The sequence below is a fragment of the Sphingomonas sp. S2M10 genome, assembly GCF_012650175.1.
Classification (GTDB): domain Bacteria; phylum Pseudomonadota; class Alphaproteobacteria; order Sphingomonadales; family Sphingomonadaceae; genus Sphingomonas.
The window spans coordinates 1-57,671 of sequence record NZ_JAAILI010000050.1 but is presented as its reverse complement, the minus strand read 5'-3'; the positions used below and the strand labels follow the sequence as shown (position 1 = coordinate 57,671).

At 68.8% G+C, this 57,671-nt stretch carries 40 protein-coding genes, 1 pseudogene and 1 riboswitch (1 of these 42 running past the window's edge); of the genes and pseudogenes, 18 read left to right on the top strand and 23 right to left on the bottom strand.

The genetic code is table 11. The annotated features are described in order from the left end of the window. From S2M10_RS12075 to S2M10_RS12055, 5 genes are all read left to right on the top strand, one after another. A protein-coding gene (locus tag S2M10_RS12075) for a LysR family transcriptional regulator (RefSeq protein WP_168846292.1) crosses the window boundary here: on the top strand, nucleotides 1–6 show its 3' end. Its footprint begins 900 nt before the window's first position; the window shows 6 of its 906 coding nt (coding positions 901–906); its start codon lies beyond the left edge, outside the window; it ends in the stop codon at nucleotides 4–6. Nucleotides 7–58: 52 nt separating this feature from the next. Then, nucleotides 59–490, top strand: a complete 432-nt coding sequence (locus S2M10_RS12070; protein ID WP_168846291.1) for a MarR family transcriptional regulator — start codon at nucleotides 59–61, stop codon at nucleotides 488–490. A gap of 74 nt (nucleotides 491–564) precedes the next feature. Next, nucleotides 565–1,074 (top strand): 2Fe-2S iron-sulfur cluster-binding protein, encoded by a 510-nt coding sequence (locus S2M10_RS12065; RefSeq protein WP_211091017.1) that lies wholly within the window; start codon nucleotides 565–567, stop codon nucleotides 1,072–1,074. Beyond that, nucleotides 1,071–2,057: a xanthine dehydrogenase family protein subunit M gene (locus S2M10_RS12060; protein ID WP_168846289.1), complete on the top strand. Its 987-nt coding sequence runs from the start codon at nucleotides 1,071–1,073 to the stop codon at nucleotides 2,055–2,057. The genes S2M10_RS12065 and S2M10_RS12060 overlap by 4 nt, the downstream gene beginning before the upstream one ends. Beyond that, the gene (locus S2M10_RS12055) at nucleotides 2,054–4,366 is read left to right on the top strand and encodes a xanthine dehydrogenase family protein molybdopterin-binding subunit (protein ID WP_168846288.1); all 2,313 of its coding nucleotides are present in this window, start codon (nucleotides 2,054–2,056) and stop codon (nucleotides 4,364–4,366) included. Before S2M10_RS12060 ends, S2M10_RS12055 begins: the two co-directional genes overlap by 4 nt. Before the next feature lie 53 nt (nucleotides 4,367–4,419). On the opposite strand, the gene S2M10_RS12050 is transcribed toward S2M10_RS12055, so the two are convergent. Next, the gene (locus tag S2M10_RS12050; protein WP_211091016.1) at nucleotides 4,420–4,827 is read right to left on the bottom strand and encodes a DoxX family protein; all 408 of its coding nucleotides are present in this window, start codon (nucleotides 4,825–4,827) and stop codon (nucleotides 4,420–4,422) included. A 226-nt stretch (nucleotides 4,828–5,053) separates the two neighbouring features. On the opposite strand from S2M10_RS12050, the gene S2M10_RS12045 reads away from it, so the two are divergent. Continuing rightward, nucleotides 5,054–5,959: a LysR family transcriptional regulator gene (locus S2M10_RS12045; RefSeq protein ID WP_168846286.1), complete on the top strand. Its 906-nt coding sequence runs from the start codon at nucleotides 5,054–5,056 to the stop codon at nucleotides 5,957–5,959. A gap of 46 nt (nucleotides 5,960–6,005) precedes the next feature. On the opposite strand, the gene S2M10_RS12040 is transcribed toward S2M10_RS12045, so the two are convergent. Beyond that, nucleotides 6,006–6,920 carry an SDR family oxidoreductase gene (locus S2M10_RS12040; protein ID WP_168846285.1) on the bottom strand — a complete coding sequence of 305 codons (915 nt, stop codon included), beginning with the start codon at nucleotides 6,918–6,920 and terminating at the stop codon, nucleotides 6,006–6,008. Nucleotides 6,921–7,034: 114 nt separating this feature from the next. Next, nucleotides 7,035–8,048, bottom strand: a complete 1,014-nt coding sequence (locus tag S2M10_RS12035) for an AraC family transcriptional regulator (protein ID WP_247650776.1) — start codon at nucleotides 8,046–8,048, stop codon at nucleotides 7,035–7,037. 52 nt (nucleotides 8,049–8,100) lie between these two features. Here S2M10_RS12035 and S2M10_RS12030 point away from each other — a divergent pair, with 52 nt between their 5' ends. The 3 genes from S2M10_RS12030 (at nucleotide 8,101) to S2M10_RS12020 (ending at nucleotide 10,574) form a co-directional block, all read left to right on the top strand. Then, nucleotides 8,101–9,420, top strand: coding sequence for an MFS transporter (locus tag S2M10_RS12030; RefSeq protein ID WP_168846284.1), 1,320 nt, complete (start codon nucleotides 8,101–8,103; stop codon nucleotides 9,418–9,420). Nucleotides 9,421–9,564: 144 nt separating this feature from the next. Beyond that, on the top strand, nucleotides 9,565–10,362 hold the full coding sequence (locus tag S2M10_RS12025; RefSeq protein WP_168846283.1) for a MipA/OmpV family protein: 798 nt from the start codon (nucleotides 9,565–9,567) through the stop codon (nucleotides 10,360–10,362). A 62-nt stretch (nucleotides 10,363–10,424) separates the two neighbouring features. After that, nucleotides 10,425–10,574 (top strand): hypothetical protein, encoded by a 150-nt coding sequence (locus tag S2M10_RS12020; RefSeq protein ID WP_168846282.1) that lies wholly within the window; start codon nucleotides 10,425–10,427, stop codon nucleotides 10,572–10,574. Between the two features lie 12 nt (nucleotides 10,575–10,586). Here the strand turns inward: S2M10_RS12020 and S2M10_RS12015 are convergent, their stop codons facing one another. After that, nucleotides 10,587–11,714, bottom strand: a complete 1,128-nt coding sequence (locus S2M10_RS12015) for a hypothetical protein (RefSeq protein WP_211091015.1) — start codon at nucleotides 11,712–11,714, stop codon at nucleotides 10,587–10,589. A 118-nt stretch (nucleotides 11,715–11,832) separates the two neighbouring features. Here S2M10_RS12015 and S2M10_RS23120 point away from each other — a divergent pair, with 118 nt between their 5' ends. Further along, nucleotides 11,833–12,423 (top strand): aspartyl/asparaginyl beta-hydroxylase domain-containing protein, encoded by a 591-nt coding sequence (locus S2M10_RS23120; RefSeq protein WP_348770587.1) that lies wholly within the window; start codon nucleotides 11,833–11,835, stop codon nucleotides 12,421–12,423. 55 nt (nucleotides 12,424–12,478) lie between these two features. Here the strand turns inward: S2M10_RS23120 and S2M10_RS23115 are convergent. Next, a pseudogene (locus S2M10_RS23115) lies at nucleotides 12,479–12,976 on the bottom strand (GNAT family N-acetyltransferase); the annotation flags it as partial. Nucleotides 12,977–13,029: 53 nt separating this feature from the next. On the opposite strand from S2M10_RS23115, the gene S2M10_RS12000 reads away from it, so the two are divergent. Further along, entirely contained in the window at nucleotides 13,030–13,362 is a 333-nt protein-coding gene (locus tag S2M10_RS12000) for a hypothetical protein (RefSeq protein ID WP_247650774.1), read from the top strand. Nucleotides 13,363–13,422: 60 nt separating this feature from the next. On the opposite strand, the gene S2M10_RS11995 is transcribed toward S2M10_RS12000, so the two are convergent. Then, complete coding sequence (locus S2M10_RS11995; protein ID WP_168846279.1) at nucleotides 13,423–14,058, bottom strand: tail fiber protein; 636 nt, start codon at nucleotides 14,056–14,058, stop codon at nucleotides 13,423–13,425. A 509-nt stretch (nucleotides 14,059–14,567) separates the two neighbouring features. Here S2M10_RS11995 and S2M10_RS11990 point away from each other — a divergent pair. The 4 genes from S2M10_RS11990 to S2M10_RS11975 all read left to right on the top strand — a co-directional run bounded on the left by S2M10_RS11990 (nucleotide 14,568) and on the right by S2M10_RS11975 (nucleotide 25,944). Then, nucleotides 14,568–21,821 (top strand): Ig-like domain-containing protein, encoded by a 7,254-nt coding sequence (locus S2M10_RS11990; RefSeq protein WP_168846278.1) that lies wholly within the window; start codon nucleotides 14,568–14,570, stop codon nucleotides 21,819–21,821. An 83-nt stretch (nucleotides 21,822–21,904) separates the two neighbouring features. After that, nucleotides 21,905–22,243 (top strand): hypothetical protein, encoded by a 339-nt coding sequence (locus S2M10_RS11985; protein WP_168846277.1) that lies wholly within the window; start codon nucleotides 21,905–21,907, stop codon nucleotides 22,241–22,243. Between the two features lie 42 nt (nucleotides 22,244–22,285). Next, a complete protein-coding gene (locus tag S2M10_RS11980; RefSeq protein ID WP_168846276.1) occupies nucleotides 22,286–23,848 on the top strand; it encodes an alpha-L-fucosidase in 1,563 nt (520 codons plus the stop codon). A gap of 26 nt (nucleotides 23,849–23,874) precedes the next feature. Further along, complete coding sequence (locus S2M10_RS11975) at nucleotides 23,875–25,944, top strand: beta-galactosidase (RefSeq protein ID WP_168846275.1); 2,070 nt, start codon at nucleotides 23,875–23,877, stop codon at nucleotides 25,942–25,944. 53 nt (nucleotides 25,945–25,997) lie between these two features. On the opposite strand, the gene S2M10_RS11970 is transcribed toward S2M10_RS11975, so the two are convergent. The 3 genes from S2M10_RS11970 to S2M10_RS11960 form a co-directional block, all read right to left on the bottom strand. Continuing rightward, nucleotides 25,998–26,780, bottom strand: coding sequence for an IclR family transcriptional regulator (locus S2M10_RS11970; protein ID WP_168846274.1), 783 nt, complete (start codon nucleotides 26,778–26,780; stop codon nucleotides 25,998–26,000). A gap of 175 nt (nucleotides 26,781–26,955) precedes the next feature. Then, nucleotides 26,956–28,023, bottom strand: coding sequence for an AraC family transcriptional regulator (locus S2M10_RS11965; RefSeq protein WP_168846273.1), 1,068 nt, complete (start codon nucleotides 28,021–28,023; stop codon nucleotides 26,956–26,958). Then, nucleotides 28,020–28,850, bottom strand: a complete 831-nt coding sequence (locus S2M10_RS11960) for an oxidoreductase (RefSeq protein WP_168846272.1) — start codon at nucleotides 28,848–28,850, stop codon at nucleotides 28,020–28,022. The genes S2M10_RS11965 and S2M10_RS11960 overlap by 4 nt, the downstream gene beginning before the upstream one ends. A 262-nt stretch (nucleotides 28,851–29,112) precedes the next feature. On the opposite strand from S2M10_RS11960, the gene S2M10_RS22680 reads away from it, so the two are divergent. The 3 genes from S2M10_RS22680 to S2M10_RS11935 all read left to right on the top strand — a co-directional run bounded on the left by S2M10_RS22680 (nucleotide 29,113) and on the right by S2M10_RS11935 (nucleotide 36,634). Continuing rightward, nucleotides 29,113–32,628: a GAF domain-containing protein gene (locus tag S2M10_RS22680; protein ID WP_247650773.1), complete on the top strand. Its 3,516-nt coding sequence runs from the start codon at nucleotides 29,113–29,115 to the stop codon at nucleotides 32,626–32,628. A gap of 110 nt (nucleotides 32,629–32,738) precedes the next feature. Next, nucleotides 32,739–32,957, top strand: a riboswitch (cobalamin riboswitch). 177 nt (nucleotides 32,958–33,134) lie between these two features. Continuing rightward, nucleotides 33,135–35,120 carry a TonB-dependent receptor plug domain-containing protein gene (locus tag S2M10_RS11940; RefSeq protein WP_168846271.1) on the top strand — a complete coding sequence of 662 codons (1,986 nt, stop codon included), beginning with the start codon at nucleotides 33,135–33,137 and terminating at the stop codon, nucleotides 35,118–35,120. 2 nt (nucleotides 35,121–35,122) lie between these two features. Then, nucleotides 35,123–36,634: a PepSY domain-containing protein gene (locus S2M10_RS11935; protein WP_168846270.1), complete on the top strand. Its 1,512-nt coding sequence runs from the start codon at nucleotides 35,123–35,125 to the stop codon at nucleotides 36,632–36,634. Here the strand turns inward: S2M10_RS11935 and S2M10_RS11930 are convergent. From S2M10_RS11930 to S2M10_RS11865, 14 genes are all read right to left on the bottom strand, one after another. After that, nucleotides 36,631–38,091 carry an HWE histidine kinase domain-containing protein gene (locus S2M10_RS11930; RefSeq protein ID WP_168846269.1) on the bottom strand — a complete coding sequence of 487 codons (1,461 nt, stop codon included), beginning with the start codon at nucleotides 38,089–38,091 and terminating at the stop codon, nucleotides 36,631–36,633. The genes S2M10_RS11935 and S2M10_RS11930 overlap by 4 nt on opposite strands. A 1-nt stretch (nucleotide 38,092) precedes the next feature. Continuing rightward, the gene (locus tag S2M10_RS11925) at nucleotides 38,093–38,377 is read right to left on the bottom strand and encodes a circadian clock KaiB family protein (protein ID WP_168846268.1); all 285 of its coding nucleotides are present in this window, start codon (nucleotides 38,375–38,377) and stop codon (nucleotides 38,093–38,095) included. An 8-nt stretch (nucleotides 38,378–38,385) separates the two neighbouring features. Next, nucleotides 38,386–40,074, bottom strand: coding sequence for a circadian clock protein KaiC (gene kaiC / locus S2M10_RS11920; protein WP_168846267.1), 1,689 nt, complete (start codon nucleotides 40,072–40,074; stop codon nucleotides 38,386–38,388). Between the two features lie 468 nt (nucleotides 40,075–40,542). After that, the gene (locus S2M10_RS11915) at nucleotides 40,543–43,362 is read right to left on the bottom strand and encodes a DUF6519 domain-containing protein (RefSeq protein WP_168846266.1); all 2,820 of its coding nucleotides are present in this window, start codon (nucleotides 43,360–43,362) and stop codon (nucleotides 40,543–40,545) included. A gap of 12 nt (nucleotides 43,363–43,374) precedes the next feature. Further along, complete coding sequence (locus S2M10_RS11910) at nucleotides 43,375–45,525, bottom strand: hypothetical protein (protein WP_168846265.1); 2,151 nt, start codon at nucleotides 45,523–45,525, stop codon at nucleotides 43,375–43,377. Next, the gene (locus tag S2M10_RS11905) at nucleotides 45,522–48,095 is read right to left on the bottom strand and encodes a putative baseplate assembly protein (RefSeq protein WP_168846264.1); all 2,574 of its coding nucleotides are present in this window, start codon (nucleotides 48,093–48,095) and stop codon (nucleotides 45,522–45,524) included. Before S2M10_RS11905 ends, S2M10_RS11910 begins: the two co-directional genes overlap by 4 nt. Beyond that, entirely contained in the window at nucleotides 48,092–50,578 is a 2,487-nt protein-coding gene (locus S2M10_RS11900) for a baseplate J/gp47 family protein (protein ID WP_168846263.1), read from the bottom strand. Before S2M10_RS11900 ends, S2M10_RS11905 begins: the two co-directional genes overlap by 4 nt. Beyond that, nucleotides 50,575–50,934 (bottom strand): GPW/gp25 family protein, encoded by a 360-nt coding sequence (locus S2M10_RS11895; RefSeq protein WP_168846262.1) that lies wholly within the window; start codon nucleotides 50,932–50,934, stop codon nucleotides 50,575–50,577. The genes S2M10_RS11900 and S2M10_RS11895 overlap by 4 nt, the downstream gene beginning before the upstream one ends. Next, on the bottom strand, nucleotides 50,931–51,239 hold the full coding sequence (locus S2M10_RS11890; RefSeq protein WP_168846261.1) for a hypothetical protein: 309 nt from the start codon (nucleotides 51,237–51,239) through the stop codon (nucleotides 50,931–50,933). Before S2M10_RS11890 ends, S2M10_RS11895 begins: the two co-directional genes overlap by 4 nt. Further along, nucleotides 51,239–51,733 (bottom strand): phage baseplate assembly protein V, encoded by a 495-nt coding sequence (locus S2M10_RS11885; RefSeq protein ID WP_168846260.1) that lies wholly within the window; start codon nucleotides 51,731–51,733, stop codon nucleotides 51,239–51,241. Before S2M10_RS11885 ends, S2M10_RS11890 begins: the two co-directional genes overlap by 1 nt. Next, nucleotides 51,730–52,872, bottom strand: a complete 1,143-nt coding sequence (locus S2M10_RS11880; RefSeq protein WP_168846259.1) for a hypothetical protein — start codon at nucleotides 52,870–52,872, stop codon at nucleotides 51,730–51,732. The genes S2M10_RS11885 and S2M10_RS11880 overlap by 4 nt, the downstream gene beginning before the upstream one ends. Beyond that, nucleotides 52,869–53,165 (bottom strand): LysM domain-containing protein, encoded by a 297-nt coding sequence (locus S2M10_RS11875; RefSeq protein WP_168846258.1) that lies wholly within the window; start codon nucleotides 53,163–53,165, stop codon nucleotides 52,869–52,871. The genes S2M10_RS11880 and S2M10_RS11875 overlap by 4 nt, the downstream gene beginning before the upstream one ends. Before the next feature lie 10 nt (nucleotides 53,166–53,175). After that, nucleotides 53,176–53,814 (bottom strand): hypothetical protein, encoded by a 639-nt coding sequence (locus tag S2M10_RS11870; protein ID WP_168846257.1) that lies wholly within the window; start codon nucleotides 53,812–53,814, stop codon nucleotides 53,176–53,178. Between the two features lie 3 nt (nucleotides 53,815–53,817). After that, nucleotides 53,818–57,671 (bottom strand): hypothetical protein (locus tag S2M10_RS11865; RefSeq protein ID WP_168846256.1); only part of this gene is annotated, 3,854 nt, incomplete at its 5' end.

The following is a 57,671-nucleotide window of genomic DNA, read 5'->3' as shown; positions in this document are numbered from 1 at the left end:
GGCTGATCGTCGCGACCGCCACTGGCCAAGCGCAGCCGGCACGCGATATGCGGGGCGGATGCGTGATCCGACCGAAGACCAGCTTGCCGCGCTCGGCGCAGCGTTCGAAACCTTCTCGCGCCGATACAAGCTGGCCGACGCGCGCCGTTCCGAGCGGCCGCTTGCCGAGCTGGACAAGGCGGTCCTGCTCTACATCGCGGAGCATGAAGGTTGCGGCCCGACCGACGTCGCGCGCTTCCTTGGCGTGCCCACCACCACCTTGTCCTCGGCCACCGACCGGCTCGTGAAGCGCGGGCTCCTGAAGCGCGCGCGCATCGAGGCCGATCGCCGCGCGGTGGCGCTCACGCTGTCCGACGCCGGCGCTGCCAGTGCGCGAGGCCTGGTCGAGGCCTATCGGCAGATGAATCTGCTGATGCTGTCGCGCCTGTCGCCCGACGAGCGGGATCGGTTCATCGCGATGATCACGAAGATCGCCTACAACGATGGTTGAATAGTCCGAGATTCGTTGTATCTTCCGGGAAGATGCTGCTCGGGCGGTGTCGCGCCAGCGGATGGAGCGAGGTGATGTCGATACGCGTCAACGATATCGAGGTTCCCCCGCCCGAGGACGCCCGGGTCTCGTTGCTCGACCTGTTGCGCGAGCATCTCCATCTTACCGGCACCAAGAAGGGATGCGACCAGGGTGCCTGCGGCGCCTGCACGGTGCTTCTCGACGGCAACCGCGTCCTGTCCTGCCTCACGCTCGCCGTGCAGGCGGATGGGCGTGCGGTCCGCACGATCGAGGGCCTTGCTGGTGAGGCTGGCGGGCTGCATGTGCTGCAGCAGGCCTTTGTCGAGCAGGACGGCCTCCAGTGCGGCTATTGCACGCCGGGGCAGATCTGCTCGGCGATCGCCTTGGCCGAGGAACTGCGGCGGGGCGATCCGAGCTACGTCACCCCGGATATCGCAGCGGGGCCGGCAACGGTGACGCGGGCGGAAATCCGCGAGCGGATGAGCGGCAATCTCTGCCGGTGCGGCGCGCATAACGGGATCGTCGAGGCGATCGAGGTGATGCTGGCGGAGACCGCGGCATGACGCCGCTGCATTATGTCCGCGCCGGAGATCGGGCGGAAGCGCTGGCGCAGGTCGCAAAGGGGGCGCGCTGCCTGGGCGGCGGCACCAATCTGGTCGATCTGCTGCGCCAGAATGTCGAACAGGCGAGCGAACTGGTCGATGTCAGCCGCCTGGACGGGGCGATCCGGGAGAGCGAGGGCGGCGGGCTGCGCATCGACGCGTCGGTAAGCAACGCCGCGCTTGCCGCGCATCCGCTCGTGCGCCGCCGCTATCCGGTGCTCGCCCGCGCGCTGCTCGCCGGCGCATCGGCGCAGATCCGCAACATGGCGACCGTCGGGGGCAATATCCTCCAGCGGACGCGCTGCATGTATTTCTACGACGTCGACGGCGCGCGCTGCAACAAGCGCCGGCCCGGCGCCGGCTGCGACGCGCGCGAGGGGTTCAACCGCTATCATGTGATCCTCGGCGCCTCGGACCAGTGCGTCGCCACCCATCCTTCCGACATGTGCGTCGCGCTCGTGATGCTGGATGCCGTCGTCCATCTCTCCGGGCCCAGCGGCGATCGATCGGTGCCGCTGACGGACTTCCATGTCCTGCCGGGTGCCACGCCGGAGGTGGAGACCGTGCTGCAACCGGGCGAGCTGATCACCGCCGTCGAACTGCCGCCGCCGACCGACGCGATCATGCATTCGGACTATCGCAAGGTCCGGGATCGCTCCAGCTATGCCTTTGCGCTGGTTTCGGTCGCGGGCGGGCTGGCGCTCGCCGACGGGCGCATCCGCGAAGCCCGGATCGCGCTGGGCGGCGTCGCCGCGAAGCCATGGCGGGCGAGGCGGGCGGAGGCAGCGCTGGTCGGCGGCGCGCCGCACCCCGACGTGTTCCTCGCCGCGATCCGCGAGGAACTGGTCGAAGCCCGGCCGCTGTCCGGCAACGCCTTCAAGATCGGCCTCGTCGAACGCACGGTGGTGGCCGTGCTGGCCACCCTCGCAGGAGCGCGCGCATGACCAAGCTGCAGAACGCCATTATCGGCAGCGTGCGCGCCGTTCTCGGCCAGGTGCCGGCAAGCTGGCTGCCCGGCGGCACGCCCGATCCGCTGATTGACAGGCGCGTGGCGCTGGGCGGGCAGCAGTCGCGGATCGACGGGCCGGACAAGGTGCGCGGCGCGGCACGGTTCGCCGCCGAGGTGGCGATGGCGGATCTGCTCTACGCCGCCTTCGTCCATTCGACGATCGCGCGCGGGCGCATCGCCGATCTGGACGTGTCGGACGCGGAAGCGGCGCCCGGCGTCGCGCTGGTCATGACCTATCGCAACGCGCCCCGGATCGGCGTGCCGCCGCCGATCGGGCTCACCAACCTCAAGGCGGCGGGCAATCACACCCTGCCGATCCTGCAGGATCCCGAGATTCATTGGAACGGGCAGGTCGTCGCGGTGGTGCTCGCGGAGACGCGCGAGCAGGCCGAGCATGCCGCCACCCTGGTCCGCGTGCGCTACGACGCCGCGCCGGCCCGCACGGGCTTCGCGGAAGGCAAGGCCAGCGCCACCACGCCGGAGTCGGTCCTCGTCGAGCGCAACCGGCTCGACAAGGGCAATGCCGGCCAGAAGCTCGCGCAAGCGGCGGTCAAGGTCGAGGGCGTGTATACGACGCCCTGGCACAGCCACAATCCGATCGAGCCGCATGCCGCGACGATCGCCTGGCAGGACGGCAAGCTGATCGTGCACGACGCGACCCAGATGATCCACGCCACCGCCGGCTCGCTCGCCAAGGTCTTCGGGCTGAAGGCGGAGGATGTCCATGTCAGCTCGCCCTATGTCGGCGGCGGGTTCGGCGCCAAGGGCCTGTGGGATCACCAGATCCTCGGCGTGGCGGCGGCGAAGCTGGCGGGCCGCCCGGTGCGTGTCGCGCTCTCGCGCGCCAGCATGCACCGGCTGATCGGTGGCCGCACGCGGACCGAGCAGCGCGTGGCGCTGGCGGCCGATGCGGACGGCAAGCTCACCGCGCTGCTGCACCATGGATATGGTGTGAAGCCGCGGCACAGCGTCTGCGACGAAGGGTTCAGCCTCACCGGCCGCTCGCTCTATGCCTGCGAGAGCTTCGATATCGTCCAGCACAATGTCGAACTGGACCTGCTGGCGAACAGCTTCATGCGCGGACCGGGCGAGACGCCGGGCACCTTCGCGATCGAATGCGCGATGGACGAACTGGCGCATGCGCTGGGCATGGACCCGATCGCGCTGCGCCGCCGCAACGCCGCGACCTGCGATCCGGTGAGCGGGGCACCCCATACGCAGAGCGCGATGATGGAGGCGTATGACATGGGTGCGGCGCGAATCGGCTGGGAACGGCGCGCGGCGACGCCTGGCACGCTGCGCGACGGGGAGTGGCGGATCGGCATGGGCTGTGCCACCGGCACCTTCCCCTTCACCCGCATGCCCGGCACCTCCGCCCGGATCACCCTCGACGCGAACGGCGACGCCCATGTCGCCAGCGCCGCGCAGGAAATGGGCATGGGTACCGCGACGGTCCAGCGCCAGCATGCCGCCGACCGGCTGGGCCTGCCGCTCGATCGCGTCACGGTGACGATCGGGGATTCGCGCCTGCCCTTCGCCAGCTTCGCCGGCGGATCGTCTCAGACCGCATCGCTGGCGGCGGCGATCAGCGCGGCGAGCGGAAAGCTCGCGGTGCAGCTCCTGCGGCTGGCGGGCAACGACACGCCGCTGGCCGGGCTCAAGCCGAGCGAGGTCGAGTTCGCCGACGGTGGCTTGCGCAGTGTCGAGGAGCCCGCCCGCCACGAAAGCTTCGCCTCGATCCTGCGCCGGGCGGGGCGGCGGGAGCTCAGCGCGCTCGGCGAAAGCGGGGCGCCGCTCGAGGTGCTGAAATATTCGATGCACAGCACCTCGGCGATCTTCTGCGAACTGCGCGTCAGCGACGTCACCGGCGAGATCCGTGTCGATCGGCTGGTCGGCGCGTTCGATTGCGGGCGCATCCTGAATGCCAAGACGGCGACCAGCCAGTTCAAGGGCGGCATGATCATGGGGCTGGGCATGGCCCTGACCGAGGAGACGCTGCTGGACGAGCGGACCGGCCGCATCATGAGCACCTCGCTCGCCGATTATCACGTGCCGGTGCATCTCGACGTGCCGGACATCGACGTGCTGTGGACCGACATCCCCGATCCCCGCACCCCGCTCGGCGCGCGCGGGATTGGCGAGATCGGCACGACCGGCGTGGCGGCGGCTGTCGCCAACGCGGTGTTCAATGCGACGGGCAAGCGCGTGCGCGACCTGCCGCTAACGCTCGACAAGCTGGTCTAGCCAGCCGTTGGCGCCGGCGAGGCATTGAAGCAGGGCAGCGGGCCTGCTGGTATCTAGAGTTCCCGTCCCAGCCCGGTGTCGACCGACCAGGCGACCGCCCCGTGCATGGCAATGAGCAGCGCGACGACGCCGAGGATGATCGGATATTCGATACCCCGATCGATCCATGGATAGGTCGGCCCCAGTGCAACGCAGATTGCCGCCATCTGGATCGCGAGCATCGGCGCGAACAGGCGCGTCGCGAAGCCGATCGCGACCGCCAGCCCACCAAAGGTTTCGAGCAGCGCTACGAACAACGCCAGCTGCGGCGCGAACGGCAGACCCAGCACGTTTTCGATCAGGCGGACCGATCCCGCCATCGGATCGGCCATGGAGCCATGGGCGCTGCCGGTCAGCTTCGGCAGGCCGTGGGTCATGATCGTGCTGCCGAAGGCAAGTCGGACCAGAACATAGCTGGCCACGCGCCCGCGGGCGTAAAAGTCTGCGAGGGCCGGAAAGAGCAATCGAGACGCTTGCGGCGTCGCGCGGATTGACGGGGCCGGCATGTCCAACTCCTCGATGTGTTTCGTTGGAAACAACAATATCGTGCGAGCAGGGTGCCTCAAGCGGCTAAGATTGAATAGGCCATTCCATCAAGGACAACAATCGCGGTTGCTCTGCGCTGCGGATCGGCGCATCCGAGCGTGCATGGATCGCTTCGAAACCATGCGGCTCTTTGTCCGGATCGTGGAACGAGGGAATTTCGCGGGTGCCGCGAGAGACTTGGGGTTCCCCCGCGCCACGGTCACGCGCGCCATCCAGGAACTGGAAGGGCACCTGGGCACGCGCCTTCTCGAACGCACGACCCGCGCCGTCCGGCCGACGGACGATGGCACCATCTATTATGGGCGATGCATCCAGCTTCTTGCGGACCTCGACGAGATCGAAAGCGGATTTCGACCATCCGAACCCAAGGGGCCGTTGTGCGTCGACATGCAGGGCACGCTCGCGCGGTTCTTCATTCTGCCGGCGCTTCCCGAGTTCCTGCGGCAGCATCCGGCGATCGAGCTTCGGCTGAGCGAGACCGATCGCATGGTGGATTTGATCGAGGAGGGTATCGACTGCGTGCTGCGGGCGGGGGTCCTGCCCGACTCGTCGCTCGTTGGTCGAAAGGTGGCGGAATCCCAGCAGGCGACCTTGGCGAGTCCCGGCTATCTGGACCGTTTCGGTGTTCCCTCGGCGCTGGACGATCTCACCGGGCATCGGATGGTCGCGTACGCCGCTTCCGCCTCGGGCCAGCCTTACGCCCTCGACTTCATGGTCGACGGGGCAACGCGCGAGATACTGCTACCGTTCGACGTCACCGTGCGCGGCGCCGAACTCTACACGGCGGCGGGCGTCGCCGGTTTCGGGCTGATCCAGGTTCCGCGCTATCGCGTGCAGCACCAGATCGATGCAGGCGCGCTGGTTCCCGTGCTCGAACCGTTTTCGCCGCCGCCCATGCCGATATCGGTGCTCCATCCCGGCCACCGCACCGTGTCGCCGCGGACAAGGGTGTTCGCCGACTGGCTGGCCGCGTTGTTCGAGCGCCTTCAGTCAGAGGGTCGGTTGTAAGCCGACCCTGGCCGCCCCCTGCGAACCGGGCCATGCGGGAGACAGCTCATGCGAACCGGACGCCTGCGAGCCTGCACGATTCCTCCCACAGGCGTGCTGCCACGGCGCCGTCCAAGGCAGGCGCCGGGGGCTTTTCGAGCGCGGGATAGCCGCGCGTGCCGCCCAGCGCATGGGGCCCGTAATAGCCGCCCTCCTGCGCCGAAGGATCGGTGGCGGCAAACAGCGTCGGCAGCGCGCCTTGCCAGGCGGGCTGGAACAGGAAGGGCAGGAAGCGCCGCAGCCGGCCTTGCATGCTCTTCGGGCCTGCACCGTTCATGATCAGGTCCGTACGGGTGATGCCGGGATGCGCCGCCACGCTCGCGATGCCCCAGCCGTGCCACCGGCTTTGCCGGCTGAGCTCCAGGGCGAACATCAGGCAGGCCAGCTTGGACTGGCTGTAGACCGGCATCGGCCGGTAGCCGCGCTCGGCCTGCAGGTCGTCGAACGCGATCGTGCCGCCGCGCGCGGCGACGCTGCTCAGCGTAACCACCCGCGGCTGCGACCCCCGCTTGAGCAGGGGCAGCAGCCGGGCGGTGAGCGCGAAATGGCCGAGATAGTTGGTGCCGAACTGCAGTTCGAAGCCGTCGCCGGTCTCCAGCCGCGTCGGCGGGGCCATGACCGCGGCGTTGTTGATGAGGATGTCAAGCCCCGCCTGCTGCTCGGCCAGCCGCTGCGCGAACCGTGCCGCCGACTCCAGGCTGGCGAGGTCGAGCAGTTCGAACCGCACGGTTGCGTCTGGAGCCGCTGCTTCCACGGCGGCGACCGCCTGCGCGCCCTTTTCGGGATTGCGGCCGGCGATCACCACCGCGGCGCCTGCGCCGGCGAGCGCGCGCGCAATCTCCAGGGCCAGCCCTCCGGTGCCGGTTACGACCGCCGAGCGGCCATGCTGCGGGGGGATATGGGCGGCGGTCCAGCGGTTCATGCCTATTCTCGCATTGCGTGTAACTGCCGCCGCAATAGCGGGACGCCGCCGCGCCCCGCTTGCCCGAAGCCACAGAAAACCTGTCCGATCCTCGCTTTCTGGGGCCGACGGGCGTTACCGCCCGGACACCGCCGCGATCAGCGCCTTGCGCTCGAGCACGTCACGCTTCGGCGCGATGCCGAAGGTGCGGCTATATTCGCGGGTGAACTGCGACGTGCTTTCATAGCCGACCTGATAGGCCGCCGCGGTCACGTTCGCCGCATCGTCCAGCATCAGCCGGCGCGCCTCCATCAGCCGCAACTGCTTCTGGAACTGGATCGGCGTCATCAGCGTGAGCGTCTTGAAATGCTGGTGAAAGGAGGAGGGGCTCATTCCCGCCACGTCCGCGAGATCCTCGATCCGCAGCTTCTCGGCGAAGCGCTCGCGCAGCAGCCGGATCGCGCGGGTGATCCGCTCGAGATGCGTGTCGGCGATGAGCTGCTTGCAGATCTCGCCGCCCAGCGGGCCGGTCAGCAGCCAGTAATAGACCTCGCGCATCAGCGGCGGGAACAGGATGGGCACCGCCTCGGGCGTCTTCGTCAGCCGCAGCATGCGGACGAGGCAATCGGCAAGCGAGTCGGTCACCCGGGTCACGAAGATGCTCGGTCCGTCATGCTTGCCGGGCTTGGGCCGCTGTTCGAGCTGCTGGAGCACGTCGCGCAGCAGGTCCAGGTTGAAGTCGATCGTCATGCCCACGAACGGCTCCCCGGGCGAGGCGCCGACGATGCGGCCCGAGGCCGGCATCTCCATGTTGACGATCAGGCATTCCATCGCGCCATATTCGAGCGAGTCGTCGCCGAACTCGATCTGCTTCAGCCCTTCCACCACGACGCACAAAGACGGCCGATAGATCTGCCGGTTCGCGGGGACGTGGCGCATCGCGCGGATGACGTGCACCTCGGACATCGGCAGCGGGAACAGCCCCTCGCCGCCGCCGCCTGCTTCGATGTGCGCGTACACGGCGTCCCGCAGGGCGGCCGCCGCGCGATCCTCCGGCGGCGCGATCGGCCGGGCAGGCGCGGATAGGCTGCGCGCGCCGCCATTTGGAGGAAAAGGCAAGATTTTCGCGGTTTCCGGCATTCTGGTCATCGAAGACACCTTCTAACTTGATGGCGCAGATAAGCCGAGGTGTCTCCCTAACATGACAGATCCAGCGACCCCGTCAAGCCTATCTTTGCCAGCTTCCATGCTCGGGGAGGTGAATAGTAAAGTGATTTACCTTCGCGGTCTGCAGGAAATATGGTTCATAGGGACGTTGTTGTTCGTTAGTATTGTCTGTCAGGTGGACAGGATATTGCCGTTCATCTTGATAGAGCCGATCAAGCGCGAGCTTGATTTGACCGATTCACAGATCGGTTTGGTGACGGGCGTGGCAACGGCGCTTTGCTACGCGCTCTTCTCGGTGCCGATTGCCCGCGCGGCCGATCGTGGCTCGCCCCGGCTGGTGTTGCTCGGCTGCATCCTGGTCTGGAGCGCCATGACCGGGCTGGGCGGGCTCGCCACGAGCTTCGCCGCGCTGGCCGCCAGCCGCTTCGGCGTCGCGCTGGGGGAGGCCGGGGCCATCCCCGCCGCGCACGCGCTGATCGCCCGCCGGATCGCACCGGATCGCCGCGGCCGCGCGCTGGGGCTGTTCTCGATGGGAATCCCGCTCGGCACGATGCTGGGCTTCGCGCTGGGCGGCGCCATCGCCGACGCGCAGGGCTGGCGGGTGGCGCTGCTGGGTGCCGGCATCGCGGGGGGCGTGTTGGTGATCCTCGTCGCCACCCTGGGCCCGACCCCGCCGCTGCGGCAGCATGGGGACGCCGTGCCGTTCCTGCGAACCGCCAGGGCGCTGCTGGCGTCGCGCGCGTTTCGCTGGCTGCTCCTCGCCGCGATCGGCGTCGGCTTTGCCTCCGCACCCTTCTACGCCTTCACCGCCAGCTTCCTGATCCGTGTCCACGGGTTCAGCGCGTCGCAGGCGGGCCTCGCCTTCGGGCTGCTCCAGGGGAGCATGGGGCTGGTCGGAACGTTGCTGGGCGGGCGCGACTTCGATCGGCGTCGCAAGGCGGGCAATCGCCGCCTGCTCGCCACCCCGGCGCGCTTGTTCCTCGTGGCGGGCGTCACCGCCAGCGCCGCGCTGTTCGTGCCGCTCGGCTGGCTCTCGATCGCGCTGTTCGTGCCGACCATGCTCTCCTTCGCCTTCATGCTGCCGGGGGCCTTCGGCGCCGCGCATCTCGTCGCCGGCGCGGGGCATCAGGCGATGGCGTCGAGCATGGTGCTGATCGCATCGGGACTGCTGGGGCCGACGATGGCGCCGCTGCTGGTGGGCGCGGTGAGCGATGCCGCGGGCGACGCGGGCGTGCGCCACGGCCTTCGGCTCGGCCTGTTGCTGGTGCCGATCGCCAGCGTGCTGACCGCCGCCGCCATGCTCGCCGCCAACCGCCATATCGCCGCCGCAGCCGGGAAACCGGCGACGGCCTGAGATCGGGCCTGCGGAATCCCGACCGCAGATCCCGCGAGGGGCCGCCCACCGCCTTCCCCTGGGCGGCGCGCTCCCTCGAACCGCCGCCGGAGGCCGCGCCTTCCCCTGCCTCCGGCGGCTACCCCATGACGAGGAGTTTCGACGATGCGTGTTCTGCTGCTGCTTTCCTTCGCCTGGACCACCGCGCTGACCAGCGCGGCCGCCCATGCCCAGCAAGCCCCTGCCGAGGACGGCGGCGCCCATGGCATGGTGGCGCTCGGCGCCGGGGTGGTGCCCGAGTTCGACGGCGCCGGCGACGTCCGCCCCTTTCCCTTCGCGACCGCCGACATCCGCTGGCGCGGCGTCAACTTTCAGCTCCGCGGCAATGGCGCGCGCGTCGATCTGGTCGCCGATCCGCGCTTCGTCGCCGGGCCGGTGATCGGCCCGCGCCTGTCGCGCCGGGATGTGGACGGGCGGGTCGGGCGGCTTCCAGAGATCGGCACCGCGGTCGAGGCCGGCGGCTTTGTCGGCTATCGCATCGGCGGCAACGCCATGGGCCAGGGCGGGGTGCAACTGGAGCTGTCCGTCGTGCACGACGTGTCGGACACGCATGACGGCCTGCTCGCGACGGCGAGCGCCTCCTACGCCGCCGTGCAGCGCCGCGACCTGTTCCTGTCCTTCGACCTGCGGACGACCTGGGCGGATGAGAAATATACCCGCACCTATTTCGGCATCGACGCGGCTGGCGCGGCGGCGAGCGGCCTCGCGCCTTATCGTCCCGGCGCCGGGATGCGCGACGTCGGCGGCGGGGTGACCTCGGGCTATTGGTTCGATCGCCACCTGGGCGTGATCGCCCATGCCGGCGCCAACTATCTGATCGGCGATGCGGCCGACAGCCCGGTCACCCGCGAAGGCAGCCGCTGGCAGCCGACCGCGGGCCTGATGCTCGCCTATCGCTTCTGAATCTCGCGCCGCTGCTCGCCACCGGCCTCGATCTGCCGCTCGTGTCGCTTTCTCCAGCCGAGATGCCGGCACATTTCGGCTGGATGGCCGCGTTTGTCGGGCTGGACATGCGCGCGAGCGCCGAATGGACCCAGGCGCGGCTCGAATGGCTGCCGACAGGCGCGGGATTGCTCGCCGACCTGGCGGCCATGCACCAGGAAGCGGCAACCTAGATACTGCCGGAATCACGCGCTCGATGCAGCCGCAGCCTCAACTGCCGCAAGCTCGGCATGCAGCGCGCGAAGATGGCGGCGGGCTGCTTCGAGCGTCGCCGCGCTGGCGTCCTGCCGCTTGCGCGCGGCGTCAGGTACGAACGGGGCCGCCGGTGCCTTCGCGTTCCTGTGGCCGGCGCGTTCCAGCGCGGTGCGCTCGGCAGGCGTCGGGGACAGTCCGAAATGCGGGGCTATGCGGTCCATCAGCGCGGTCGGCAGGCCGGCATAGTCGATCGCGATGCCGCGAGGATCGGCCAGTGCACGGATCGCCGCCACGTGAAAGCCGGCGAAGATGCGGGCGCACAGATCCTCCGGTCCGGCACCATCGTCTTGAAGACCGTACAGCCCGCTCGGCATGAGCGCGGGTACCGTCTGATAGCCGCGCATCCGCATCTGGGAGACGAGTACCTCCACCGGCTCCCGGAACAGATAGACCCATGGCACATTCGGGAAGGCGGCCTGGATCAGCGGGAACGCCAGCATGTGCCAGCTGTCCAGCTTGAGAAAGCATTGGGTTACCCCGCCGCGCCTTCGGCCGAGTGCGGCGACCATTGCGCGCAGCAGCGATGAACCGCGTGGGCCGGCGAGGTCCGCCCTGGTCATGGCAAGCCGCACGGCCGCGTCGAACGGGCCGGGTTCCGACAAGGCCAGCGTTGCTGGCAGCGCGCCCAGCATCTGCGCGACCAGCGTCGATCCGCAGCGCGACATGTGGTAGACGAGGCCGCGCAAGGGAGCGACGTCGGCGCAAGGCGCGCCGTCGAGAAGGGCGTCGAGGCTGGTGACGTGGCGAAAGACGCGGTTGATCGGCAGCGCCGTAACGCGCCGCACCGTCTCGTCGAAGAAGCTGTCCGTCAGCGGATCGTCGCCGAAATAGGCCCAGTCCACCAACGGGCCCTCGTCCGAGTCGACGATGCGGACCGGCAGCCATTCGTGCGGCGGCCACCAGGGGCTCGGCGCGACGGACATGGTGCGGGGGCGCGGCACTAGCGCTTCCGGAGCGAGCTGCAGCCCCAGCCCGGCGGCCGCTGCCAGCGCGCGCGCCGAGAAGGCGTCGGGGCGGTCGCATGCGCCGAGCAGCCGTTGCAGGCCGGGATCCGCCATCACGTGCCGTTGGAACGCGTGCAATGCGTTGCGCATCCTTCTCCCCCGGCCCATGATCGCACGCACCGGCGCATTTGCAAGCAGCGGCGCTGCAAGGCGGAACGAGGGAGAGTGCCGCGTGGAAGCGGAAGTGGGCCACGTCTATCCCGATCGCGTGCGCTTGCCGCTGACCTTCGATCCCGCACGGCTCATCACCGATCTCGCCGCGCTTGCCGCGATCCGCTGGACGCCGCATTTCGTGCCCAGCAACTATAGCGGGGCATGGGACGTGATGCCGCTCCGGTCCCCGGCAGGCGCCGAACATCCGATCCTGATGATCGCCGCACAGCCCGACGCACGCGACTTTGTCGATGCGCCGCCCTTGCAGCGCGCGCCCTATCTGCGCGCGCTGCTTGCCGGGTTCGACTGCCCCCTGCGCTCGGTACGGCTGATGCGGCTCGCGCCGGGCTCGCGGATCCTGGAGCATCGTGACCTAGGGCTTTCCGCGGAGGAAGGCATGGTGCGCCTGCACGCGCCGATCGTCACCAATTCGAAGGTGCGGTTCGAGGTCAATCGCCGTCCGGTGGTGATGGCGCCGGGCGAGGTCTGGTATCTTCGCCTGAGCGATCCGCACCGGGTCGAGAACGGGGGCAGCGAGGCACGCATCCATCTGGTGATCGACGCCGAGGTGAGCCCGTGGCTCGAGTCGCAGCTACACGGAGGGGGCTGAGGGGGGGCCGCCAGCGCATCGGCTGGTGGATACCGTCTCCGCCGTCTGCAGCGTCGAAGCCGAGGCGCGTGTAGAGCGCGTGCGCGCGCCGATTGTCCACGGCAACCGTCAGCGCCACGCCGCGTGCACCGGCGGCGGTCGCGCATTGCTGCACCCAGGCGATCAACTGCGTCCCGATACCTTGCGCCCGCCAGTTCGTGGCCAGCAGAATGTCGACAATGCTCCATTCAGCAGCGCTCCGATCGAGGTACAGCCGCCCGATCGGCGTGTCGTTCCGCAACAGCAGCCAGAAGTCCGCGCGTGCGTACCGGCGGACGAAATGGCGGTGCTGGAGCCGGAACTGATCGTCGACAAAGCCCTGCTTCTCCGCCTGCGACCAGGGCTGGAACAGCAGCTCGGGCATGCGAAGCTGCGCATACAGGCCCGCCAGCAGGGGGAGGTCTTCCCGCGCGGCCGCGCGCAGCGAAATGCCGCAGCGTTGCAAGCCGCTGGCGTCGATCGGCGCCCGGCGCGGTCTGGGAAAGGACGGGAGCGGAATGCGCTCAACGCTCACCGGCCCGCCCCGGTGCCCGTGCCTGCTTCACACCAGGCCGGCTTCCCGGCAGGATGGCGCAGCAAGCGCCGAAGGCGGCGGAAGGAAGGGACCAGAGGATGCACCTGCTGACACCGACAGATTTCGAGCCTTGGATCGGCCGCAAGGTTCGCGTCGCGACGCTTCCGGAACCTGTCGAGATCACACTCGAGCGCATCGAACGTCGCAGCCCGTTGCGCGGCCTGGATGTTCGCGAACCCTTTTCGCTGTTGTTCGAATCGCCGCTGGAGGTGTTCCTGATCGACGGCACCTATGATCTCGACTGCGGAAAGGGCGGTCCGCATTCCATCCTGCTCACCCAGCTGCAACCGTCCGACCGCCGGTTCTACGAAGCCGTGTTCGCCTGAAAACGAGCAGCGTCCGGGCAATGCTCGGACGCCCGGCCCGCTCATGTCCACCGCGCCCGATCAGTTTCGCGCGGGGTAGATCCCGATCAGCGCGATATTCGTCTGGACGGCAAGGTACGGGTTCATGATCGAGAACGGGATGTTGTTTCCCGAGATGCCGACCTGCACCGATCCTTGCGGCGTGAAGTTGCCGCCGGTGATGGTGACGCCGCCGAGATTCACCGCCGTGCCGGTCGAGCCTGCCGGGGCATAGATCTTCACCTGGCTCGGGCCGGCATTGGCGCAGTTGGCGAGCAGCGAGCCATCGGCGGGCGCATTGACCTGCGCCGTCTGGCCGGAAAGCGCCTGCAGCGAACCGGTCGCCGTCGTCGGCCCGGCAATGCCATTGAAGACGGCGGTATGGTTGTGCGCCGGCATATTGGCAATCGTGAGCGTCTCGGTCTCGGTGCCTGCCGTCTGACCCCAGACATAGGTCTGACCGCTCGCCGTGCTCTGTCCGAGTCCCAGAAGCGATCGTCCGCCTGCATTCGGCAGGGCAAAGTTGGTCTGACCGTTGCCGCCAAAGGTGGTGCCGATCAGCGCGAACAGCGCCTGGTTCTGGCCGATGGGCAGGATCTGACCGTTACACGAAGCCCAGCCCGCAGGGGCGAAGTTGAAGCCGACGTGCATGATCTGGCCAATGAACGGATCGGACAAGGCTTCCTCCCTGGGATTATAGTAACGGCAGCGTATCGAGTCTCAGCGTGTTGTTATGCGTGTTTTAGATACCTGATTGTATCTAGGTGCAAGGGCATTTTGCCACGCAACGCGATCGATGTCACAAACAATCCGTCGGTTGTGCACGCGCGATATCATGCGGCTGCGTCGTGCAGCGAAATTTTTGCACTGCAAAAAGCCGCCTAGAAAGTAACCCTACGGCTATTTAAGCGTCTGTATGATAACGGCTCCTTTACGGATTCAAGCGTATCCCGTTGCCGATTATTTCGGTTGTTGGTAAGAGAGCTGCGCTCCTGTCGGAGCAGCAGGGGGTATCGTAGATGATTTGGGGCTTGGGGAGGGTGCGGTCCGCCTGTGTTCGGATTGCAGCTGCTGTCGCTGGAGAAACACGCGCCGAGTATCTCGTGGAGACGCGCCAATTAGGCAGGCGCGTCTTGACGTCGACTCGACAGCAATTCCGGGCGGCAGCTCTTGGCGGCCTCTTCGTCTTGGCACCTGCGCAGGCCCTGGCGGCATCGGCAGGCTGCAACGCCATCAACGGCTTCAGCAATACCTACACCGTCGACGCGAGCGGCAATGGCACCGACGTTTTCACCGACCCCGGTTCGCAACCCATCGCGAACGGCGAGACGATAACCTATTCCTGGTCCGGCAACACCAAGGGCGCCTACGTATACGTCATCTACACGCAGAACGGCGGCAGCACTCTCGCCCCGGACTCGCTGGAGCAATCGACGGCAGTAAGCGGAAGTGGCTCCTTCACCTTCAGCGGCGTGATGACGAACGACTATTTGCAAATGGGCGTGGCGAACTTCCCGCCCTATGACGCCAATCCCACGCCCAATCCGTCCGTCAACAACAGCAGCGTCCAGATCACCGTGACCTGCTCGGCGAGCACCACGCTCGGCGTCACGATGTCGCACAGCGGCAATGCCGCGCAGGGTGGATCGCTCGCCTACACCATCACGCCCAGCATCTCGGGCGGGGCGACCACCGCGTCGACGGTCACCGCCGCTTTCTCGCTGCCCAGCGGGATGACCTATAGCAGCGCGTCCGGCTCGGGCTGGAGCTGCAGCGGGTCGGGCCAGTCGGGTTCGTGCACGCGTACGACCAGTTTCGGGCCCGGCACCGGGCCGTCGATCACCTTGACCGCCAGTTTTGCCAGCAACGCGTCGAGTCCGCTCTCTCCATCGGTGCAGCTGTCCGGCGGCGGCGCATCGAATACCGCGACCGCAACCGATTCCACCTTGGTGATCGCGACCCCGACGATAACGTCGATCTCGCCGACTACCGGCTCCACCGCAGGCGGTACCACCGTCGTGATCACCGGCACGGGCCTCAGCGGCGCGACCGCGGTCACCTTCGGTGCGACCGCGGCGACGACTTTCGCCAACAACAGCGCCACGCAGGTCACGGCTACGTCGCCGGCGGGCACCGGTACGGTGGACGTGCGGGTGACCACCCCCGGCGGCACCAGCGCGACCAGCGCCGCGGACCAGTTCACCTATGTCGCAGCGCCCACCGTTTCGGCATACACCGCCCCGGCGGTCGCCTATGGCGCGACGGGCGTGACCTTCAGCCTTGCGAGCCAGGCGACGAACAGCCCCACCAGCTTCGCGGTGGGATCTGCGACAACGGCCAATGGCGGTACCGTCGCGATCGACAATGCGGGGCTGGTCACCTATTCGGCGCCGGCCGGGTTCCGGGGCAATGACAGCTTCATCTACACGGCCAGCAATGGCGGCGGCACATCGTCGCCCGCCACCGTGACGGTACCGGTAGGCGACCCGAGCTTGGCGACCAGCCTGAGCGGCACCGGCACGCGCGGTACCGCGCTGAGCGGGGTCCAACTCGTCACGACCGGTGGCACCGCGCCGTACAGCTGCGGCACCACGCTTGCCTCGGGTGCGCTTCCGGCCGGAACCCAGCTCAACAGCAATTGCACGATCACCGGCACGCCGAGTGCGAGCGGCACGTTCAACTTCACGGCGAACGTCACCGACAGCTCGTCGCCCGGTTTCACGCAGGCGACGGGCACGCTGGCGCTCGTCATCGCCGCACCCTCGCTGAGCTTGTCGCCGTCGGCCGGCGCGCTCCCGAACGGCACAGTGGGCACCAGCTATTCGCAAAGCTTCACCGCGGGCAGCGGAACGGCGCCCTATAGCTATGCCATCACGGCGGGCAGCCTTCCCCCCGGCCTGACGCTTTCGAGCAGCACGGTGTCGGGCACGCCGACGCAGAGCGGCACGTTCACCTTCACCGTAACCGCAACGGACAGCGCCTCGGTCGGCAGCGGCGGCCCCTATTCGGTCGCCAACAGCTATTCGATCACCATTGGTGCGCCGACCATCACGATAGCGCCCACCACGCTCACCGGCGCAACCGCGGGGGTCGCGTACAGCCAGTCCATCACGGCCAGCGGGGGCGTGGCGCCCTACACCTATACCGTCACCGCGGGTGCGCTTCCGGCGGGGCTCTCGCTCGCGAGCGGCGGGACGCTTTCGGGCACGCCCAGCGCGGGCGGCACCTTCAGCTTCACGATCACCGCCACAGACAGCGCCACCGGGACGGGCGCGCCGTTCACCGGCAATCGCGCCTACGCGATGACGGTCGCCGCGGCGACGATCAGCATCTCGCCGAGCACGCTTCCCAGCAGGCGCGCGGGGCGCTCTTATAACGAGACGCTGACCGCCTCGGGCGGCAATGGCAGCTACACCTTCGCCGTCACCGCCGGCGCCTTGCCGCCGGGTCTCACCCTGTCTTCAAGCGGCGTGCTTTCGGGCACCGCGACGGAAAGCAATACCTTCAACTTCACGATCACCGCCACCGATCAGTCCACCGGAACCGGTGCCCCCTATAGCGGCAGCCGCGCCTATACGCTCAGCATCGGCGATCCGCTGCCCACGCTGGTCGCACCGACCCTGTCGGGCAAGGTCGATGTTGCCTATACCGGCACCTTCTCCGCCAGCGACGCCACCGCACCCTATACCTACCGCCTTTCCAGTGGCTCCGTGCTGCCGCCGGGATTGACCCTGGCGACGGACGGTACGCTGTCCGGCACGCCGACGTCGGCGGGAACGTTCAACTTCACGGTTCTCACGCAGGACAGCACCACGGGGATAGCTGCGCCGTTCATCTTCGCCGCGCCGTACAGTTTCACCGTGAGCCCGCCGGATGCGCCGATCGCCGGGGCGGTCAGCGCGACGGTAGCCTACAACGCGCCGGCCACGTCGATCACGCTTGCCCTGTCCGGGGGAACCCCCACGAGCGTGGCGGTGGCGACGCCGCCGGCCCATGGCAGCGCCACGGTAAACGGCCTCACCATCGAATACACGCCGGCCGCGAACTATTATGGCGCCGACAGCTTTACCTACACGGCGACCAATGCGGGCGGCACTTCGGCCCCGGCCACGGTAAGCGTCACCGTGGCGACGCCGGTGGCGCCCGTCGCGGCAGATCGCACCGGGGTGGCCGTGCCCTACAACGGCGGCGGCACGGCGATCGATCTCAGCAGCTCGATCACCGGCGTGCACAGCAGCATCGCCGTGGCGACCGGGCCTGCGCACGGCACGATCAGCGTTGCCGGCGACGTGGTCACCTACACGCCCACCGCCGGCTATTATGGCGCGGACAGCTTCACCTATACCGCGACCGGGCCAGGCGGCACCTCGGCGCCGGCGACGGTCACGCTGACGGTCGGGAATCCGGGTGCGCCGACGGCGGCCGATCGCAGCGGGGTCGCGGTGCCCTATGGCAGCACCGGCACGGCGATCGATCTCAGCAGCGCGATCACCGGCGTGCGCAGCAGCATCGCCGTGGCGACCGCACCGGCACATGGGACGACCAGTGTTTCGGGCGATGTGGTCACCTACACCCCGGCTGCCGGCTATTATGGTGCGGATAGCTTCACCTATACCGCGACCGGTCCGGGCGGGACCTCCGCCGCGGCGACGGTGAGCCTGACCGTCGCAGCCCCGACGGCGCCGACGGTCGCCGATCGCAGCGGCGTCGCGGTGCCCTATGGCAGCACCGGCACGGCGATCGATCTCAGCAGCGCGATCACCGGCGTGCACAGCAGCGTCGCCGTGGCGACCGCACCGGCGCACGGCACGACGAGTGTTTCGGGCGACGTGGTCACCTACACCCCGGCTGCCGGCTATTATGGTGCGGATAGCTTCACCTATACCGCGACCGGTCCGGGCGGGACCTCCGCCGCGGCGACGGTGAGCCTGACCGTCGCCGCCCCGACGGCGCCAACGGTCGCCGATCGCAGCGGCGTCGCGGTGCCCTATGGCAGCACCGGCACGGCGATCGATCTCAGCAGCGCGATCACCGGCGTGCACAGCAGCATCGCCGTGGCGACCGCACCGGCGCACGGGACGACCAGTGTTACGGGCGATGTGGTCACCTACACCCCGGCTGCCGGCTATTATGGTGCCGACAGCTTCACCTATACCGCGACCGGACCGGGCGGGACCTCCGCCGCGGCGACGGTGAGCCTGACCGTTGCCGCCCCGGCCGCGCCGACGGTCGCCGATCGCAGCGGGGTTGCGGTGCCCTATGGCAGCACCGGCACGGCGATCGATCTCAGCAGCGCGATCACCGGCGTGCACAGCAGCATCGCCGTGGCGACCGCACCGGCGCACGGGACGACCAGTGTTACGGGCGACGTGGTCACCTACACCCCGGCTGCCGGCTATTATGGTGCCGACAGCTTCACCTATACCGCGACCGGTCCGGGCGGCACCTCTGCCCCGGCAACGGTGAGCCTGACCGTTGCCGCCCCGGCCGCGCCGACGGTCGCCGATCGCAGCGGGGTCGCGGTGTCCTATGGCAGCACCGGCACGGCGATCGATCTCAGCAGCGCGATCACCGGTGTGCACAGCAGCATCGCCGTGGCGACCGCACCGGCGCACGGCACGACCAGTGTGTCGGGCGACGTGGTCACCTACACCCCGGCTACCGGCTATTATGGTGCCGACAGCTTCACCTATACCGCGACCGGGCCGGGCGGCACCTCTGCCCCGGCGACGGTGACCCTCGTCGTCGCCACGCCGGCGGCTCCGACGGTCGCCAATGTCAGCAACGTTCCCGTGCCTTATGGCGCCGCCACCGCGATTGACCTGTCGACGTCGATCACCGGCGCGCACACGAGCATCGCGGTCTCGACGGCGCCCACCCATGGCACGACGAGCGTGACGGGCGACGTGGTCACCTACACGCCGGCTGCCGGCTATTATGGCGCGGACAGCTTCACCTATACCGCGACCGGGCCGGGTGGCACCTCAGCTCCGGCAACGGTAAACCTGACGGTCGCCACGCCGGCGCCACCCACCGTCGCCAATGTCAGCGACGTCGCCGCGGCCTATGGCGCCGCTACCGCGATCGATCTGTCGAATGCGACCACCGGAACGCATTCGAGCATCGCGGTCGCCAATGCCCCGGCCCATGGCACCGCCAGCGTGGCGGGCGACGTGATCACCTATACGCCGGCTGCCGGCTATTATGGCGCGGACAGCTTCACCTACACGGCCACGGGCCCTGGCGGCACATCCGCTCCGGGGACAGTGACCGTGACCGTCGCGGCACCGGCGCCGCCGACCGCGTCGAACCGCAGCGGGGTGACGGTGGACTATAACAGCCCGGGTACGCCGATCGACCTCACCGCAGCGCTATCCGGGGTCTACACCAGCATCGCGGTAGCCGACGCACCGGCCCGCGGCAGTGCCAGCGTGTCCGGCAACGTGATCACCTACATTCCGGCCAACGGCTCGTTCGGGGCGGACAGCTTCACTTATACCGCCACCGGTCCGGGCGGCACGTCCGCGCCAGCGACCGTGACCTTGACCGTCGCGACGCCGCCGCCGCCGGCCACGGAGCCGGGCAGCAGCACGGTTCCTGCGGCCACTGCAGTGCAGCCAGGCAGCAACGCCGAGATCAATCTCTCCGCCCTGGTGAACGGCAACTTCACCTCGATCGAGATCCAGACCCCGCCGGCGCACGGCACCCTGACGCTGCGGACCAGCGGCGCTTCGCCGAGCGGCGGGATCCGCGCGCTCGCGGTAGCGACGGTGACGGCCGTCTATACGCCGAACCTGAACTATGTCGGAACCGACAGCTTCAGCTTCGTCGCGGTCGGGCCGGGGGGGCGGTCGGCGCCCGCCGCCGTTACCATCGAGGTCGTCGGCAGCGTGCCGCAGGCATTGCCGAAAACGGCGGAGACCGGCGACGGGCAGAGCGTGTCGGTCGACCTGACCGCCGGTGCCGCCAACGGGCCCTTCACCGGCGCGGCGGTGGTCGGCATGACACCGGCGAATGCGGCGACCACCCAGATTGTCGCGATCGGCTCGGGCGCCAGCCGGGCCTATCGGCTCGACATCGTCCCGGCGGCGCGCTTCGGCGGCAAGATCGTCATCCAATACACGCTCAGCAACGCCGTGGGTACGTCGGCACCGGCAACCATCACCGTGACGGTTGCTGCGCGGCCCGACCCGACGCTCGACCCCAATGTGCGTGGTCTCAGTGACGCACAGGCCGAAGCGGCACGTCGCTTCGGGCGGACGCAAGTGGCGAACTTCATGCGCCGCACCGAGCAGCTGCATCACGGCGGCGGATCGAGCAAACCGCAAATGGGCGTCAGCCTGGCGTCGCGCGACCAGCGGCTGGATCCGCGCGTCAACCCCGCCTTCGACGCCTATGCCCTGTCGATCACCGACCGGATGCGCGCCTCGGGCGAGGACCCTGCGCTCGGTGCCGTCGCACGTGGCGTGGCGGCAAGCCGGAGCCTGGGGGCGCCGAACGCCGTGTCCACCGGCCAGCCCAGGCCGCCGATCGCCCGCGCGGCTGCCGCCAACGGTCCAGACGCTCCAGGCGATAGCGGCAGCGAGGACGGCGACGGCACCCGTCGCAAGGGTTCGGTGGCGCTGTGGAGCGGCGGCGCTGTCGACATCGGCACCCAGGATGCGACAACCGATCGGTCAAAGATCACCGCGACCACGTCCGGCCTGAGCGCAGGCGCGGACATTAAGCTGGCCGAAGGGATCCTCCTCGGCATCGGCGGCGGGTACAGCAACGACGTCAGCCATATCGGCGGCAGCAAGGCGCGGGTGCGCAGCGAAAGCCGATTGGTCGCCGCCTATGCCAGTCTGATGCCGGTGGACGGCGCCTTCATCGACGGCATGCTGGGCGTCGGCGATCTGAGCTTCGCGACGCGCCGGCTGGTCGCATCGACGAACGCCACCGCGCTCGGCAATCGGGACGGCAATTTCACCGTCGGCGCGCTGGCATTCGGGATCGATCGGGCTGGCGGACCGCTACGCTGGTCGCTCTATGCCCGCACCGAGTTCCTGAAGGCAGATCTCGGCGGCTATGTGGAGAGCGGCGCCGGCCGGATGGACTTGCGGTTCGACCAGCGCGACGTTAACTCGCTGACCGGTACGCTCGGCGCGCGGCTCGAACTGGAGCAACGTTATGACGCGCTGACCATGATCCCGCGCTTCCGCTTCGAATGGAATCACGAGCTCCAGGACGCCGATGGTCAGCGGCTCGACTATGCCGACATCGCCGGTCAGTCGCTCTACAGCCTCAGCACTTTCGGCTGGAAGCGCAATCAGTTCCAGCTCAGCCTGGGCACGCGCATGTTGCTGCCGCGCAGCTGGTCGATCGATGTCGAGGGCGGCTATCGCGGCGGCGGGCAGGAAACGGCGGGCACGTTGCGCATCTTGCTCGGCAAGGAGTTCTGACGGTTCGCAAGGCCGGTGGAACGCATGGACGCGCGGCTACACGGTCCGGTTTGTCCACGCGCTCCATCGGCGGAGCAGAGAAGGTGCAGCAGGGCATTGCTCATGCGCACCCTGCGACCTCTGCGGCAAGCGGTGAAGTCGGTTTTTGCGAAGTCGCGCTGAGCAAATCACAATCCTCACTCGGATCGCTGCCGAAGCTGGGCGGCGGCGCACAGCCTTGTGGCGGCAGCCCCGGGACGGCGGCCAGCGCGGTTAGTGAACCGCGTCGCGAATTGGAAAGAGGATCGTTTGCGCGCGGCTACCGATGTCGCGTGTCCATCGCCGCGCCTGACGATGTGCGCGTCCATATCAGGTTGATCAATCGCCCAAATTCAGAAATGGCTTGCCATATGAAAATGCGATTGCAAATATGCGAACCGTGATGCGGCCGCTGCCAAGGCGCCGCACGAACCAAAGAGGGGCGGATGACCAACTTCAGCAAGCGCGAACTTCTCGCCGGCTCCTTCGTCGGCGCGTTGGCTTTGAAGCCCGCTGGGCGGGCGCGGGCACAGGCGCGCGCTGCTCTTTCGGGCGCAGAGACGGATCCGGCCGCGGGGCCCGGTCCGTTCACCGCGACCGCTGCATCGCTGTCTACCTTTCGGACGCCTGACTGGTTCCGCGACGCCAAGTTCGGCATCTGGGCGCATTGGGGGCCACAGGCGGTTCCCGCGCAGGGCGACTGGTATGCCCGCTTCATGTATGTGCCGGGCCATCCCCATTACGAACATCATCTCAAGACGTACGGGCATCCTTCGGAGAAGGGATACAAGGACATCATCCCGCTCTGGACGGCGGAAAAGTTCGATCCGGAGGTGCTGGTGCAGCGGTATGAGGCTGCTGGCGCGCGATACATCGTCTCGATGGGTGTCCATCACGACAATTTCGACCTGTGGGATTCGCGCCACCACCGCTGGAACGCGGTGCAGATGGGCCCCAAGCGCGACATCGTCGGCGCGCTGCGCACGGCGGCGAAGCGGCGGGGGCTGCGCTTCGGCGTGTCCGAGCATCTCGGCGCCAGCTACAACTGGTGGTATCCGAACCAGCTCTACGACCAGTTCTGGCCGAGGATGGGCAAGCGGTACGACGGCGCCGACCCGCGTTTCGCCGATCTCTACCACGGCAATCGCGACGAGCCGTTCCTCGGCGACCCCGACACCTGGTACACGCGAAATCCGGAATATCAGCGCCACTGGTTCGCGCGCATCCGCGACCTGATCGACAAATATCAGCCCGATCTGCTCTATTCGGACGGCGGGGTGCCGTTCGGCGCAATCGGCCGAGCGATGGTCGCGCATCTCTACAATAGCAGCATCGCGCGCAGCGGCAGGCAGGAAGCGGTGTACAATCACAAGGGGCTGGGCTCGGGCGAGTTCAACACGGCCTGGGGGGTGCAGGACGTCGAGCGCGGCGTGCTGAGCGGCATCAACCCGCTACCCTGGCAGACCGACACCTCGAACGGTGACTGGTTCCACAGCGAGAAGGATCGCTACAAATCGAGCGACGAGGTCATCGCCATGCTGGCGGACATCGTGAGCAAGAACGGCAACATGCTGCTCAACGTCGTGCTGCGGGCCGATGGCAGCCTGCCGCCCGAATCCGACCAGTTGCTGACCGAGCTGAAAGCCTGGATGGCAGAGAATGGTCCGGCGATCCACGGCACCCGGCCCTGGCACGTCTTCGGCGAGGGCCCGACCCAGCCCAAGGAGGGAGCGTTTCAGGAAAATGCCGCCTACACGCCCCAGGACATCCGCTTCACCACCAAGGGCGACACGCTGTTCGCCATCACGCTGGGCGTACCCAACGGGCCGGTGGCGATCCAGGCGCTCGGTCGCGGCAGCGGTTACGAGAAGCGCCGGGTGCGCGAGGTTCGCCTGCTCGGCCATCGCGGCACGATCGACTTCCGCCAGACCGATCAAGCGCTGCTGATCACCCCGCCGACGCGGCTTCCGACGCGCCACGCCAGCGCCTTTGAAATCCGCTTCGCCTGACCGGCATTTCGTACGGAAAAGCCCCGATGATTCAGCTTCCCTTCAAGCCGGCCCTTGCCGCGCGCCTCGCGCTGGCGCTCGCTGTGACAACGCTGCCGGCCGCAGCGCTGGCCCAGAGCGCTGCCGGCCATCCCGAATGGCCTGGCAAGGGCGACCTGTTCGTCGGCACCTGTTACCAGCCGGTCGATCGCAGCCCCGAGCAGATCCGCCAGGATATCGCGGTGATGAAGGCGGCGGGATTCACCATGGTGCGCATGGGCGATCTTTCCTGGGATTCGTTCGAGCCGCAGGAGGGCCGCTTCACCTTCGAATGGTTCGACAGGATCCTCGACCAGATGCACGAGGCCGGCATCCGCGTGATCGTCGACATTCCCGGCCAGCCCGCGCCGATCTGGCTGCACAAACATTATCCGGGCGTCGACCTGGTCAGCCAGGCGGGTACCCGGCTCAACGCGGCATCGCGCTATTGGGACAATATCAGCGATCCCGATTATCGCCGCCTCGCCCGTCGTCTCGCGGACAAGCTGCTGCAGCGCTACGCCAAGCATCCGGCGGTGATCGCGGTCGGCTATGACAACGAGATCGGCAATGGCCGCATGTCCTATTCGGAAGCGGACAGGAAGCGCTTCGTCGCTTGGCTGCAGAAGAAATACGGCACGATCGAAGCGCTCAACACCGCCTGGGCGACGCAGCGCTGGTCGCGCCGGATCAATAGCTGGGACGAGGTCGACCTGCCCTATGGCGAGGGCCCCGGCCCGAACGAGCGCAACCTCGATCTCCGCCGCTACTGGTCCGACGATACGATCGCCGCGCTCAAGGATCTCGAGGCCTCGCGCAAGGCCAATGCGCCGAACCTGCCGGCCGCCTCGAACTTCTGGCCGACCGCCTGGACCAAGGGCTTCGACTATCTTCGCTCCTGGGACCAAGTTTCCACCTATGGCGCGCAGGGCTTCTACCCCGGCGATCCGCTGGGTGCCGGCTTCGACGTGATGAGCAATCGCGCCGGGCATGACACGCCGATGTGGTTCAACGAGTTCACCGCGGGCGGCGGCGGCTATTACGGCACGCCGGGACGTGCGCGAATGTGGGCCTATTTCGGGCTTGCCTACTACGCGCAGACCTTCCTTGCCTGGACCTTCAACTCGCATCTGGGCGGCGAGGAGCAGTCGCTGTTCGGCCTGATCGACCATGACGATCGCCCGTCGTGGAAGGTCGGCGAGTTCGCTACCATCGCCCGCGAGTTCCAGACGCTGCGCAAGCTCGGCTTCCCGCGCTACCAGGCGCCGCAGGTCGCCATCGCCTATTCGTACGACACGATGTGGCTGACCAGCCCGCCGCCCGGACCGAACACGATGAAGGAATATTTCAAGGTCGATTATACCGAACAGGCCAAGGCCGGGTTCGCGCCCTTCTTCCGCGACAATATCGACGCGGCGGTGATCGATGTCGGCCATGACCGGCTCGACGGCTACAAGCTGGTGGTGCTGCCCGCCGCCTATCTGATCGACGAGAAGATGCGCGACGCGGTGCGCCGCTATGTCGCCGGCGGCGGCACGGTGATCATGACCGGCTATTCCGCCAAGGTGGACGCCACCGGCAAATGGTTCGGCACGCCGCTGCCTGGCGGGCTGACCGACGTGTTCGGCCTGCGCACAAACGAATTCTACCGTTCGGACACGCCGCTCAAGGTGACCTTCCAGGGCCGGACGCTGACCGGCACCGACCCCTATTACGAGGTGCTGGAGCCGAGCAGCGCCACGATCCTCGCCAGCTTCGACAACACGCCGAAGAAGAGCCCGGCGATCACCGTCAACCGCTATGGGAAGGGCAGGGCCATCTATCTCGCGACCGCGGCGCAGGAAGCGCTGCTCGCGCCGCTGGTGCGGTCGCTCTACCCGACGCTGGGCATCGCGCGCGGGCCAGAGACGCCGGAAGGCGTGGTGGCGCGCGTGGTCGAGGGACGCACGCTCTATGTCAACACCACCGCACGGCCTGTTCGGGTCCGCGTTGCCGGCTCGAAGCAGGACGTGATCGGCAACGCCAAGGTCAGCGCCACCTTGGCGCTGGCAGGCTATGGCGTCGCGCTGCTGGAGTGAAGGGGGCTGGATCTGCCACGCTGTTCGGCAGAGTCGAACATGTGTGCGGGTGATCAGTCCGGTTGATAGCCGAGACGATCGGAGATGCGGATGGTTGCCGCGTGCAGCTTGGTCCGCGCGGCGTCCAGATCCAGCACCTGCGACCCGTCGATCAGCGCAAGGAACGGGATCGTCAGCGCTGCCACCACGGTGCGATCGAAGCCGAACACCGGATAGCTGATGTCGGTCACGCCGAAGGTGATCGGGCTTTTCCGGCTGTCATGGCCAAGCCGGCGGACCGTGGCGAGACGATCGTCCAGCCAGCTGCGGTCGACAGGCACCCCCGTCTCTTCCTCCGCCGCGCGGACCATGCGCTCGGTCAGGTTGACGTTGGAGAAGGCGAGCAGCACCTGCCCCGAGCAGCTCTGCACCAGATTGATGTGCGCCCCCACCTTCAACGCGAACCCGCGCGTCGCCGGCGATTCCTCGCGCGCGATGACCAGTCCATGCCCCCGGCTGGGCACGACCAGATGGCAGGATTGCGCCGTGTCGCGAGCCAGCATCTGCATTTCGGGCAAGGCGGCGCGGACCAGATCCTGCGACGGCGTGGAGCGCAGCGCGACATCGAGCAGCTTATAGGCGACGGCATAGCGGTCGGTCACTTCGGACCGGCGAAGATATCCCAGCTGCTCCATCACCACCACGATCCGGAACAACTCCCCAACGGATCGCCCGAGATCGGCCGCCATCTCGCTGACCAGCGCGCCGTCGGGGCGCCCCGCAAGCAGCTCGATGATTTCGAACGCTTTTTCGATCGCCGGGGCGGAATAGGTCTTCTTTGACCCTTCTCGCGCCATATTGCCTCCTCTGTCGGTTCCGTACCTCCCTTGCGCGAAAGCCCGGCCGGTGCAACGCCGCAGCCCGGATCAGCGGGAAGCGTCCGCGGCGTTTCCCTCCATCAAGCGAACGGGGCGGCCCGCACGGATCTGGAAAACTCCCCGGCGAAACAGGAAGGGGTGCGGCTGCGCGTGTTCAGACGATGTCGGCCGCTACCCGCCCGTCGGCGCCTCCTCCATTCGCTCCCGTCGCTGCCCTGTGGCGATGTCGCCAGGTCGCCGGGGTCACGCCCTCCCAGCCTTTGAACGCGCGGCAGAAGGAGCGGGTGTCCTGATAGCCGAGCAGATAGGCGATCTCGTCGATCTGCACCGCGATGTCTGCCAGCAGGCGGTGGCAGGTTTCCTGCCGCGCCTCGACAAGCAATTCCTTGAAGCTGGTGCCTTCCTCGGTGATGCGCCGTTGCAGGGTCCGCTCGCTGAAGCCGAGCTGGCGGGCGACGATCGCGATATCGGGACGGCCGCTCGGCAGGCTGGTCTTGAGCGTGGCAACCACCTGCTCCGAGACGGAAATCGCCCGGTCGAGCTTCTGCAGCTCGGTCGCGAGCTCCGGCGTCATCAATGCGATCATCGCCGCATTGTGGCCGGGGAAGGCGCAATCCAGATCGGCAAGATCGAGGATCAGCGCATTGCGCGGGCAGTCGAACCGCACGCGCGTGCCGAAATAGCGGTCGTAGTAATCGTGCGGCGCCTTTGGGCGGCTCAGTTCGACCGCCCAAGGTGTCACCCGCCGTCTGGTTCCACGCCGCGCCAGCTCGATCAGTGTCGAGAAGGTGATATCGACGCTCACCGCGGGTTCGGGCTCCACCGCGTGTAGCCATTCCATCGTGATGACGCAGCGCCCCTGCTCCTCGGTGAGGATGAGCCGCTCCGCGCTGCAAAGCCGTTTGAACCGGGCAAGCCGCGCCAGGCCGTCGCGCAGATCGCGTGCGTAGAAGGCGGCGACGGTGGAGGGCGCATGCGCCGAGGTGTCGGAACGCTCGACCAGTTGCACCCCCACCGCCGGCAGATCGGTCAGATCGCCCAGCGCGCTCATCAGCGCGAAATATTGCGCCGTTGTCAGGCAGCCGTCGCCAGCCAGCGGCAGGTTGAGCGGCAACCCCGCGCGGTGGAGAAGCTCGGCCGGGCGGATGCCGATGCCGGCCACCGCCTGCCAGTAGCCGGCCGGGATCCTGCACCGATCGATCGCGGTGTGCGCCACGCTCATGCCGCCTGGCTCAGGATGATGCGATCGAACATGCGGTCGCCGAGCCACACCCGCAGTCCAATGAGAAGCTTGGCGAATCTACCCGCGGCGTAGCGGGTGCGCGGGCGCCCCGCCGCCACCGCGCGGCCGACGACATCCGCCATCAGACTGGGCGGGGTGTTCTTGCCCTTGGCATAAGTCTCGCGGGTACCGCGCACGATCGCCTCCACCAGCTTGGCATAAGGCCCCTTGGCCGAACGTTCGATCAGGCCGCTGGCGACGACGTCGCCGAAATTGGTGTCGATGAGGCCCGGCTCGATGATCACCACGTCGATGCCGAACGGCGCGAGCTCAAGCCGGAGACAGTCGGACCAGCCTTCAAGGGCATGCTTGGTGGCATGGTACCAGCTGCCGAGCGGTGTGTACATCTTGCCGCCCATCGAGCTGATGTTGATGATCCGCCCTGCGCCCCTGGCGCGCATCGCCGGCAGCAGCAGTTGCGTGAGATGCGCCGCCCCGAACAGGTTGACCTCGAACTGGTAGCGCGCCTCGTCGATGCCGATTTCCTCCATCGGGCCATACAGGCCGAAGCCGGCATTGTTGACCAGCACGTCGATGCCACCGGCCGCTGCGGCGATCCGGGCGACCGCCGCTTCGATATCGGCGCCTTTCGACACGTCCATTTGCAGCGGCTCGGCACCAAGGGCCGCCAGGTCGCGCATGTTGTCGATGCCGCGCGCGGCCACGAAGACGTGGTAGCCATCGGCGATCAGGCGCTTGGCGATCTCCTTGCCCATTCCCGACGATGCGCCCGTGACGAGCGCGGTCTTGCGTGCTTCGATAGTCATGTTGGATCCTCCTTCGATGCGCCATGTGTATGTCGGGCAACCGGCAGCCACACGCACAAGCGGTGCCAATGCACGCACAAGCGGCGCCAAATGGCGGTCCGTCGCGGGTGCGCGATGCGCCGGCGCCGAGCTGCCCGCGCGCCGGATCGGGCGCGCACCTGCGGGCGCGTGCGCGCGAAGAATAGCGAGACGCGGCCCCGAACATCCTCTACGGATTGGGAATGTTCGTTGCCTCGCCCCCCAGTTCGAGCGGTCCCCTGACATGAGCGACGAGGCACCGCGGCAGCGCGCGGCCGGCGATTTCGACGATCTGCTGCGGACCGCGGAGCGTCTCGTCGAGGCGGGATCCACCGAAGAGGTGGTCGCGATATTGCGCGACACCGCCCGCACCCTGGTCGGGGCGGAGGGAATCGCGGTCGTGCTGCGCGAGGGCGATCACTGCCGCTACGTCGCGGAGGACGCGGTCTCGTCCCTGTGGGCCGGGCAGCGCTTTCCGATGACCGAATGCGTATCGGGCTGGGCGATGCAGCACGCCCGGACGGTGGTGATCGACGACGTCCTCCTCGATGCGCGGGTGCCCCAGGCGGCATATGCGCCGACCTTCGTGCGCAGCCTCGTGCTCGTGCCGATCGGTCGGCCCACGCCCATTGCGGCGCTCGGCGCCTATTGGTCGCAGCCCCGGCGGCACGCAGCGCGGACCGTGGCGCATCTGGAAGGGCTGGCCCGGCTGGCCACGCTGGCGCTGGAGAATGCCCGGCTCAGACACGCGCGCGATCGCGCCGCCCAATTGGGTGCGGTGCAGAGCCGCGTCCTGGAACTCGCGGTGGAAGAGGCGCCGCTCTCCGAAACGCTGAGCGCCATCGTGCTGGAGATCGAGGGCCTGACCGATGCCGGCATGCTCGGCTCCATTCTCCTCGTCGATGCGGAGGGGAAGCATCTTCGCCACGGGGCGGCGCCCAGCCTTCCCGCCGCGTTCAACGCCGCGGTGGACGGGATCGCGATCGGGCCGAGCGTGGGATCGTGCGGCAGCGCGGTCTGCCGCAACGCGCCGGTGTTCGTGGCCGACATCGCGACCGATCCGCTATGGACCGCGTATCGGGAATTGGCGGCCGACCACGGGCTCGCCGCTTGCTGGTCGATACCGATCCATGCGCCGGAGGGCGCCGTTCTCGGCACCTTCGCCATGTATTATCGCGAGCCGCGCGTGCCTTCCGAGGCGGATCTCGAGATCGTGGACTTCGTGGTGCAGACGGTCGGTCTCGTCCTCCAGCGCGCGCGGACGCATGCCGAACTGCTGCGCGGCGAGGCGCGCTACCGCCAGATCGTGGAGGGGGCCGACGACTTCGCCATCGTTACGCTGGACCGCGACGGGCTGGTGACCGGCTGGAATGCCGGCGCCGCCCAGATCGTCGGCTATGCCCGCGAGGAGATCGTCGGGCAGCCGGGCGCCCTTCTCTTCACCGAGGAAGACCGGCTCGCCGGCGCGCCCGAAGCGGAGATGCGGCGGGCGGCCTCCGAAGGGCGAGCGCAGAACGAGCGCTGGCACGTCCGCAAGGACGGCAGGCAGTTCTGGGGCTCGGGCGTCACGATGCCGCTTGCGGCGGACCATGGGGGCTTCCTCAAGATTTTCCGCGATCGCACGCTGGAGCATGGCGTGGAGGAGAGCCTGCGGGAAAGCGAGGCGCGGCTGCGTTTCCTGGGCGCGCTGGATCAGCAACTGTTCGGCGCGGCCGACGCGGCGACCGCGATGCAGAACGCCACGCGGCTGCTGGGCGAGACGCTGGGCGTGTCCCGCTGCGCCTATGCCGATGTGGACGACGACGGCGATCGTTTCTGGATCCGGGCCGATTACAGCGCGCCTGGGATCGCAACCTCTGCCGGCGAGTACAGGCTGGACCTGTTCGGCCCGCGCGCCGCTGCCGACATGCGGAGCGGCCGGGTGCTCGTCGTTCGCGACGTGGATCGCGAGCTTGCGCCGGGCGATGGACGCGAGACGTTCCAGGCAATCGGCATTCAGGCGATCATCTGCTGCCCGTTGATCAAGGACGGCCGACTCGCTGCCATGATGGCGGTGCACCAGAATGCGCCGCGGGATTGGACCCCGACGGAGCTGATGCTGGTGCGCGAGGTGGTCGATCGCTGCTGGTCGCATATCGAGCGCGTCGGTGCCGAGGCGCGCCTGCGCGACAGCGAAGAGCGACTTCGCCTCGCGGTCGAACATGCCGAAATCGGCTTCTGGGACGTGGATCTGATCGGGGATCGCCTGATCTGGCCGCGGCGGACCAAGGAGTTGTTCGGCATCTCGCCCGACGTCCCGGTCAGCCTGGCCGATTTCTATGCGGGGCTCCATCCCGACGATCGCGCGGCGACGAGCGCCGCCTTCGCGGCCGCCGCAGATCCGGATCGGCGTGCGCTGTACGATGTCGAGTATCGCACGGTGGGCAAGGAGGACGGCGTCATCCGCTGGGTGGCCGCGAAGGGCCGTGGCGTCTTCGACGATCAGGGGAAGTGCGTGCGCGTGACGGGCACGGTGATCGAGATTACCGCCCGCAAGCAGGTGGAAGAGGCGCTCAGGGACCTCAACGCCACGCTGGAGGCGCGGGTGGCGAGCGCGGTGCGCGAGCGCGAACAGGCGCAGGAGGCACTCCGCCAGAGCCAGAAGATGGAGGCGATGGGGCAGTTGACCGGCGGCGTTGCGCATGACTTCAACAATCTGCTCACGCCGATCGTCGGCACGCTGGACATGCTGGAGCGCAAGGGGCTGGGCGGCGAGCGCGAGCAGCGCCTGATCGCGGGGGCGGTGCAGTCTGCGGAGCGGGCCAAGACGCTGGTGCAGCGGTTGCTCGCCTTTGCCCGGCGCCAGCCGCTGCAGGCCGTGGCGGTAAACGTGAAAGCGCTGGTCGAAGGCATGGCGGCGCTGGTGGCGAGTACCACCGGACCGCAGATCCGGGTGGTGGTGGATGTGCCGGCGGATACGCCGGCCGCCCGCGCCGACCCCAACCAGCTGGAAATGGCGCTGCTCAACCTGAGCGTCAACGCGCGCGACGCGATGCCGGAAGGCGGCACGCTTCGGATTTCCGCCCGCGCCGAGCAGTTGGGCGATCATGCCCGCCCCGGCCTTCAGGCGGGTGCCTATGTCCGCCTTTCCGTTTCGGACGACGGCATGGGGATGGACGCGGCAACGCTGGCGCGCGCGATCGAGCCGTTCTTCTCGACCAAGGGCGTGGGCAAGGGAACGGGGCTCGGCCTGTCCATGGTGCATGGACTGGCCTCGCAGCTTGGCGGCGGGCTGTTCCTCCAGAGCCGGCCGGGACTGGGCACCAATGTGGAGCTCTGGCTGCCGCAGAGCGATGTCGTCGCGACTCCCGGTACCGACGCGCGGCTGCTGCCCGCGCCGGGGCCCTCGCGGGGTACCGTGCTGCTGATCGACGACGAAGATATCGTGCGCGACAGCACGGCAGACATGCTGGGCGATCTAGGCTTTGCGGTCGTCGAGGCGTCGTCCGCGGAAGAGGCGGCGGTGAAGATCCGGGAACACAGCATCGACCTGGTCGTGACGGATCATCTGATGACCGGGATGACCGGTACGCAATTCGCGCAGACGCTGCGCGGCAGCCATCCCGGCATCCCGGTCCTTTTGGTGTCCGGCTATGCGGATCTCGACGGCGTGGATCCTACCATCGCGCGGCTGGTGAAGCCGTTTCGACGCGACGAACTCGGCGCGTGCATCGCGAGCCTGTTCGCGGCGGAAGACGGCGGGCGACGCGACCGGCGCTGAGCGGCGCGCGATCGAACGCGGAGGCGTGCCTTGGCGGCCGCCGCTTCGGCGGTTGCGGACCTGCCGCATTGCCGCTACCGCCGCCCCATTCGGTGGAAGTCCATCTTCTGCCGAACCATGATCGCGCTGGTGCTCCGAAAGGAGCTTAAAAGGGAACGCGGTGAGGGAGCATGCTCCCGAATCCGAGGCTGTCCCTGCAACTGTAAGCGGCGAGCGAGATGCACGGGCTTCCTTCCGCGGAAGCAGCCACTGGGCCCTTGGGCCTGGGAAGGCGTGCATCGAGCGACGACCCGCGAGCCAGGAGACCTGCCGGCGTCTGGTCGCTCTTGCCTTGGTCCAGGGGATGGCCGCGGCACGGTGTACTCCGTCTGAGCGACGAACGAGCGGCGGGAGCCGCATCGGTCACGTGCGTTGGTCGCCCAGGGCGTCCGGCCGGCGCGGTGCGCCGACCGTTCGTGCGAACGGCACGCTCCCGCCCGACGTCGACGACGCCGGGGGTATGATGGATGTATTTTCTGTTCGCTACGCGGCCGGTGGCCGCGCTCGCCTTCGCTGCTGCTGTCTCGTTCCAGCCTGTCCATGCGCAGGAGGCGCGGGACGAGGAGGCACTGGTGGTGACCGGCACCAGCCTGGAGGAAACGCTGCCGCGCCAGCGCGCGCGCTATGGCAGCGATCTTGCGGTCCTCACCGAAACGCAGGTCCGCGAGAGCGGTGCGGCGGATGTCGCCACCGCGCTGCGCACCGTGCCCGACCTCTATGTCCAGCCGGCCAGCGGGCCGTTCAGCTATGTCGACGTGTCGCTGCAGGGCTCGCGCACGCAGGACGTGCTGTGGACGGTCGACGGGATCCGGATCAACAATCGGCTGTATGGGGGCACCTCGCCCAACGACACGCTGCCCGCCAGCATGATCGAGCGGGTGGAGGTGCTGAAGGGCGGCGAGAGCCTGTTCTACGGCACCCAGGCCGTGGCCGGCGTGATCAACATCGTCACCCGCGACTTCGCCGAGCGCTTCGGCGGCCAGGTCGATGCCAGCGTCGACAGCTTCGCCGGCACCAATGTCGGCGGCTATGTGCGCGGCGGATCGGGCAAGCACCAGGTCGTCGCCTGGGGTTTCTATAACCGGTCGGACGGCTACCGGCCCTACAGCCGGATGGAGCCGAGCGCGACCGACCGCGCACGCGGCTATGACCTGTGGTCGGTCGGCGGCAAATATCGCTACGACCTCGGCCCCGACTGGCGCTTCCAGCTCCAGTACATCCACACCGAGGCGAAGCTCGACAATCTGAGCCCGACCCGCACCCGCGAAAGCCGCAACGACCGCAACGAGGAGATTGCCAGCGCGCGGCTCGACTATGTCGGGAACGAGACGGTGCAGCTGTTCCTCAAGGGCTATTTCCACGACTGGAAGACGGCCTATGTCCAGATCCGCAATCCGGTCGGCGGTGGCGCGCCGATCGTGGTGTATCCGGCCGGCACCTTCTGGGGTTTCCGCGACTATGGCGGCAGCGCGCTCGTCCAGCTGCGGCCGCATCGCGGGCTCGATTATCTGATCGGTTATGACCTCCAGCAGTTCAGCGGACGCGACGACGTGCTGCTGATCGGCGCGACCAAGGAGCGCGTTCATGCCGGCAGCTTCCAGATCCGCACCAATGACGATCTCTCGCGCCGCGCCCGCTTTTCCGCCGGGCTCCGCTACAATGACGGCAGCGGCGCGCGGAAGACGGTGTGGAACGTCACCGGCCGTGTCGAGCTGAGCGACAGCCTGTTCCTTCAGGCCAATGGCGGCACTTCGTTCCTGCTGCCCAGCGCCTCGCAGCTCTACCAGATCGATCCCTGCTGCGAGTTGGGCAATCCCAACCTCAAGCCCGAGGAGAGCCTGAGCGTCAATGCGGGACTGGGCGGCACGCTGGCGGGCGGGCGCGTCCACTGGCAGGCAACGGCGTTCGCGCGGCGCATCGACAGGCTGATCGATATCGACACCGCCGACCCGGCCTATCCTGAGGGCATCTACACCAATTCGCAGTCGCAGGTGAACGTGCGCGGGGCCGAACTGGTGCTGGGTGCGGTGCTGGCCGACGCTTGGCACGTCGATGCGAGCTACACCTATGCCCGCGCCCGCAACGCCGGCTCGTCGCTCCAGCGCGATCGCACGCCCGAGCAGCTGGCGCGCGGCACCGTCGCCTGGCGACCGCGCGCACTACCGGTCGGCGCCAGCGCCTCGGTCAACTGGGTCGGCGACGCCTATGCGACGGCGAGCGGCTTCGGCCGGCGCAACTATGGCAATTACGCACTCGTCGATGCGGGCCTGCAGCTGTTCCCCGATGCCGCGCGGCGCCACCGCTTCGCGATCAACGTCGAGAATCTGTTCGACCGCGACTATGCCACGCGCGGCTTCCAGTCGGCGGTGCCGGACAGCGGCGTCGGGCGGTTCCTCACTTTCACCCGCGGCGTGCCGCGCACGCTGCGCGTCCGCTACGGCCTGGGCTTCTGACGATGCCCAAGGCGGTCCTCGTCCTGCACCGCTGGCTGGGCGTCGTCATCGGCGCGGTGATGACGCTCTGGTGCCTGTCGGGCGTCGTGATGCTGTATGTCGACTATCCCCGGCTCACTCCGGCGGAACAGCTGCGGGGGCTGCCGCCGCTGCAGCTGCCGGGGGCGGCCGCGCTCGCCCGGATCGGCTTGCCCGACGATCTGCCGCTCGCCTCGGCGCGGGTGGAGATGGTGGCCGGCAGGGCCGTGCTGCGCATCGTGCCCGACGCCTCTCCGGAGCGATCGATCGGGCAGATGCGGGCGATGCCCGCCAGCTATGATCTTGCCACGGGGGGCCCGCTGGCGATGCTCTCGCCGACGGACCTTCGGCGGGTGGCCGAGGATTATGCCGCGCAGGCGGGCCTGGCCGGCGGCGTCAAGGCGATCGCCGCGACGGGCATCGACCAGTGGACGGTCCAGGCCTATCGCCGCAACCGCCCGCTGGTCCGCGTCGACTATGCCGACCCCGCCGGGACGCGCATCTATATCGCGGGAAAGACCGGCGAGATCGTCCAGCAGACGACACGGTTCGAGCGTTTCTGGAACTGGCTCGGCGCAGTGCCGCACTGGCTGTACCCGACGCTGCTCCGGCAGCATGCCGAGGCCTGGAGCCAGGTGGTGATCTGGACGTCGCTGATCGGCTGTTTTCTCACTCTGACCGGGCTGTGGGTCGGGATCGCGCGGCTGCGGCGGCGGAAGGACGGCAGCTTCGGATCGCCCTACAAGCGCGTCTGGTGGTGGCACCATGTCTCCGGCCTGATCTTCGGCCTGCTGACGCTGAGCTGGGTGGCGAGCGGCCTGCTCTCGATGAATCCCTGGGGGCTTCTGCAAAGCCGGGCGGGCATGATCCAGCGCCAGCGGCTGGCCGGGGCGATGCCGTGGGCGGCGGCACGATCGGCGCTGATGCGGCTGGAGCGATGGCCGCCCGATACGCGGCGCGTGGAAATCGTCCCGCTGGGCGGCCGCCCCTATCCGGTAGCGCAGGCAGGCGATGGCGTTGCGACGCGCTTCGACGCCGGGGGGCGGCGCGCGCCGCTGCGCCGCGAGGACATCGCGGCAGCGCTGCGCAGCGGGCCGCCGATCGCCAGCCTCGCCTTGCTCACCGCGGAGGACGCCTATCATTACAGGCACAAGGCATCGGCCCGGTTGCCGGTCTGGCGGGCGATCCTGGCCGACCATCAGGCGACCCGCCTGTACGTCGATCCGGATACGGGGATGCTGCTCCGCGCCGTGGACGGCAATGCCCGCGCATCCCGCTGGCTGCAGGACGGGCTGCACCGGCTCGATCTGCCGGGGCTGCGCGCGCGTCCGCTCTGGGACCTGGTCGTGCTGCCGCTGCTGGCGATGGTCACGCTGGTCTGCGGCACCGGCACCTGGATGGGATGGCGCAAGGCACGGCGCCACCTCCGGCGGCGAACCCCCGCACGCCTGCCGTCGCGTCACGGCGTGGCGCAGTCTGCCCGTCCGCAGGATTAGGCGATCGGCGTCGACTCGGTTGGAACGTACATCCGGCACACCAGTCCTTCCGGCCGGAACCGCACCTCGGTGGGGCGGCCGCCGCTGGTGCCCAGGCCGCGGGTGATCAGCGTCTGGCCGAAGCCCGTCTTCTGCGGCGGCACGACGAGCGGACCGCCGTCCTCCTGCCAGGTCACTTCGAGGATGCCGTCGTCATGCCGCCCGAGGATCGAAACGCTGCCGCCGTCCACCGAAAGCGAACCATATTTGACGGCGTTGGTCACCAGCTCGTGGAGGATCAGGCCCAGCGTGACCGCCGCGTGCGCCGGAATGGTCACGTCCAGGCCTTCCAGCCGCACCCGGGCGCTGTCCACCCCAACATAGGGTGCCAGCTCGGTCGCCACGAGCTCCTCGATGGTCAACTCGGACCAGCGCGCCTCGGAGAGCAGGTCATGGGTAAGCGCCAGCGCCTGGAGGCGGCGCGCGAACGCGGCGCGGAACTCGCCCAGATCCGTCGTGCCCTGAAGGGTACGGTTGGCGATCGACATCACCAGCGTCAACGTGTTCTTCACCCGGTGGGTCAGCTCGTTCACCAGCAGCGTCTGGTGCTTCTGCACCGAGCGGCTGTCGGTAACGTCCGCCATCGAGACGATGCACCCGAAGATGGTCTCGCTCGACTGGCGCAGGGGGCCGGCGCTCAGCACCAGCTCCCGCACGGTGCCGTCGCGAATCAGCGTCGCCTCCACGCCGCGCACGGCGGTACCCGCGAGCGCGACCCCGACCAGATCGCCACCCGTCACCAGCCCCGAACGCAGCGCGAACTCGAACGGGAATACCGCCTCGAAGCTGCGGCCGACCACGATACCGTCGCTGAACTGGCGGACGCCGGCATTGGCCTGGGTGATCATCCCGTCGCGATTGCACACGACCACCGCCTCGTTGGAGGTGGCGAGGATCGCCTGGCCGATCCGGTCGCTCTCGTGCGCGGCTGCCGCTTCGATCCGCTCGGTCACATCGGTGAAGGTGAGGGCATGCCCGCGGCCGAAGCCGAGCGACAGCGGCGCCACGGAAACCTCGACATGGCAGTAACCGCCCGCGCAGGGCAGCGCCATCTGCCGGCTGCGGCGATTCTGTTCGGCATCCGCGATCAACTGGCGAAGGGCTTGCCCGGCGCGCGCGCCTAGTGCCTCGAACAGCCCGTCCTGCTGCAGGTCGCGGCCGTTGCGGCCGAGCAGGGTGCACAGCGCGGCATTGGCGTAGATCAGCTTGCCATCGGGATCGAGCGCGGCCGCGCCGATATCCATCGCTTCCATGAACGAGCGATAGCTGTCCTGCCCGCCAAGCGCGAAAATCTCGTCCTGCTCCGCACCGCGGACGACAAGTGCATCGACTTCGCCCTCACGGATCGCCCGCAGCGTGTCCTCTGCCTCGTCGAGCCGCCGTCGGAGCTCCGCCTCGCGTGCCGCGACGTCGGGCATGTCAGTTGCCGACCTTGAGATGGACGAGCACCTTCTCCTGATCGGAAAGATCGCCGATGATCTTCTGCACCGGCACGGGCAGCGAACGCACCAGCGTGGGGATGGCGACGATGTTGTGTTCACGGGCGAGGTGGGGCTGTTCGCGCAAATCGACGAGTTCGACCTCATAGGCGCCCGGCAGACTCTCGGCGACGAGGCGCTCGAGATTCTGGATTGCCGCAATCGACTTGGGCGTCTGCCCGGCAACATAGAGCGTGAGCTTGAGCGGTTTGGTTTGCGACATCATCCAGTTTCTCACTCGCGTCCGGCATCGGTGAAGCCGCGTGCTGCGGCAATGTCCAGGGCATCCGCGGCTGCCTGGTCGCGATAGGCAACCTCGTCTTGGGTCACCCTGCGCAATTCGCGTTCGTCGGCCTGAAGATCCGCCTGCAGCGCGTCGATCTGGGACTGGATGCGACGGCGGCGCTCGGCGATCTTCTCCTGCAGTCGCTCGATCTCGCAACGGCGGCTCGCCTCCAGTCGCCGGTCCCGAGCCTCTGCGAAGCGGCGGGCTGAGCCGGTCACCGCGCCATTCTCGCCCAAATAAGGCGCAATCAGGCGGATGCCGGTGTCACCCATCACGAATTCACGTACCTGATTGGAATGCGCCGTGCCGCGGGCCTTCAGAAGGTAGAGCTCGCGATTGAATTCGCCGTTCACCTCGCGGTTGAGGAGCAGGATCCAGGCATCCATCAGCGAGGAAAGGCCAGCATCGGTCCGCGCCTCGCCCTGCACATGTGCGAGATGGGTGAACACCCCGGTGATGCCGTGGCTCTTCAGATAATCGATCATCCGCAGCAGCATGGACTGCACTTCCAGCTGGTCACCCGAATCGAGGAAGGCGGAGATCGGATCGAGCACCACCAGCGACGGCCGGAACGTCTGCACCTGGCGCAGCATGATCGCGAGGTGCATTTCCAGGCTGTAGAAGGTCGGGCGCGCCGCCACCGTCTTCAGCAGACCCTGGTCCAGCGCGGGCTGCAGATCGAGCCCGATCGATCGCATGTTGCGCACGGTCTGCCGTTCGGATTCCTCGAACGAGAAATAGAGCGCCCGTTCACCGCGCCCGGCCGCGGCGGCGGCGAAGGAGGCACCAATCGAGCTCTTGCCCGACCCCGCCACGCCGCTGAGCAGGATGGAACTGCCCCGGTGAAAACCGCCGCCGCCCAGCATGGCATCGAGATCGGCGATGCCGCTCGAGATGCGCTCGTCGAACACCTTGTGCCCCAGGCCAAGCGCGCTCACCGGCAGCACCGAGAACCCGTCTTCGCCGATCAGGAACGGATATTCGTTGGTACCGTGCGCGGTCCCGCGATACTTCACGATACGCAGCCGGCGGGTGGAAACCTGGTTGTGGGTGCGGTGATCGAGCAGGATCACGCAGTCCGAGACATATTCCTCCAGCCCCTGGCGGGTCAGCGTCCCGTCGCCGCGCTCGCCGGTGATTACCGCAGTAAGCTCGCGCTCCTTCAGCCAGTCGAACAGCCGGCGGATCTCGGCGCGCAGAATGGCGGGGTTCTGGAACGCGGAGAACAGGCTCTCGATGGTGTCGAGCACGATCCGCTTTGCCCCGATCTCCGACACGGCGAGTTCCAGGCGCAGGAACAGCGCCTCGAGGTCATAGTCACCGACCTCGGCGAGCTCGGACGGATCGAGGGCGATGTGCTCGATCAGAATTTTCTTCTGGGCGATCAGGTCGCCGAGGCCAAAGCCGAGCGAGCGGACATTGTCGACAATGTCCCCGGGGCGTTCCTCGAAGGTGACGAACACGCCAGGTTCGTCCTCGTCGCGCGCGCCGTTGATCAGGAAGGTGGAGGCAAACAGCGTCTTGCCGCAACCGGCCGAGCCGCACACCAGGGTCGGGCGTCCGCGCGGAAGGCCCCCCAGCGTCAGCTCGTCAAAACCGTCTATCCCCGTGCGCGCCTTGGCGATCCCGTCCGTCACTGTGCCCCGCTGTTGCTAATGACCGATTCGGCATACTTGCTGCCTCGCTTGCCCGCATTTACCCGCATCAAGCTGGCTCGATTCCATGCGCCGATGTCCACTGCGCAGGCGTGGCTTCCGAACCGCGGGCCAAGCGCCGGTGCAGCCGACGCCGACCGACGGTCGGGAGCAACGCCACCTTGGTCCCGATCCTGCTCGGGCGGGAACGGTTCGTTGCTGGGCAGAATGCGTCATCGGGGCGGTCACATTTTGCCGATTGCTCTGGAGGCCGTGGCAGCGAGGAACTGTTGGGGACCTCGCTGCCGTTGCCACTCCAGGTTTCGACCCTAAACTACCATTCACGAGGACTGCCAAAGAACTGTACACGAATGTTCAGTACCAAAGCAAAACCGATCCAAGCAACCTAAGACCATTGGACGAGCGCGAACCTATCATTTCACTCGTGCTCATCCATGTCAAGATTGATGCTCATATATTGTCGGCCTGCTTGCAACCTTGATCCAGGCGATAGCGGGTGACGCCGCCGTCGGTATAGTTGCCCTGAACCAGCCAGAGCTTGGGCCGTGCATCGGTCCCGTTGGTGCGCGTCACCGTGAAGGGGTAGGGACAGGAGCGTACCATGTTGCCGCGGAGGTGCAGCATCGGGCCGAGCGTGCCGACGACGCGGATGCCCTCGGCATGCAGCGCGTCGAAATGCTGCGCGCGCAGCTGGGCGGCGCGGGGATCGGCGAAGTCCGGATCGGCGGTTTCGCCGGCGATATCGTTGTCGAGGATCCAGCTGCGCTCGGCATTGCCGACATAGATGCCGATCCGCGCGATGTCCGTCGGCGCGACGCGCAGGCGGATCAGGTTGCGCTCGATCCGCAGCGTGCCGAGCGGCAGGCGCTGCTGCGCTACGCCCGCGTTCACCGCGACCCGGATGCCCCGCAACGCGCCTTCGATGCGGTTGTCCGCGATCGTCACATCGCGCGCGCGGGTGCCGCCGACGATGATGGCGCTGTCGATCGCCGGGGCGACGAGCGTGCGGATCGCGTTGTAGAAGCGCTGAAAGCCGAAATAGGCGCCGCCGCCGAGCGCCGGCGTGCCGCGATGGGCCAGGATGTGCGACGCCAGCCTGCGCATGCGCAGCGACATCTCGCGCGCCGGCCCGTTCGGCAATTCCTGCAGAAGACGCTTCCGCAGTTCCGCGTCGTCGGAAAAAAGCGTCGTCGCGAAGGACGTGATGCCGAACAGGTCGAGGTTGGCGATTTTGAATAGCCTCGTGTCGATGCGCGTGGGGGGGCGCGGCTCGCGAGACCCGCCCCACGCATGGCTGATCGCGAGCCTGCCCACGGCTGCCGCCATGTGGCGATCCTGGCTCCAGCGATCGAGCGTCTGCGCCGTGAGCTCGCCGCGCGGGCGGATGCGGTTGTTGGTGACGCGGAGACGGTCGGGGTTGAGAACGAGGATGCCGCTGGCCAGATCGCCGACGACGATGTCGCAATCGTCCACCGTCACGTCGCCGCCGCCCGCTACGGAGGCGCAGGCGATGCGCAGGGCGGCCGATTGCTTCCAGCGTCGTCCGCGCGCGATCAGGGTGGCGCGCAATATCCGCACCGGCCCGCTGCCGGCGATGTCGACCGCGCCGCCGGTGCGGCCCAGCTTCTCCGGTACGCCTGGGGCCTCGGCCGCGACCACCAGATCGGCCAGCTCGACAGACAGGCAATCCTCGAAGACCAGTGTCTGCACGCCGTTGCGGCGCCACAGCTTGCTGCCGGGGCCCACGCCGATCACACGGACATGGCCTTTGCCGGCGATCCGCAGCGGCCTGGTGAGCGGATAGTTGCCGGTGGCGAGGCAGAGCGTGCCGTTGGCCCTTGGCGGAATCGCGTCGACCAGCGCCTGGAGGTCCGTGCCCGGCCCGGCATGCCAGGTGCAGCAATCGCCCTCGCGCCGCGCCAGGGCGTCGATCGCCTGCTGGACATCGGCTGCGCCCAGATCGGCGCGGCTGTCGTCGAAGCGCACCAGCGCGGCGGTGATGTCGGTCAACGGCGGGAAGCGATCGCGCAGATCCTGGGTGACGGTGATCGCGGGGCCATTACGACGGATCAGGGCGAGCGGCGCGCGATAGCGGCGGCCCTCCAGCGGCGCGTAGAAATCTACCTGCTGACCGGCGACCGACTGGCGCAGGTCAGCGTGCTGGTAAGGTGGCCAGAGCAGGTCGCCGAGCACGGTACGCGCCGGGATCGTCCAGGCACTGCCGACGGCGTAGTTGCCGGTCGCGAACCGAACGCGCACGCCGCGCGAAAGCCTGGCCCAGGCGCCCGCTGCCGGGACGGGCGCGGGCATGGCCGCCCAGCGCCGGATCCGCGCGGTTGCGGTGAGCTGTCCCGCCGCAACCCCGGTGATGGCGAGCTGCCCGCCGGGTTCGCTGGCGATCGCCCCCATCGGCCCGGTCAGGCCCACACGGGCGCGATCGTCGTCGATCACTTCAACGATCGTGCCGGTGGGAAACCAATCGGTGATGCGGTTCTGCGGCAGGTCGATCGCGAAGCCGGCGCCGGAAGCCCGCAGCCCGGCCTCGCGCGCGGCATCCTCGGTCCATTTGAAGGTGGCGGCTCCGGCGGCACCGGCATCGTGGATCTCGACGCGGTAGAGGCGGTTGAGCTGGTCGAGATAGCCGGCACCGGCCGCGATCTCGCAGGGGCCCGGATCCGGGTTCTGGGTATCGACCCCCGCGTCCAAGCCGCCGCTGGTTTCCAGCGCACGGAGAAGCGGCTGGTTGCGGTCCAGCCCTTCGACCAGCGCGGCGCGCGCAATGCCCAGCCCGGCGAGCGGGGCAACCCGCACCGTCCAGCCGGCGACTTCGCGGACGGCGGTCTCCACGCCGTCGAGCGCCGGATCGGACAGATCCGCGGCGAGGTCCGGTCGCAGCACCGCCTCGAGGTAGACCAGTGCTTCCTGACCGTCGGGGATAGCGCCGGTCAGCGCCGGCAGGATGCCCGCCGGGAACTGCGCCTCATAGGCGATCGGGGCCGAATTGCGGAGCGGCAGTCCCTCGGCATAGAGCGCGCCGGCGCCGATGGTGAAGCTGCCCCCCGCCGCGGTGATCGCGAAGCCGGCATCGTCGCGCGGCACCCCGTGCTGGCCGACGACATGGCGCACGATCGCCTCGCTGCGTGCGGCGACCAGCCCGGCCTCCTCGTTGAAATCGGCATCGAGCAGCGGACGGCCCTGCTGGAGCAGCACCGCGCGTGTCGCGGACCGTTCGGCCCGTACGCGCGTGTCGCGGGTGAAATCGCCACGCATCCCTTCCTCCCCCTAACCCATCCATTCCGTCGCCGCGGCCATGCCGAACGGCACCCAATCGAGCAGATCGCGATCCAGCAGCCTTTTTCGTCGATGGTAGCTGGTGCCGTTGCCGATCCCCATCTCGCCGCCATTTTCCGCGCCGAGCAGCAGCCCGTCCGGATTGGCGGGTACCAGCGCGCCATAGCCCGCCTGGCCATAGTCCAGGCTCTCGAAGACCGGGGCGGGCGAACGGGTGTCGTTCTCGCTCGGGAAGCAGCGATAGCGGCGGGGCACGATCGCGCCGCGCGGCACCGCGCTGTACCGGGCGCAGCCCGATTGCAGGCGGCGCGCGGACACCGGCGGGTCGGCCAGCGTGCGATCGGGGCGCGCGGCGAACAGCGTGTCGTCCACCTCATCGAAGGCGAGCAGGCGTACGTCGCCGAGGATGGTACAGCGCCGGCTCCACAGGATGCCGCCGGCCGTGCCGCCGAGCGCGGCAATGGCGGGCATGTCGGCCGCGCCGCTGTCGACCAGGCAATCGACCAGGTCGATCTCGACCGCCGGCGCGACCCGGATCGCGCCCAGGATGCAGCGCAGCGCGAGCAGCTTGCAGCCGGGCTCCTCGATATGGATGCTGCCGCTGCCCGGCACGACGGTGCAGTCGATCAGCGTCAGCTGGCGCAACCCCTCGGCGAGCACGTGCAGGGTGTCCCCGGCGAGGCGCAGACCGCGCAGGGTGAGGGTCGAAGCTTCCCCGGCGCCGATCTGCCAGGCTTGGGGCAGGATCAGCGTCGGCCAAACCCCGTCGCCGCCGCGCAGCTCCAGATCGGCGCCGGGGGGCAGGGCGGTGCCGGCGGGCGGGGCGAGCGTGCCGCCGAAATCGATGCGCAATGCGGGCTGATTGGCCAAATTGCCCAGCGCCTGGCCGAGCAGGGCAGAGACCTGTGCGGGTGAGGCGTCCTGCGCGATCACGGCGGGGGCAGCGAAGGCGATCGGCACGTGCGGGCGCCGGTCGCGCGCGCCGAACAGCGCCCGCATCCGTGCCTCCGCTGCCGCATCGGCGGTCTCGCGCTGGGCACCGCCGACGCAGAGCTCCCGGCCGAAATGCAACGCGGTGCCGAAATGATAGCGCACCCGGATCGAGGACGGGTCGACGCCGGCGCCCCCGCCGGGTAGCAGAAAGCGCCCGCGCGTCGGGTCGATGCGGATGCGGTCCAGCTCGTCCGGCAGGCCATGCGCGTTCCATTGGCCGGGGCCGCCGTCGTCGCCCAGGTCGCAGAAGCAGATCTGCTCCACCGGCCGATCCACCCCGGCGATGGAGAGCAGGATGCTGTCACCCGGCCCGTAATAATCCTTCGGATAGGCCACCGCCGCGACGAGCGGGATCGGCCCCGGAACCTGATCCGGCAGCAGGCGCGATCGCAGCTTATCCGTCTCGGAAAGCTCGCGGGGGAAGGCCCAGAGCGCGATGTCGCGCCCCAGCGGATCAAAGCGATAGCCGCCTGCCACCCCGGCGGCAGGAGTGGGTACCACCTCGCCATGCGCAATGCTGCGACGCGTCCACACGCGAGCGCCGACATTGCGCGGCGCGAAACGGCCGCCCTCGCGCATGTCGCGCAGCTCGACGAGATGCTGGCCGACCGTCGAGGGCAGGCCGAGCAATTTGCCCGGCGCACCGTTGACCGCCACGGTCATCGCTCTCCCGTCGCCGGGAAAGTTGAGATGGGTGGTCTGGACGACGTGCGCGCCATATTCGATCGCCTCGGCGGGGGCGACCATGATGTTGCGGGTGCGGTTGGCCAGCGCCCAGGCGGTGCCCTTGGCACGCCGATTGCGGATCGTGTCGGCCACCTGCTGCCGCGCGCTTTCCGCATCGCCCACATCCAGGATCCGCGCGCCGACCAGCGCGCCGAGATAGGGAACCATCCAGTCGGCACAGGTCTCGATGAACTGGTCCTCGTACAGCCAGTCGACCTCCGCCTCGAGCAGATCGAGCTGCTGGCCGAGCGCGGCGAGCAGCGTGACGAGCGGCCCCTCCGCGGTGTCGCTCAGCGGGTCGGGGGCGGGAAAGCCCTGCGCGGCGGCGATCCGTACCGCCTGCTCGGCATCGCGGATGCGGAAGATGTCGGGCAGCAGCGCGAGCAGCCGCTCGGCGGCGCTGGGGAGCTGCGCGGTGCTCATGCGACGACCACCAGCTCAGGGCCCGCTGGATGCAGCGTGAGCAGCTCGGCGGCGACGGGGGCGATGCGGATGCCCGAGCGCGGCGCCTCGGCGAAGAGCGACTCGGCGAGCGCCGTCGTCTCGCCGCGATACAGCGCATCGAGATCGATCCAGTCGACGCCCGGCACCGCCTGCATCAACGCGATGACTTCGGATCGGTAGACCGGCTGGCCGAGTGCCCGTCGCTCGAAGGAGAAGGTCTCGGCCAGCGCGGCCGCGACCGCCGCGCGGACCATGTCTGGCACGAAGGCGGGGTCGACGCGGAGTGTCGCCGCCACGCGGAAGGTGGCGGGCCTGTAGGGGAGGATGGTGAGCACGATCGCCGCGTCTGAGATCTTCGCGATCGCGCCGCGCAGATTCTCCACGTCGCGCGCGGCAGGGACGTCGCCGGCCACCCCGGCAACGGTGAGCGTGATCGCGCGCGACCTGCCGTTCCATGCCCACACCGCCTGCGCCTTGGCGATACCGCCAAAGGCGCGGGCGAAATCCTCATAGTCCTGAAGGGTCACGATCCGATCGAGCGTCATCACCGAGAGCGGCGCATTGGCCCGCGCCTCTTCCAGCGTCTCGCCGTCGGCGGCGCCGGTGGCCGGGAGCGGATTGGTCACGGCCTTCACGCCGAGGGGCGCGCCCGCGAGCAGGCTCAACTGACCCGCGCGCACCATGCCCTCGCGGCCCAGCCCCTTGCGCCACCAGGCGACGACATTGTTGATGCCGGTGGGCAGGCGCCGGCCGTGGATCCCGTCGCCGAACACGACCTGCACCGTGCCTTCCTCGCCGTAGCGCAGCTGGTACACGCGGTCGTTCGGCCCTGCATCGCGCAGCGACGGCAGCTCGGTCCACAGCAGCCCGTCGACCCGGATGACGAGCGCGGCGGCGAGCCCCTTGGCATTGGCCGCGCCGATATGGGTAAGCGGCGCGATCGGCAGCGGGAAGCTCTGGTTCGCCGACCCGGCATTGCCGTGTCCGATCGGCTGGCCGCCGCTTTCGCCATGGGTAGCCCGTGCGACATTGGCGTTCACCCGGACGGTGTCGCGCGCGAACGGGCCCGTGATCGCCGAGGCGAGCGTCAGCACGGTGCGGCCGTCGTCGAGCTCGACGTCGCGGATGACATGCACCTCGCTCTCGATCACCCCGCGCAGGTCCGCGCGCTCGCCGGTGATCGCGATCGGGCGACCGGGCTGCAAGTCCGGCAGATAGCGGTCGAGCCGGAGTTCCGACCCCGCGACGTCCTCGCTCACCGGAATCGGCGCGAGTGGCAGGTCGCGACTGTCGGCGAGCACGGTGACGTCGGCTGCCGAGACCGACCATCCCGAAGGCAGGCCCGACTGGAGGCCCAGCTGCGTTACCCGCGCCGTCAGCCTGCCCAGGGTCGCGCTTACGGTATCGACCGTCGTTACCTTGGTGACGAACGGGGCACCTGCGGAGCGGTGGAAGGCGATCCAGCTGCCGGGGCGAAGCTCAGGATATTCGGCGTCGAGCTTGATGGTGGTGGTACCGGTCGTCAGCGTGGGCGGTACCGGGCTGGGGGCGAATCCCGCCGCCTTCTCGTTCGGCACATTATGGCCGAACACCGCGGCCCGCACCTTGAAGTGGAACAGCCCCTGCGGCGCGGGCAGCGCGGGCGCCAGCGTCCGGCGCAGATCCAGATGCAGCGCGAGCTTGCGGGTGTCGACCCGCGCGGCGCGGAAGGCGCTTTCGATCGCCACCTGCTTGCGGCGCTTGCCGAGGATCTCCTCGGTCACCAGGCCGGGGGCGAGCGTGCGGCCGGCAAAGCTGATCGACAGCGGGTAGAAGTGCATCAGCATCGGCAGGAGGATGACGGGGTTCACCGGCTGCGCGGTGAAGGGGATCCGCGTGGTCTGCGCGGGCGCGTCGGGCGTGACCGCTTCCGCGCGGTACAGGTCCTTGCCGGTGCCGCGCACCAGGAGCAGCCAGTCGCCCCGGCGCACATCGGCAAGCACCCCGCGGCACAACGCGGCGCCTGCGTCCGCCACGTCCTGCAGCGACTGGTCGCGCTCCATGCGCGGCCGCATCGCGGAGAGGTGCGGATGGCCGATGATCGCCTCCACCGTCTCGAACGTGACGATCGTCTCGCCGGGACCGGGGATGGACCGGGCGCGCGTGCCGACCGGAATCGGCACGTCGAGCGGCGCGCCGGGGGCATCCTCAAGCGTGAAGGCCAGCCACGCCTCGGCCGCCTTGCCGGGGCGCAGCTCGTAATCGATCAGCCGGGCCAGCGCGCGCAGCGAGCGGCGCTCGGTCGCGGTCTGCAGCGACGCCTCGTTGACGATGCGCTCGGCGTAGAAGCTCAGCACGTCGCCGGCGACGGCCCAGCTGTCGATCAGCGCGACGGTGGGATCGGCGGGATCGCGGCTGTTCAGGTCGCGCAGATAGCGGGTGTCCCGCGCGATTCCGTCCAGCATGGCCTGGCGCAGTTCCGCATAGCGGCCATGGGCATAGCCGATCGCGCGCAGCCCGGGCGGATTGACGATCCGGTCGGCCGGTTCGATCGGCTCGGCTGCGCTCATTGCCCGCCCTCCATCGTGAAGTGGACGACGCCGCGATCCGGGAAGTTCGGGTTGTTCGCGAGTACCGGGATCTCATAGGCGCCGATGTTCAGCGTGCCGTCGGCCAGCGCCGCGGCGTCGTCGGCCGCCACGCCCTGCCGGCGCAGCGAAGTGATCTCGACATGCGAGACGCCGTCCACCGCCTGCGCCGCCGCATAGAGCCGCGACAGGCGGATCGCGCTGCCGAAACCGAGCGTGTCGGGATGGAACAGCGCCGGCGTGCCGTCGGGCAAATGCCCGTCCGAGAACAGCCGCATCAGCCGCTGGTGCACGGCGTCGCGCGGCACGCCTGCCCGCACGCACACCCGCATCGCGATCTCGATCGGCACAAGGTTGGGATCGCGGAACTCCAGCACATGGCCGGCGAGGCGATAGCGCTCCAGCAGATCGCGGAAGGATTGCTCCAGCCCCCCGTCGACCCGACCGCCGCCGACCAGATCGACCAGCAGCACGAAGGCGCGCGCGGCGCCGGTCCATTGCTCCACCGCGCGCACATTGGCGACGCGCGGATCGTCGCGCAGCAGCCGGGCATAGTCATCGCCGGTGACGGCGCGTTCCTGCGCACGGAGCATGATCGGCGCGCGCTGCCGCACCTGCGCGATCGTTTCCGGCTCGGTGCCGCCGATCGCCGGCAGCGGATTGCGCACCGCCTCCACGTCTCCCGGTCGTGCGGTGAGGCCGGGGACGAGCGCTCCGTCACGGTTCTGGTGCGGATCGGTCAGCAGATGGGCAATCGCCTCCGCGCCGACATTGCCCGCCGTGCCGTTGCCCAGGCGGTAGCGCACCTCGAACGGCTGCCCGGCATCGAAAGCGGCCTGGTCCTCGATCGCCCCGGTCCGCAGGGTGGCGCGGCCCTCTTCGCCGATGTCGAGCACGAGTTGCTGGCCCTGGGGGGTGAGGATCTCGTCCACCACGGTCCATAGCGGATCGCTGCCCGCACCCGCATCGCTGCGCACGCCGAGCTCGGCGCAGGGCGTGCCGTCGGGGTGCAGCGCAGCGGCGGCGGAAATGCCGGGAAGGAGCGGCGCGGCCCTGGTGATCGGGCCGGCGGAGAGCGGAAGTTCATAGCGGCGGCGCCCCGGGCGGCGGCGTGCCAGCACCGTCTCTACGCCGCGCCATTCGCCGTGATCGACGAGGATCAGGTTGCCGCGCGCTACCGCCGTCGGCTGGTCCGGCGATGGCGGGATGCCGTCGATCGCGTCGGTGCTGTCGACGCGCGCGAGCGGCAGGTCGAACGGCAGGGCATCGGCCGCGCCCCATGCCAGCGTCAGGATCTCGAGCGGGGCCGGAGCGCCGCCCTCGGTCCGCCCGACCGGATCGATCGACGGAGTCACGCCGGTCAGCCGCACGACGTGGCGGCGCTGCGGATCGGGCGAGGCGTTGCCGCTGGCGTCGAGCACCTCCTCGATCAGCAGCAGGTCGTCCGGTTGCAGCGTGAGCGTCCGGCCTTCGTCCACCACCGCCATCGATACGGTGCCCTTGGGCAGCACGATGGCATCGCCTTCCAGCCAGTCATGGATGCGGATGCGGTTGTGCGCGCTGCTGAGCCGTGCCGGCTCCATCGCCTCGAACAGCGCCGCCCCCGCCGCGCGCGCGACGAGTACGTCGGGCGTCTCGCCGCTGGCGGGGGCGACGCCGTGCGCGCGCGTCATGAAGCGGGTGCCCTTGCTCGCGCTGGCCAGCAGCGGCGCGAAGCCGGGGGCGGGTGCGCGAAGGCGAACATGGACGAAGGCGCGCGCATTGCAGCCGTCGCCCATCCGGTAGCCGACCAGCCGCGCATGCCGCTTGGCGGAGATGCGCAGCCGGGCGGTGTGGAGATAGGCTTCGGTGGCCACCGCATCCTGGGCATAGGCCAGCCGATCGGCGACCGAGGCCAGCATCTCGATCAGCGTGATCTCGGGCGAGGCCGCGCCGGTGTCGGTCCAGCCGGGCACGTTGCGGGCGAAGCGGCTGACCATCAGCTCGCGGAAGCCGGCATAGTCGCGCGCCATATAGTCGATCGAATCGTCGGCCGGCGGCTGCGGCGCGGGTGGCGCTTCGGCTTCGCAGTCGAAGCCCTGCTGGCAGGCCAGCCGGAAGCCCAGCGGAATGTCGGACAGCAGCGGATCGAAGCCGGGAAGCAGCGCGCCGCCCCGGCGCAGCGCGAGGTTGTAGATCGAGAAGTCGCCGCGCTCCGCCACCGTCAGCGTGAGGACATTGCCCGCGATCTGCGGGTCGCGCACCGCCACGCTCGGCCGCCGCACGCCGCCGGTGATCGTCACGTCCTCGGCGCCGATGGGCGCCGCCGGCGCAAAGACGAGTTCGCAGACGAGCTGGAGCGCCGCGCCCGTCTCGGTCAGCTCCACCGAGACGATGCCGTTTACCGGCGGCGCGCCCGCAGCTGCAGCTTCGCGGAGGCGGGCCGCGCGCAGCTCGCGCCGGATGTCGCCGCTCGGCCAGCTCATGCGACCGTCCTCGCGAAACTGGCGGACTCCACGTCGCCGGTGGCGCGGACGCGGTAGTCGAGGTCGATGCGCAGCACCGCATCCTCGGCGGAGACGGACAGCGTCTCGATGGTCAGCACATTGCCCAGCCAGCGTTGCACGGCCGAGCGCACCGTCATCTCCACGGTCACCGCCAGCTCGGGCGAATTGCCGAGGAACACCAGCTGGTTGAGCCCGCAGCCAAAGTCCGGGCGGTGCGGCCGCTCATTGGGGGCGGTGAACAGGACGAGATCCAGCATGTCCCGCAGATGCCGGGCCTCGTCCGACGTCGCGCTGCGCCCCAGTTCGGGGCGGTAGGGGTGGGAGAGCCATTTCATGTCGCCATCACCCGTGTCTGACCCGGCAGCACGATGCCCGGGCCGGTTGCGATCGGCATGCTCGTCTGGAGCAGCACCGGCTGGCCCGACGCCTTCACCCGCAGCGCCGGCGCGGTCCAGGTGAGCGTCACGCAGGGCGGGGTGGGGGAGCCGGTGAGCGCGCAGCCGGCCACGACATGCTGGTCGCTCGCCACCGCCACCGGGCTGCCGGCGACCTTGACGCGCAGCGCGGTGGGGATGTGCGTTCCGGTGCCGGCATGGCCGCATTGGACCGGGGTCTGCGAGGTGAGGATCGGCGCGCCCATCAGATCACCTCCAGCGCGCCGCTGTTGATGCTCACCTGCGGCCCGGTGAGCGCGATCTTGGCGCCCTGGCCGTTGTCGATCTCGATGCCGGTGGGGCCGAGCGTCAGCTTGGCGCCGCTCGCCATCTTGATCTCGAGCATCGCCGCGCCGGGCAGGTCGTCCAGCTTCACCTGGATGCCATCGGTTTTGAACACGCGGGTCTGCTCGATCGCGGGTTGCGCGGGAGGCATTTCCTGCGCGCTCCAGAAGGTGCCCATCCAGACCGGGTCCTGCGGCGATCCGCCCTCGAACATCACCCACACATTCGCGCCGACCGGCGGCAGGCAGAAACCCCCGATGCCGCTCTTGCCGCCAAAGGGTGCGCAGGGTGCCGCCCAGGACAGCTGCGACTGGCCCTGCACCCCCGGCACCTGCACCTGCAGCCGGCCGAGCTGCAGCGGATCGAGATTGCCGACCACGGTGCCGCGATAGATGCCGGGATAGCGCTCGCTCATGGCAGCACCACGGGCGTCGTCGTGCCGAGCCCTTCGCGGCTGAGCTTGAAATGCTGCTTGTATTCGCCGCGCTTGAGCTGGTGCTTCACCTCGCGGACGAAATACAGGCCGTCATGCGCGCGCCCGCAGCCGCGCAGGCCGACAAGCTGGCGCGGCTGCAGGACGCGGCCATAGCGCGTGCCGTCCAGATCGCCCTCTGCGGTCAGCACCTGGGCGGAGCGCTCGGCCTGGGCCTGCGCCTCGCCGATGGCGACCGTGGCGGAACGGCCGCCCCGCGCCTCGTAGCGGCGCTCGCCGGCGGTCACCGGGTTGGCGAGCGCGGGCTCGGTCGCCAGCGGCACGGCAAGCGGCGGCGTGGTGCGAACCGGGACGGTGCGATTGGTGCTGCGGTCCTGCACGTCGCCGGTAACGGCGTGGGCGTCGGTGGCATCGTTCTGGAAATTGATCGAAAGGACGTTGCTGTCCGGCCCCATGTTCACGGTGAGCGCGCTTTGCGGCAGCCCGATCCGCGGCTCGGGCCCGAAATAGCCGGTGCTGGTCATCGGCGCGGGGCCCGGCGTGACCGTGAAGATGCAGCCGGCACGTTCGGCCAGCTGCCGGAGGAACTGGAGGTCGGTGCCGGCCTGGGTCGGCACCCGGTCTATCGGCAGGTCGACGTCCATGACCAGCGGCGGGAGGATCATCGGGATCAGGCCGTAGGGCGCGTAGCGCGCCATCACCATCGCGGCGATCGCGGCAACCGGCATGGCCGGATAGCTTTCCGAGCGCTCGACCCGGTCCATCACGGCGCGGACATCGGCCGCGGTCACGGCCAGCGTGCCGTCGCCCTGGCCCTGGCCGGGATTGAGCTGGGTCTGAGTGATGACGCCGTCGAACAGCACCGTAGGCAGGATGCCGAGCGTCAGCAGCACGACGATCCGTGAACCGGCCCGCAGCCCGGGCTGGTTCATGATGGGATAGTCGGCGATCTCGGCCAGCGTCGATCCGCGCCCCGCCTTGAACTGCGCCTGGAGCGCCGAAGGCTCGTCGGTGCCGAGCGCGATCTCCAGCGTGTCGAGCGCATCCAGTGCGCGTTGCGGCAGCGGCACGGGCAGGCCGGGACCGGCCAGCACGGTGAGATGGATGCCGAACAGGTTCACTTGCCCGCCTCCGGCAGCGGCACCTTGAGGCGTTGCAGCCCGGGGTTCTCGAGGTCGTCCGGATGGATCAGCCGGTGCGCGTCCGCGATGCGCCACCAGGCGGTGGAAACCCCCTGGACCCGCGCCGAGAACAGATCGAGCCGCTCGTCGGGTGCCATCTGCGCGATGCCCGCGATGGTGAGCGACTCCGGCTCGGGCAGGAAGCGCCGGGCGAGATAGGTGACGGGCTTGCCCGCCGGGCCGATCCGGGTGCGGATCACGCTGTTGGCGTAGCGGCCATCGGGATCGTTCATGCCCATCTCCTCACAGGATCCGCTGGCCGGCGCCGAGCACCGCATCGAGCGACGTGGCACTTGCCGCGCGTGCCATCGCTTCCTTGGCGACCTGCTGCGCAAGGCTGATCTGATAGCCGGGGTGGGTGAACGGCAGGTCCGAATAGGTCAGCACCTTGAGACCCAGCGACACCTTGGCGCGGATCGGCCGCAGTCCGGGTTCGAACCCGTCCTCTGTGATTCCGAACTCCGCGATCCGCACCGGCAGGATCCGCTGGCTCCCGAACACGAACAGCGTGAACGGCGCCTGGGGCGGGATCAGCTCGATCGTGCCGAGCTGCGCGAGGATGGTGTTGGCGATGACCAGCTCGGTTGGCGGGGCGATCAGCATTTCCAGCGCCGCGAGCTGGCGCTGGACGCCGCCCGAGGGATCGTCGACGTCGCTGTCGGTGCCGTCCAGCTCGATGTCGAGCTTGATCGTCTCGTGCGGGGCACCGGCGATGCGGAACGCCTCCTCGCCCGCGGCATCGCCGCCCCCGGCGGTGCGCACTTCCAGCGTGCGGGTGAGCGTGCCGGGATTATACTGGAAGACGATCACGTTCGGGATCGGGCTCGGCAGCCGGAACGATACGATCGCGCCGCGCAGGGTGCGGGGGGAGAGCGGGGTCATGGCTCAGGGCTCTCCCGGACCGCGGAACGCGCTCGTCACCCGCCAATTGGTCACGCTGGGGCCGCTTTTCCGAGAGTTCTCCGCCCGGTTGAGCAACTGCAAATTGCTCTGCATCTCATACCATGTTTCGCGCGGCCCCTGCGGCAGGGCGTTCCCGGTATCTTGGAAATGTGTCGCGACCTCAACCTTGTGGTCGATGTGGACGTTGCCAGGCATGTTTAGGTCGAGATAGGGGACGACAGGATACATCCCGCCAGCGTCCCGCACGACGAATACTTTCGGCCGCGTGGCCGGGTTCGTAACATAGGGATTGGTTGCCCAGTACGGGTCCGTAAGCGCCTCGTGATTGAGGCGGTTAAATTCGGTATCTTTCCAGCTCGGATCGATCGTCGACGACCAACTGCTCTTGTAGAAGGTATTGCGCCACAGCGGGTAGCCCCGAAACTCGGGCCTTATCTCGTCATTCAGAACGAAGCGTGACGGGTGGCCCAGATCGGTAAGGTTCTTGATCCCGTGCGCAGCGCCGATATCGACGGCTGCCTGCAATACCTCGTTGAACCCCTGACGCGCCTGTTGCTGTGCCCATGCATGATTGTGGTGGGCACGCAGAACGATGGCATCGTAGTTGGCGTTGAAGAAGGTTTCGTATCGATCGATGTCCCGCCGGAGCAGACGACCGAGCGCGCGGGCAAGCTGGGTTTTGCCCGTCGTCTGCGCCTCTTGCTGTGCAGTTTCGACGGCGCGCTTGATTTGGTGAAAACTCGCGGAAGCCATTTCCAGCGCCAGCGAGCCGTTGCTGGCAAACAGTCGAAGCGTGTGGCTCTCCCCGTTCATGCTGAAACCTTGTTCGAAAATTGCTCCCGACGCAGCAGGCTCGGCGGTCCCGCGTATCGTGTTGAACACCTGACGAAGGGCTTGACCGAGTTGATCCTCGACTTGGCCCAGTTCACGCGGTTGTGCGGTGGAGGCGGCCTGACTGCCGGGGGACGCTGCGGCGGCTTGATCCGCCAGCGGGTCAAGCCGCTGCAGCAGGCTCCGAGCGGTATCGATGTGTGCTTCAGCGCCGCTGCGGGCAGAGCCGTCCAGTCGTGCCGCCTCGCCCGCCAGCGTATCCAGCCACTGGCCGAGCGGGCGCGGATCGGAGCGCAGCATCACGGTGGCGCCAGCCGCGCCGGTGCGGTCGATCGAGAGCGTGTGGTCCTGCCCCTCGGCGACGTCGATCACGACGGGGTGGCCGATCTGCGCGGGGGCACCGGCTCCCCCCGGGCTGGCGGGCTGCGCCTCGCCCGTACCGGCCCCGCGGCGGAGCCCGAGGCTTTGCAGGATGCGCTGGAGCATCGCGTCGACCGCGTCGGCAAGGCGCTGGCGGAGGTTCTGGATGATCTCGCGCACCCGCGCCGCGACGCCGGTGACGCCGAGCAGGCTCATCAGCAGGTCGATGACCACCGGCACCAGATTGCCGAGAACGCCTTCGATCGCCTGCTTGCCCGGCTCGAGCACGCCGGCGGCGATATTGGCGATCGCGCCGACCACGGCTTGCGCGATACCGAACAGCCGCTGCATCTGGCCGCTGACGAACTGGTAGACGTTCCAGATCGTCATCACCAGCTTCACGAGCGCGCCGACCGGATTGAACAGCGAGGCGAGCCAGGTGATCGACGCCAGGATCACCCGCTGCAGCACGAACTCGCGGATCGAGGCGAGCACGCTGTCGCGCAGACTCTCCAGCGAGCCTTGGATGCGCGCCCACAGCCCGGCCCAGCCTTCGGTGATCAGCGTGCCGATCCAACTCGCCATCATCTCCAGCCGCTGGACGTTCTCGGGGCCGATGATCCGCGCGGCACGCTCGCGCACGAAGTCCCAGGTGAGGCCCAGGATCTGCCGCGCGAGGTCGAGGACGGTCCAGAGGTTCCATTCGCTGGGGATCTGGATGTCGCCGAGCGCCCCGGTGAGCCAGCCGATGATGCCGCGCCGCAGATGCTCGCCGAAATGATCGGCGAACAGCCGCACGCCGCCCACCACCATGTCGATCATGTTGGAGACGAAGCGGCCCGGATCGTTGACGATCGTCGCCACCGCTTCGGACGCCTGCCCGATCAGCGCATGAAAGGCGGCGGGGTCGATCCCCAGCACCGACAGCACCGCGTCGAGCACCCGGACCAGCAGCGCGCTCCAGTCTCCGGTGAGCGCGGCGTGCAGCATGGCAAGCGCCGCGTTCATCGCGCCCTGGAACGCATCGAGCAGCGCGTTGACCGCGGTGGTCAGCGCGGCGGCGACGGCGTTCACGGTGCGCACCAGCTGCTGCGCGACGGCGTCGATCGCGCTGTTCACGCGCCGGACCGCACCGTCGATGGCGGCGTTGAGCGCGCGCGCGAGCGCGGGGAAGATCTCGCCGATCAGGCCGTCGACCAAGCCCTTCAGCACTTCGCCCAGTGCGCTGACCAGTGCCTGCAGCGCGCGCGAGACCGCCTCGATCAGGCCGACCACCGCACGCCGCGCAAGATCGATCAGCCCCATGATCGCGCTGCGCACCGCGTCGAAGATGCGGTTGACCAGCGATACCAGCGCATCAAAGGCATCGCGCAGGAAGGACACGGCGCGTTCCCACCAGCCGGCCTCCTGCGACTCCTTCTTCTTGCGAAGCCGCTCGCGTTCCGCGTCCGCCTCGCCGCGGCGGACTTCGGCCTCGGCGTCGCGCTCGGCCTGGTCGTAGCGCGCGTCGATCCGGCGCTGGCCGGCCTCGACTTCGCGCTGCGCCTCGTCGCGCTTGTCGCGCCGGGCGCGGGCGGCCTCGGCATTGACCGCGGCCATTTCGCGGTTCTGTGCGTCGACGGTTTCCTGACGCTTGTCCTGGATCGCCTGGCGCTCGTCGGCAACCGCCTGTCGCTGGCTGCCATCGGCTTCCTGCTCGGCGGTGCGGCGATCGGTTTCGGCCTGGTCGACAGCGGCCTGGTGTGCCGCGTCCCGGGTCTCCTGGGCGCGCGCCATCTCCTGCCGCGAGGCTTCGGCGCTGGCCTGCATCTGCGCGCCCGAGGCGGAATCGAAGCTGGCGACGACCGTGTCCGGCAGGGCGAGCGCCTGGAGCTGCTGGGCTTCGGGCGCAGGCTGCAGCGCTTCGGTCTCCGGCCCGGGAAAGGCGGGCGCGGGGGCGCTGGCGTGGAGTGCGCGCGGCACCACCTGTTCGGGCCCCGGCCCGTCCGTCACCGCCTGCGCAGCCTGCCGGCGTAGCGACGATGCCTGCTCGCGCTGGGCGGCCAGGGTCTCGTCGAGGCGTTGCGGATCATTGGCGCCGTCGCGCGGCACCTGGGCGCGATCGGTCACGCTGGTCGCGATGCCGGGATTGGCGGTGGAGACCGCATCGAGGCTCTCCTCCACCCGCTCCGGCGTCGTGCTTTCGGTGAAGCGGCGTTCGATCTCGCGCCCATAGGACGGATCGACGCCCAGCGACGGCTGGGCCGGGCCGTCGGGCACCAGCACGGTGGGCTCGGGCGCGGGGGCGAGCGCAAGGTCCGGCGCGTCCAAGGGCACCGCCACCGGCGCGGGCATGGGCAACGGCCCGTCGCCGCCCCGGCTCTCCACCGCGACCGTCGGCGTCGCCTCGCCGAGCTTGCCGTTGGATGTTGCGGCTGCGGCGCCGAGCCGCGCACCAAGCTCGGGCTGCACCACCGCCTGCTGCGAGGGCGCCATGGCGCCATAGGCCGCCATCACCGCGTCGGGGCTGTCGGCGGCCGCCAGCGCATCGCGCGCCGCCGCGGCGGCCGCGTCGCGCCGAGCCGCGAGGGCGGGATCGAGCGTGGGCTCGACGAACCCGGGCGGGGCGAAACTGGGTGCGACATCGCTCTGGCCCGCCTCGGGGG

Coding starts and splice junctions, on each gene's coding strand:
- S2M10_RS12070 (WP_168846291.1), top strand. CDS start 59: ATGCGTGATCCGACCGAAGACCAGCTTGCCGCGCTCGGCGCAGCGTTC.
- S2M10_RS12065 (WP_211091017.1), top strand. CDS start 565: ATGTCGATACGCGTCAACGATATCGAGGTTCCCCCGCCCGAGGACGCC.
- S2M10_RS12060 (WP_168846289.1), top strand. CDS start 1,071: ATGACGCCGCTGCATTATGTCCGCGCCGGAGATCGGGCGGAAGCGCTG.
- S2M10_RS12055 (WP_168846288.1), top strand. CDS start 2,054: ATGACCAAGCTGCAGAACGCCATTATCGGCAGCGTGCGCGCCGTTCTC.
- S2M10_RS12045 (WP_168846286.1), top strand. CDS start 5,054: ATGGATCGCTTCGAAACCATGCGGCTCTTTGTCCGGATCGTGGAACGA.
- S2M10_RS12040 (WP_168846285.1), bottom strand. CDS start 6,920: ATGAACCGCTGGACCGCCGCCCATATCCCCCCGCAGCATGGCCGCTCG.
- S2M10_RS12035 (WP_247650776.1), bottom strand. CDS start 8,048: ATGACCAGAATGCCGGAAACCGCGAAAATCTTGCCTTTTCCTCCAAAT.
- S2M10_RS12030 (WP_168846284.1), top strand. CDS start 8,101: ATGACAGATCCAGCGACCCCGTCAAGCCTATCTTTGCCAGCTTCCATG.
- S2M10_RS12025 (WP_168846283.1), top strand. CDS start 9,565: ATGCGTGTTCTGCTGCTGCTTTCCTTCGCCTGGACCACCGCGCTGACC.
- S2M10_RS12020 (WP_168846282.1), top strand. CDS start 10,425: ATGCCGGCACATTTCGGCTGGATGGCCGCGTTTGTCGGGCTGGACATG.
- S2M10_RS12015 (WP_211091015.1), bottom strand. CDS start 11,714: ATGGCGGATCCCGGCCTGCAACGGCTGCTCGGCGCATGCGACCGCCCC.
- S2M10_RS12000 (WP_247650774.1), top strand. CDS start 13,030: ATGGCGCAGCAAGCGCCGAAGGCGGCGGAAGGAAGGGACCAGAGGATG.
- S2M10_RS11980 (WP_168846276.1), top strand. CDS start 22,286: ATGACCAACTTCAGCAAGCGCGAACTTCTCGCCGGCTCCTTCGTCGGC.
- S2M10_RS11975 (WP_168846275.1), top strand. CDS start 23,875: ATGATTCAGCTTCCCTTCAAGCCGGCCCTTGCCGCGCGCCTCGCGCTG.
- S2M10_RS11970 (WP_168846274.1), bottom strand. CDS start 26,780: ATGGCGCGAGAAGGGTCAAAGAAGACCTATTCCGCCCCGGCGATCGAA.
- S2M10_RS11965 (WP_168846273.1), bottom strand. CDS start 28,023: ATGAGCGTGGCGCACACCGCGATCGATCGGTGCAGGATCCCGGCCGGC.
- S2M10_RS11960 (WP_168846272.1), bottom strand. CDS start 28,850: ATGACTATCGAAGCACGCAAGACCGCGCTCGTCACGGGCGCATCGTCG.
- S2M10_RS22680 (WP_247650773.1), top strand. CDS start 29,113: ATGAGCGACGAGGCACCGCGGCAGCGCGCGGCCGGCGATTTCGACGAT.
- S2M10_RS11940 (WP_168846271.1), top strand. CDS start 33,135: ATGTATTTTCTGTTCGCTACGCGGCCGGTGGCCGCGCTCGCCTTCGCT.
- S2M10_RS11935 (WP_168846270.1), top strand. CDS start 35,123: ATGCCCAAGGCGGTCCTCGTCCTGCACCGCTGGCTGGGCGTCGTCATC.
- S2M10_RS11930 (WP_168846269.1), bottom strand. CDS start 38,091: ATGCCCGACGTCGCGGCACGCGAGGCGGAGCTCCGACGGCGGCTCGAC.
- S2M10_RS11925 (WP_168846268.1), bottom strand. CDS start 38,377: ATGATGTCGCAAACCAAACCGCTCAAGCTCACGCTCTATGTTGCCGGG.
- S2M10_RS11915 (WP_168846266.1), bottom strand. CDS start 43,362: ATGCGTGGCGATTTCACCCGCGACACGCGCGTACGGGCCGAACGGTCC.
- S2M10_RS11910 (WP_168846265.1), bottom strand. CDS start 45,525: ATGAGCACCGCGCAGCTCCCCAGCGCCGCCGAGCGGCTGCTCGCGCTG.
- S2M10_RS11905 (WP_168846264.1), bottom strand. CDS start 48,095: ATGAGCGCAGCCGAGCCGATCGAACCGGCCGACCGGATCGTCAATCCG.
- S2M10_RS11900 (WP_168846263.1), bottom strand. CDS start 50,578: ATGAGCTGGCCGAGCGGCGACATCCGGCGCGAGCTGCGCGCGGCCCGC.
- S2M10_RS11895 (WP_168846262.1), bottom strand. CDS start 50,934: ATGAAATGGCTCTCCCACCCCTACCGCCCCGAACTGGGGCGCAGCGCG.
- S2M10_RS11890 (WP_168846261.1), bottom strand. CDS start 51,239: ATGGGCGCGCCGATCCTCACCTCGCAGACCCCGGTCCAATGCGGCCAT.
- S2M10_RS11885 (WP_168846260.1), bottom strand. CDS start 51,733: ATGAGCGAGCGCTATCCCGGCATCTATCGCGGCACCGTGGTCGGCAAT.
- S2M10_RS11875 (WP_168846258.1), bottom strand. CDS start 53,165: ATGAACGATCCCGATGGCCGCTACGCCAACAGCGTGATCCGCACCCGG.
- S2M10_RS11870 (WP_168846257.1), bottom strand. CDS start 53,814: ATGACCCCGCTCTCCCCCCGCACCCTGCGCGGCGCGATCGTATCGTTC.